At 54.1% G+C, this 57,671-nt stretch carries 52 protein-coding genes (1 of these 52 running past the window's edge); 19 read left to right on the top strand and 33 right to left on the bottom strand.

Annotation, left to right across the window (positions count from 1 at the left end; genetic code table 11):
• The 3 genes in view from recF to dnaA are tightly spaced (at most 4 nt apart) and all read right to left on the bottom strand, a layout consistent with a single transcriptional unit that may run on beyond the window.
• Positions 1 to 118 carry the start of a DNA replication/repair protein RecF gene (recF, locus tag V6944_RS03785; RefSeq protein ID WP_333497951.1) on the bottom strand. The gene continues 956 nt to the left of window position 1, outside the view, so only the first 118 of its 1,074 coding nucleotides appear in the window; the start codon lies at positions 116 to 118; the stop codon falls past the left edge of the window.
• The gene (gene dnaN / locus V6944_RS03780) at positions 118 to 1,218 is read right to left on the bottom strand and encodes a DNA polymerase III subunit beta (protein WP_035896448.1); all 1,101 of its coding nucleotides are present in this window, start codon (positions 1,216 to 1,218) and stop codon (positions 118 to 120) included. The genes recF and dnaN overlap by 1 nt, the downstream gene beginning before the upstream one ends.
• A gap of 4 nt (positions 1,219 to 1,222) precedes the next feature.
• Positions 1,223 to 2,620: a chromosomal replication initiator protein DnaA gene (gene dnaA / locus V6944_RS03775; protein WP_333497950.1), complete on the bottom strand. Its 1,398-nt coding sequence runs from the start codon at positions 2,618 to 2,620 to the stop codon at positions 1,223 to 1,225.
• A 776-nt stretch (positions 2,621 to 3,396) separates the two neighbouring features.
• Here dnaA and rpmH point away from each other — a divergent pair.
• The 9 genes from rpmH (at position 3,397) to V6944_RS03730 (ending at position 11,023) form a co-directional block, all read left to right on the top strand.
• Positions 3,397 to 3,537 (top strand): 50S ribosomal protein L34, encoded by a 141-nt coding sequence (rpmH, locus tag V6944_RS03770; RefSeq protein ID WP_003849659.1) that lies wholly within the window; start codon positions 3,397 to 3,399, stop codon positions 3,535 to 3,537.
• 17 nt (positions 3,538 to 3,554) lie between these two features.
• The gene (rnpA, locus tag V6944_RS03765; RefSeq protein ID WP_034881900.1) at positions 3,555 to 3,914 is read left to right on the top strand and encodes a ribonuclease P protein component; all 360 of its coding nucleotides are present in this window, start codon (positions 3,555 to 3,557) and stop codon (positions 3,912 to 3,914) included.
• Complete coding sequence (yidD, locus tag V6944_RS03760; protein ID WP_015703903.1) at positions 3,878 to 4,135, top strand: membrane protein insertion efficiency factor YidD; 258 nt, start codon at positions 3,878 to 3,880, stop codon at positions 4,133 to 4,135. Before rnpA ends, yidD begins: the two co-directional genes overlap by 37 nt.
• A 2-nt stretch (positions 4,136 to 4,137) precedes the next feature.
• Positions 4,138 to 5,784 carry a membrane protein insertase YidC gene (yidC, locus tag V6944_RS03755; RefSeq protein WP_333497949.1) on the top strand — a complete coding sequence of 549 codons (1,647 nt, stop codon included), beginning with the start codon at positions 4,138 to 4,140 and terminating at the stop codon, positions 5,782 to 5,784.
• A 76-nt stretch (positions 5,785 to 5,860) separates the two neighbouring features.
• The gene (mnmE, locus tag V6944_RS03750; protein ID WP_333497948.1) at positions 5,861 to 7,225 is read left to right on the top strand and encodes a tRNA uridine-5-carboxymethylaminomethyl(34) synthesis GTPase MnmE; all 1,365 of its coding nucleotides are present in this window, start codon (positions 5,861 to 5,863) and stop codon (positions 7,223 to 7,225) included.
• 173 nt (positions 7,226 to 7,398) lie between these two features.
• Positions 7,399 to 8,580, top strand: a complete 1,182-nt coding sequence (locus V6944_RS03745; RefSeq protein WP_333497947.1) for an MFS transporter — start codon at positions 7,399 to 7,401, stop codon at positions 8,578 to 8,580.
• A complete protein-coding gene (gene yidZ / locus V6944_RS03740) occupies positions 8,549 to 9,508 on the top strand; it encodes an HTH-type transcriptional regulator YidZ (protein ID WP_333497946.1) in 960 nt (319 codons plus the stop codon). Before V6944_RS03745 ends, yidZ begins: the two co-directional genes overlap by 32 nt.
• Before the next feature lie 157 nt (positions 9,509 to 9,665).
• Positions 9,666 to 10,415, top strand: coding sequence for a 4'-phosphopantetheinyl transferase family protein (locus V6944_RS03735; protein WP_333497945.1), 750 nt, complete (start codon positions 9,666 to 9,668; stop codon positions 10,413 to 10,415).
• A gap of 41 nt (positions 10,416 to 10,456) precedes the next feature.
• On the top strand, positions 10,457 to 11,023 hold the full coding sequence (locus tag V6944_RS03730) for an NADPH-dependent FMN reductase (RefSeq protein ID WP_333011165.1): 567 nt from the start codon (positions 10,457 to 10,459) through the stop codon (positions 11,021 to 11,023).
• 72 nt (positions 11,024 to 11,095) lie between these two features.
• Here V6944_RS03730 and adeP read toward each other — a convergent pair whose 3' ends face one another.
• The gene (adeP, locus tag V6944_RS03725; RefSeq protein ID WP_333497944.1) at positions 11,096 to 12,433 is read right to left on the bottom strand and encodes an adenine permease AdeP; all 1,338 of its coding nucleotides are present in this window, start codon (positions 12,431 to 12,433) and stop codon (positions 11,096 to 11,098) included.
• 169 nt (positions 12,434 to 12,602) lie between these two features.
• Between adeP and yieH the strand changes: the two genes are divergently transcribed.
• Positions 12,603 to 13,268, top strand: coding sequence for a 6-phosphogluconate phosphatase (gene yieH / locus V6944_RS03720; RefSeq protein ID WP_333497943.1), 666 nt, complete (start codon positions 12,603 to 12,605; stop codon positions 13,266 to 13,268).
• A gap of 173 nt (positions 13,269 to 13,441) precedes the next feature.
• On the opposite strand, the gene V6944_RS03715 is transcribed toward yieH, so the two are convergent.
• The 12 genes from V6944_RS03715 to glmU form a co-directional block, all read right to left on the bottom strand.
• The gene (locus V6944_RS03715) at positions 13,442 to 14,158 is read right to left on the bottom strand and encodes a glucosamine-6-phosphate deaminase (protein WP_333497942.1); all 717 of its coding nucleotides are present in this window, start codon (positions 14,156 to 14,158) and stop codon (positions 13,442 to 13,444) included.
• Positions 14,159 to 14,213: 55 nt separating this feature from the next.
• Positions 14,214 to 15,353, bottom strand: coding sequence for an alpha/beta hydrolase-fold protein (locus V6944_RS03710; RefSeq protein WP_442910720.1), 1,140 nt, complete (start codon positions 15,351 to 15,353; stop codon positions 14,214 to 14,216).
• A 60-nt stretch (positions 15,354 to 15,413) separates the two neighbouring features.
• Positions 15,414 to 17,021 carry a carbohydrate porin gene (locus V6944_RS03705; RefSeq protein ID WP_333497940.1) on the bottom strand — a complete coding sequence of 536 codons (1,608 nt, stop codon included), beginning with the start codon at positions 17,019 to 17,021 and terminating at the stop codon, positions 15,414 to 15,416.
• Positions 17,022 to 17,125: 104 nt separating this feature from the next.
• Positions 17,126 to 19,003: a PTS beta-glucoside transporter subunit IIABC gene (bglF, locus tag V6944_RS03700; RefSeq protein WP_333497939.1), complete on the bottom strand. Its 1,878-nt coding sequence runs from the start codon at positions 19,001 to 19,003 to the stop codon at positions 17,126 to 17,128.
• 132 nt (positions 19,004 to 19,135) lie between these two features.
• Complete coding sequence (bglG, locus tag V6944_RS03695; protein WP_333497938.1) at positions 19,136 to 19,972, bottom strand: transcriptional antiterminator BglG; 837 nt, start codon at positions 19,970 to 19,972, stop codon at positions 19,136 to 19,138.
• A gap of 313 nt (positions 19,973 to 20,285) precedes the next feature.
• Positions 20,286 to 21,011 (bottom strand): phosphate signaling complex protein PhoU, encoded by a 726-nt coding sequence (phoU, locus tag V6944_RS03690; RefSeq protein ID WP_333497937.1) that lies wholly within the window; start codon positions 21,009 to 21,011, stop codon positions 20,286 to 20,288.
• A 14-nt stretch (positions 21,012 to 21,025) separates the two neighbouring features.
• Entirely contained in the window at positions 21,026 to 21,799 is a 774-nt protein-coding gene (pstB, locus tag V6944_RS03685) for a phosphate ABC transporter ATP-binding protein PstB (protein WP_035893601.1), read from the bottom strand.
• A gap of 51 nt (positions 21,800 to 21,850) precedes the next feature.
• Positions 21,851 to 22,741, bottom strand: coding sequence for a phosphate ABC transporter permease PstA (gene pstA / locus V6944_RS03680; RefSeq protein WP_185668160.1), 891 nt, complete (start codon positions 22,739 to 22,741; stop codon positions 21,851 to 21,853).
• Complete coding sequence (gene pstC / locus V6944_RS03675) at positions 22,741 to 23,700, bottom strand: phosphate ABC transporter permease PstC (RefSeq protein ID WP_106930132.1); 960 nt, start codon at positions 23,698 to 23,700, stop codon at positions 22,741 to 22,743. Before pstC ends, pstA begins: the two co-directional genes overlap by 1 nt.
• Positions 23,701 to 23,773: 73 nt before the next feature.
• Positions 23,774 to 24,814 carry a phosphate ABC transporter substrate-binding protein PstS gene (gene pstS / locus V6944_RS03670; protein WP_220440792.1) on the bottom strand — a complete coding sequence of 347 codons (1,041 nt, stop codon included), beginning with the start codon at positions 24,812 to 24,814 and terminating at the stop codon, positions 23,774 to 23,776.
• 296 nt (positions 24,815 to 25,110) lie between these two features.
• Positions 25,111 to 26,940 (bottom strand): glutamine--fructose-6-phosphate transaminase (isomerizing), encoded by a 1,830-nt coding sequence (glmS, locus tag V6944_RS03665; RefSeq protein ID WP_333497936.1) that lies wholly within the window; start codon positions 26,938 to 26,940, stop codon positions 25,111 to 25,113.
• A gap of 173 nt (positions 26,941 to 27,113) precedes the next feature.
• The gene (glmU, locus tag V6944_RS03660) at positions 27,114 to 28,484 is read right to left on the bottom strand and encodes a bifunctional UDP-N-acetylglucosamine diphosphorylase/glucosamine-1-phosphate N-acetyltransferase GlmU (RefSeq protein ID WP_333497935.1); all 1,371 of its coding nucleotides are present in this window, start codon (positions 28,482 to 28,484) and stop codon (positions 27,114 to 27,116) included.
• A 345-nt stretch (positions 28,485 to 28,829) separates the two neighbouring features.
• On the opposite strand from glmU, the gene V6944_RS03655 reads away from it, so the two are divergent.
• A complete protein-coding gene (locus tag V6944_RS03655; protein ID WP_333497934.1) occupies positions 28,830 to 31,007 on the top strand; it encodes a right-handed parallel beta-helix repeat-containing protein in 2,178 nt (725 codons plus the stop codon).
• A gap of 518 nt (positions 31,008 to 31,525) precedes the next feature.
• On the opposite strand, the gene V6944_RS03650 is transcribed toward V6944_RS03655, so the two are convergent.
• The 13 genes from V6944_RS03650 to asnC all read right to left on the bottom strand — a co-directional run bounded on the left by V6944_RS03650 (position 31,526) and on the right by asnC (position 43,019).
• Entirely contained in the window at positions 31,526 to 31,945 is a 420-nt protein-coding gene (locus V6944_RS03650) for a F0F1 ATP synthase subunit epsilon (protein WP_064540602.1), read from the bottom strand.
• Between the two features lie 20 nt (positions 31,946 to 31,965).
• Positions 31,966 to 33,348 carry a F0F1 ATP synthase subunit beta gene (gene atpD, locus V6944_RS03645; RefSeq protein ID WP_035893613.1) on the bottom strand — a complete coding sequence of 461 codons (1,383 nt, stop codon included), beginning with the start codon at positions 33,346 to 33,348 and terminating at the stop codon, positions 31,966 to 31,968.
• Between the two features lie 26 nt (positions 33,349 to 33,374).
• A complete protein-coding gene (gene atpG, locus V6944_RS03640) occupies positions 33,375 to 34,238 on the bottom strand; it encodes a F0F1 ATP synthase subunit gamma (RefSeq protein WP_035893615.1) in 864 nt (287 codons plus the stop codon).
• Positions 34,239 to 34,287: 49 nt separating this feature from the next.
• On the bottom strand, positions 34,288 to 35,829 hold the full coding sequence (gene atpA, locus V6944_RS03635) for a F0F1 ATP synthase subunit alpha (protein ID WP_166515109.1): 1,542 nt from the start codon (positions 35,827 to 35,829) through the stop codon (positions 34,288 to 34,290).
• 12 nt (positions 35,830 to 35,841) lie between these two features.
• Complete coding sequence (gene atpH / locus V6944_RS03630) at positions 35,842 to 36,375, bottom strand: F0F1 ATP synthase subunit delta (protein WP_035893618.1); 534 nt, start codon at positions 36,373 to 36,375, stop codon at positions 35,842 to 35,844.
• A gap of 14 nt (positions 36,376 to 36,389) precedes the next feature.
• Positions 36,390 to 36,860, bottom strand: a complete 471-nt coding sequence (gene atpF / locus V6944_RS03625; protein ID WP_035893620.1) for a F0F1 ATP synthase subunit B — start codon at positions 36,858 to 36,860, stop codon at positions 36,390 to 36,392.
• Between the two features lie 66 nt (positions 36,861 to 36,926).
• The gene (atpE, locus tag V6944_RS03620; RefSeq protein ID WP_000429386.1) at positions 36,927 to 37,166 is read right to left on the bottom strand and encodes a F0F1 ATP synthase subunit C; all 240 of its coding nucleotides are present in this window, start codon (positions 37,164 to 37,166) and stop codon (positions 36,927 to 36,929) included.
• Between the two features lie 46 nt (positions 37,167 to 37,212).
• Positions 37,213 to 38,028, bottom strand: coding sequence for a F0F1 ATP synthase subunit A (gene atpB / locus V6944_RS03615; protein WP_166515107.1), 816 nt, complete (start codon positions 38,026 to 38,028; stop codon positions 37,213 to 37,215).
• 8 nt (positions 38,029 to 38,036) lie between these two features.
• Positions 38,037 to 38,417 (bottom strand): F0F1 ATP synthase subunit I, encoded by a 381-nt coding sequence (gene atpI / locus V6944_RS03610; protein WP_333497933.1) that lies wholly within the window; start codon positions 38,415 to 38,417, stop codon positions 38,037 to 38,039.
• Positions 38,418 to 39,031: 614 nt separating this feature from the next.
• Positions 39,032 to 39,655, bottom strand: coding sequence for a 16S rRNA (guanine(527)-N(7))-methyltransferase RsmG (rsmG, locus tag V6944_RS03605; RefSeq protein ID WP_333497932.1), 624 nt, complete (start codon positions 39,653 to 39,655; stop codon positions 39,032 to 39,034).
• 103 nt (positions 39,656 to 39,758) lie between these two features.
• Positions 39,759 to 41,648, bottom strand: a complete 1,890-nt coding sequence (gene mnmG / locus V6944_RS03600; protein WP_333497931.1) for a tRNA uridine-5-carboxymethylaminomethyl(34) synthesis enzyme MnmG — start codon at positions 41,646 to 41,648, stop codon at positions 39,759 to 39,761.
• 373 nt (positions 41,649 to 42,021) lie between these two features.
• On the bottom strand, positions 42,022 to 42,471 hold the full coding sequence (mioC, locus tag V6944_RS03595; RefSeq protein WP_333495339.1) for an FMN-binding protein MioC: 450 nt from the start codon (positions 42,469 to 42,471) through the stop codon (positions 42,022 to 42,024).
• An 89-nt stretch (positions 42,472 to 42,560) separates the two neighbouring features.
• Positions 42,561 to 43,019, bottom strand: coding sequence for a transcriptional regulator AsnC (gene asnC, locus V6944_RS03590; protein ID WP_035893632.1), 459 nt, complete (start codon positions 43,017 to 43,019; stop codon positions 42,561 to 42,563).
• A gap of 151 nt (positions 43,020 to 43,170) precedes the next feature.
• Here asnC and asnA point away from each other — a divergent pair, with 151 nt between their 5' ends.
• Positions 43,171 to 44,163: an aspartate--ammonia ligase gene (gene asnA / locus V6944_RS03585; protein WP_333497930.1), complete on the top strand. Its 993-nt coding sequence runs from the start codon at positions 43,171 to 43,173 to the stop codon at positions 44,161 to 44,163.
• 8 nt (positions 44,164 to 44,171) lie between these two features.
• Here the strand turns inward: asnA and viaA are convergent, their stop codons facing one another.
• Both viaA and ravA read right to left on the bottom strand, forming a co-directional pair.
• Complete coding sequence (gene viaA / locus V6944_RS03580; protein WP_185668173.1) at positions 44,172 to 45,623, bottom strand: ATPase RavA stimulator ViaA; 1,452 nt, start codon at positions 45,621 to 45,623, stop codon at positions 44,172 to 44,174.
• A complete protein-coding gene (ravA, locus tag V6944_RS03575) occupies positions 45,623 to 47,119 on the bottom strand; it encodes an ATPase RavA (protein WP_333497929.1) in 1,497 nt (498 codons plus the stop codon). The genes viaA and ravA overlap by 1 nt, the downstream gene beginning before the upstream one ends.
• A gap of 219 nt (positions 47,120 to 47,338) precedes the next feature.
• Here ravA and kup point away from each other — a divergent pair, with 219 nt between their 5' ends.
• The 7 genes from kup to rbsR all read left to right on the top strand — a co-directional run bounded on the left by kup (position 47,339) and on the right by rbsR (position 55,242).
• Positions 47,339 to 49,207: a low affinity potassium transporter Kup gene (gene kup / locus V6944_RS03570; protein ID WP_333497928.1), complete on the top strand. Its 1,869-nt coding sequence runs from the start codon at positions 47,339 to 47,341 to the stop codon at positions 49,205 to 49,207.
• Between the two features lie 174 nt (positions 49,208 to 49,381).
• A complete protein-coding gene (rbsD, locus tag V6944_RS03565; RefSeq protein ID WP_123650958.1) occupies positions 49,382 to 49,801 on the top strand; it encodes a D-ribose pyranase in 420 nt (139 codons plus the stop codon).
• A gap of 7 nt (positions 49,802 to 49,808) precedes the next feature.
• Entirely contained in the window at positions 49,809 to 51,314 is a 1,506-nt protein-coding gene (gene rbsA / locus V6944_RS03560) for a ribose ABC transporter ATP-binding protein RbsA (protein WP_333497927.1), read from the top strand.
• 5 nt (positions 51,315 to 51,319) lie between these two features.
• Positions 51,320 to 52,285, top strand: coding sequence for a ribose ABC transporter permease (rbsC, locus tag V6944_RS03555; RefSeq protein ID WP_035893646.1), 966 nt, complete (start codon positions 51,320 to 51,322; stop codon positions 52,283 to 52,285).
• 27 nt (positions 52,286 to 52,312) lie between these two features.
• Complete coding sequence (gene rbsB, locus V6944_RS03550) at positions 52,313 to 53,203, top strand: ribose ABC transporter substrate-binding protein RbsB (protein WP_035893648.1); 891 nt, start codon at positions 52,313 to 52,315, stop codon at positions 53,201 to 53,203.
• 113 nt (positions 53,204 to 53,316) lie between these two features.
• The gene (rbsK, locus tag V6944_RS03545; RefSeq protein WP_333497926.1) at positions 53,317 to 54,246 is read left to right on the top strand and encodes a ribokinase; all 930 of its coding nucleotides are present in this window, start codon (positions 53,317 to 53,319) and stop codon (positions 54,244 to 54,246) included.
• A 3-nt stretch (positions 54,247 to 54,249) separates the two neighbouring features.
• Positions 54,250 to 55,242 (top strand): ribose operon transcriptional repressor RbsR, encoded by a 993-nt coding sequence (gene rbsR / locus V6944_RS03540; protein ID WP_333495332.1) that lies wholly within the window; start codon positions 54,250 to 54,252, stop codon positions 55,240 to 55,242.
• Positions 55,243 to 55,244: 2 nt separating this feature from the next.
• On the opposite strand, the gene mdtD is transcribed toward rbsR, so the two are convergent.
• Positions 55,245 to 56,633 (bottom strand): multidrug transporter subunit MdtD, encoded by a 1,389-nt coding sequence (gene mdtD / locus V6944_RS03535; protein ID WP_185668180.1) that lies wholly within the window; start codon positions 56,631 to 56,633, stop codon positions 55,245 to 55,247.
• A gap of 10 nt (positions 56,634 to 56,643) precedes the next feature.
• Positions 56,644 to 57,348 carry a FadR/GntR family transcriptional regulator gene (locus tag V6944_RS03530; RefSeq protein ID WP_333497925.1) on the bottom strand — a complete coding sequence of 235 codons (705 nt, stop codon included), beginning with the start codon at positions 57,346 to 57,348 and terminating at the stop codon, positions 56,644 to 56,646.
• Positions 57,349 to 57,671: the final 323 nt, after the last annotated feature.

Genomic DNA, 57,671 nt, shown 5'->3' with positions numbered 1-57,671 from the left:
GCACGCTGGTTTTGCCGCTGCCGTTCGCGCCAACCAGGAAGTTAAAGCCAGGGGATAAGGCAAGATCCGCGTTTTCGATATTGCGAAAATCGCGGATCAACAGACGGGAGAGCGACATTACAGTCTCATTGGCATAACAACATAGGCAGCCGACTGTGATGCGGCATCTTCAATCTGTACGCTCGATACGGAATCGGTCAACAGAATGCGCACGTTCTCGCACTTCAGCGCGTTCAGAACGTCCAGCACGTAGCTGACGTTAAAGCCGATTTCCAGCTCGGTGCCCGGGTAGGAGACATCCAGAATTTCTTCTGCTTCTTCCTGCTCTGGGTTGTTAGCGGTAATTTTCAGCTGGTTTTCGCTGACAAACAGGCGCACGCCGCGGAATTTCTCGTTGGAGAGAATCGCCGCACGGGCAAAGGCCTGCTTGAGGATATCGCAACCCGCTTCCAGATGTTTGTCCGGATTTTTCGGTAATACGCGGCGATAATCCGGGAAACGGCCATCAACCAGCTTAGAAGTGAAGATAAAGTCACCGACGTGTGCGCGGATGTTGTTGCTGCCGATCTGCACGCGCAGCGGCGTATCGCCACCATCGAGCATACGCATCAGCTCAATCACCCCTTTACGCGGCACGATCACCGAATGGCTCGGCAGCGATTGCCCAATAGGCATGGAGCAAACCGCCAGACGGTGGCCGTCGGTTGCCACGGTACGCAGTTCTTCACCTTCGGTTTCGAACAACATGCCGTTTAAGTAATAACGAACGTCCTGATGCGCCATCGAGAACTGCGTGGCTTCAATCAGGCGCTTCATGGTCGCCTGTGGCAAGGTGAATTCAACCTCGCTCTGCCAGTCGTCCAGATTCGGGAAGTCGGCAGCAGGCAGCGTAGAGAGCGAAAAGCGGCTACGGCCAGAGCGCACCAGCATACGGTCGCCTTCCAGCTGTACGGCAATCTCAGCACCTTCCGGCAGGCCACGGCAAATATCAAAGAATTTACGCGCCGGGACGGTAGTCGCGCCCGGTTCATGTGCCTGCAGCAGCGCCACACGCGCTACCATTTCCATTTCCAAATCGGTACCGGTCAGCGACAGCGTGCCGTCCGCGACCTGCAGCAACAGGTTACCCAGAATCGGCAATGTCGGACGCCCGCCTAACGGGCCACTCACCTGTTGTAACGGTTTTAATAAATGTTCACGTTCTACGGTAAATTTCATAGGATCACGACGACAATGTTCTGATTAAATTGGAAAAGTCTTCTTTGATATCGTGGCTTTCTTCACGCAGCTGTTCAATCTTACGGCAGGCGTGCAGCACGGTGGTATGGTCACGGCCACCAAACGCATCGCCAATCTCCGGCAGACTGTGGTTGGTGAGTTCTTTCGCCAACGCCATCGCCATCTGGCGCGGACGCGCTACCGAACGAGAACGTCGTTTGGAGAGCAGATCCGCGACTTTAATTTTGTAGTACTCCGCCACCGTCTTCTGAATATTGTCGATGGTGACCAGCTTTTCCTGCAGCGCTAACAGGTCGCGCAGCGCTTCGCGCACGAAATCGATGGTGATCGCCCGGCCGGTAAAATTGGCGTTGGCGATAACGCGGTTCAGTGCCCCTTCAAGCTCACGCACGTTAGAGCGTAGACGCTTGGCAATGAAGAACGCCACCTCGCCAGGCAGACGAATATCGTTTTCGTCGGCTTTTTTCATCAGGATAGCGACGCGGGTCTCAAGCTCAGGTGGCTCAATGGCCACCGTCAGGCCCCAGCCGAAGCGGGATTTCAGCCGATCTTCTACGCCGTTGATCTCTTTCGGATAGCGATCCGACGTGAGGATGATCTGCTGATTACCTTCCAGCAGGGCGTTAAAGGTGTGGAAGAACTCTTCCTGAGAGCGCTCTTTGTTGGCGAAGAATTGAATATCATCGATCAGCAGGGCATCCACTGAACGATAGTAGCGTTTAAACTCTTCGATCGCGTTGTTTTGCAGGGCTTTTACCATGTCCTGGACAAAGCGCTCGGAGTGCATATACACCACTTTCGCGTTCGGTTTGCGGGCGATAATGCCGTTGCCCACCGCGTGCAGCAGGTGCGTTTTACCGAGACCGGTGCCGCCGTAGAGGAACAGGGGGTTATACGCGCCGCCAGGGTTGTCTGCCACCTGACGCGCCGCCGCGCGGGCCAGCTGGTTCGACTTACCTTCAACGAAGTTATCAAAGGTGTGCTTAACATTGACGTTAGAGCGATAGGAAGGCTCGGCAGGCGCCGGGACGTTATCCCATCCTGCACGCGGTGCCGGGGCAACGCGCGGGGTATGAACCTGGGCCATCTGCACCGGGGCGCTGACGTTCGCCGTCTCTCTTAAGGTCTGGGTGACGGGCTTAGTGCCAACCTCAAAGCGCAGCTGCGGGGCATCAGAGCCGCAGAAATCATTCAGCAGGCCGTTGATGTTATTGAGGTATTTATCTCTTACCCAATCAAGTACGAAACGATTTGGCGCATACAGTGCCAGCGTGTTATCGCTTAGTTCCGCCTGCAATGGGCGGATCCACATGCTGAATTCTGTGGCTGGTAACTCATCCTGCAATCGGGCAAGACATTGCTGCCAAAGCGAAAGTGACACGGCGGACTCCACTCGAAAAAAGTCGATACACATCATCCTCCAGGCAAACCTGCAGGCTACCTCTGACGGTCCTGCCGCCAGTGAAACTGAATACTGTCGGGGACTCATTCAGTTGCTGCATAGATGCAGCCCGAACAATGCTGTGTATAAGATTAAAAATTCGTGATTTTTGGCACACGTCGAAAAGACCCGATGCAAGCGGGTGACGTGCGAACCGCTATCTGCGGTTTTCAACGACGCCTTTCAGACGCGGTGCTGAAATGACGCGGTTATTTTCCCCTTTTACGATCCACCGATCGCGATCGGGCCGAGGATCATAGCGTAAACTGCGCTAGAGATCTTCTGTTTCTCACAGATTCTTCCCGATTTATCCACAGGGTGGATCCAGAAGCGCTAAGTGTAAACGATCCCGATAAAGAGGAGGCACGATTTCCTTCGCATATTGGAAAAATTAATGACTAGCGACAAATTTCTGCTTAAATGATCTAACAAAGATCCAGGATGATCCTTGCGCTTTAATGGGCAGGCCGTATAATCCCCCACCCGGCATGTTCTGCGCGAATTTTGGTGAAGGACGCTGCTCATTTACCGGGCGAAAAACTGCGGTGATACGTGGTTTTTTACGCGGTAAATAAGGAAAGAGAATTGACTCCGGAGTGTACAATTATTACAATCCGGCCTCTTTAATCACCCATGGCTTCGGTGTCCATCGTTCGATTTTCGTTCGGATATCCAATAAAGCCATTGAATTTATTCAAGTTTAGGTAGAAATCGCCATGAAACGCACTTTTCAACCGTCTGTACTGAAGCGCAACCGTTCTCACGGCTTCCGTGCTCGTATGGCTACTAAAAATGGTCGTCAGGTTCTGGCACGTCGTCGTGCTAAAGGCCGTTCTCGTCTGACCGTTTCTAAGTAATAAAGCTAACCCCTCGAGTGGTTAAGCTAGCATTTCCCAGGGAGTTACGTTTGTTAACTCCCACTCATTTCACATTCGTCTTCCAGCAGCCACAACGGGCTGGCACGCCGCAAATCACCATTCTCGGCCGCCTGAATTCGCTGGGGCATCCCCGTATCGGTCTCACCGTCGCCAAGAAAAACGTCAAACGCGCACATGAACGCAATCGGATTAAACGTCTGACGCGTGAAAGTTTCCGTTTACGTCAGCATGAACTCCCGCCAATGGATTTCGTGGTGGTGGCAAAGAGAGGGGTTGCCGACCTCGATAACCGTGCTCTCTCGGAAGCGTTGGAAAAATTATGGCGCCGCCATTGTCGCCTGGCTCGCGGGTCCTGATAGGCCTTATCCGGGTCTATCAGCGCCTGATTAGTCCGCTACTCGGGCCGCATTGTCGTTTCACGCCAACCTGTTCTCAATACGGAATTGAGGCATTGCGCAGGTTTGGAGTGATAAAAGGCAGTTGGTTGACAGTGAAACGCGTATTAAAATGCCACCCTTTACACCCTGGTGGTGACGACCCCGTCCCGCCTGGACCATTTGATACCAGAGAACACTAACGATGGATTCGCAACGCAATCTCCTTATCATCGCTTTGTTGTTCGTGTCTTTCATGATCTGGCAAGCCTGGGAGCAGGATAACAATCCTCAAGCCCAGCAGCAGACCACGCAGACTACGACCACAGCAGCGGGTAGCGCCGCAGACCAGGGCGTACCGGCCAGTGGCCAAGGGAAACTGATTACGGTTAAAACTGATGTGCTTGAGCTGACTATCAACACTCGCGGTGGTGATATTGAGCAAGCGCTGCTTCCGGCTTACCCGAAAGCGCTGAAATCTGACGAACCGTTCCAGTTACTGGAAACCACCCCACAGTTTGTCTATCAGGCACAGAGCGGCTTAACCGGTCGTGATGGCCCGGATAACCCGGCTAACGGTCCGCGTCCGCTGTATAACGTCGATAAAGATGCGTTTGTGATGGCCGATGGCCAGAACGAAATCGTCATTCCGCTGACCTATACCGATAAAGCAGGCAACGTCTTCACCAAAACCTTCACCCTGAAACGCGGTGATTATGCGGTGAACGTAAGCTATGACGTGAAGAACGCCGGCGAGAAGCCGCTGGAAGTGTCTACCTTCGGTCAGCTGAAGCAGACGGCTAACCTGCCGTCTGACCGTAATACACAATCTGGCGGCCTGTCTACGATGCACACCTTCCGTGGCGCAGCGTACTCAACGTCTGATTCGAAATACGAAAAATACAAATTCGACACCATCGTTGATAACGAGAATCTGAACACCAACACCAAAAACGGTTGGGTTGCCATGCTGCAGCAGTACTTCACGACTGCATGGGTTCCGCAGAACAACGGTACCAATAACTTCTACACCGCTAACCTCGGTAACGGCGTAGTGGCTATCGGCTACAAATCTCAGCCGGTTCTGGTACAGCCAGGTCAGGCAGATAAGCTGCAGAGCACCCTGTGGGTCGGCCCAGCAATTCAGGATAAAATGGCTGCTGTTGCGCCGCACCTGGATCTGACCGTTGACTACGGCTGGCTGTGGTTCATCTCTCAGCCGCTGTTCAAACTGCTGAAATGGATCCATAGCTTCCTGGGTAACTGGGGCTTCTCCATCATCGTTATCACCTTTATCGTTCGTGGCATCATGTACCCGCTGACCAAAGCGCAGTACACCTCCATGGCGAAGATGCGTATGCTGCAGCCTAAGATTCAGGCAATGCGTGAGCGTCTGGGTGACGACAAACAGCGTCAAAGCCAGGAAATGATGGCCCTGTATAAAGCGGAAAAAGTTAACCCACTGGGTGGCTGCTTCCCGCTGATTATCCAGATGCCAATCTTCCTTGCGCTGTACTACATGCTGAGCGCCTCGGTTGAACTGCGTCATGCGCCGTTTATCCTGTGGATCCACGACCTGTCTGCACAAGACCCGTACTACATCCTGCCGATCATCATGGGCGCGACGATGTTCTTCATTCAGAAGATGTCCCCGACGACCGTGACCGACCCGATGCAGCAGAAGATCATGACCTTCATGCCGGTCATCTTCACGGTGTTCTTCCTGTGGTTCCCATCTGGTCTGGTGGTGTACTACATCGTCAGCAACCTGGTCACCATCATTCAGCAGCAGCTGATTTACCGTGGTCTGGAAAAACGTGGCTTGCATAGCCGCGAGAAGAAAAAATCCTGATTCGGTTGAGCAAGAGCTAAAATGGAAGGCGGTCGAATGACCGCCTTTTTTTATTGCGACACAGTAGAGATAAACCATGAGCCAAAACGACACGATCGTCGCCCAGGCCACCCCACCGGGACGCGGTGGTGTGGGCATTCTGCGCATCTCCGGCCTGAAGGCGAGAGATGTCGCGCAGGCGGTGCTGGGCAAACTGCCTAAACCGCGCTACGCCGATTACCTGCCGTTCAAAGACAGCGACGGCAGCGCGCTGGATCAGGGCATTGCGCTGTGGTTCCCTGGGCCGAACTCGTTCACCGGTGAAGACGTGCTGGAGCTTCAGGGCCACGGCGGCCCGGTGATCCTCGATCTGCTGCTAAAACGTATTCTGACGCTGCCGGGCGTACGCATTGCCAACCCCGGTGAGTTTTCCGAACGCGCATTTTTAAACGATAAGCTCGACCTGGCACAGGCAGAAGCTATTGCTGACCTGATTGACGCCAGCTCTGAACAGGCAGCACGCTCCGCGCTGAACTCGCTGCAGGGTGCCTTCTCGGCGCGCGTTAATCACCTTGTGGAAGCCCTCACTCACCTGCGCATCTACGTTGAAGCGGCGATCGACTTCCCGGACGAGGAGATCGATTTCCTCTCCGACGGTAAAATCGAAGCGCAGCTGAATGCGGTGATGGGCGATCTCGACGCCGTACGTGCCGAAGCGCGTCAGGGCAGCCTGCTGCGCGAAGGGATGAAGGTCGTGATTGCCGGCCGCCCGAACGCCGGAAAATCGAGCCTGTTGAACGCCCTGGCGGGCCGTGAAGCGGCTATCGTCACCGACATCGCGGGCACCACCCGCGACGTGCTGCGCGAGCATATCCATATTGATGGCATGCCGCTGCATATCATCGATACCGCCGGTCTGCGCGACGCTAACGATGAAGTAGAACGTATCGGCATCGAGCGTGCCTGGCAGGAAATTGAGCAGGCCGACCGCGTACTGTTTATGGTCGATGGCACGACGACCGACGCCACCGATCCTGCTGACATCTGGCCGGACTTTATCGCTCGTCTGCCAGCAAACCTGCCGATCACTGTCGTGCGTAACAAGGCTGATATCACCGGCGAAACGCTGGGGCTGAGTGAAGTAAATGGCCACTCACTTGTGCGTCTCTCTGCACGCACCGGCGAAGGCGTCGACGTGCTGCGTAACCATCTCAAACAGAGCATGGGCTTCGAAAACAACATGGAAGGCGGCTTCCTGGCGCGTCGTCGCCACCTGCAGGCGCTTTCCGATGCCGCCGAGCATCTGGAGCAGGGGAAAGCCCAGCTGCTCGGTGCCTGGGCCGGAGAGCTGCTGGCAGAAGAGTTGCGCCTGGCGCAGCAGAGCCTGAGTGAGATCACCGGGGAATTTACCTCCGACGATCTGCTCGGTAGGATTTTCTCCAGCTTCTGTATCGGTAAATAGTTTTACCAGATGGCAGCTATGCCTTATCCGGCCTATGCGACATGTAGGCCGGTAAGGCTAACACTATCAGGTAACAGATTTTTCCTCACAGGAAATCACTGTTGTCCAAATGGCAACTCGTGTCATCGCACGCGCCCCAGTATGCTGAGCGCCACATTTCTCGTGAGGTCGCCATGACACGCTTTCTCGTCTGCTGTTTTGCCCTGGTTTTACTCTATCCCGCCGGTATTGATATGTATCTGGTGGGATTACCGCGTATCGCCGCTGATTTACAGGCCAGCGAAGCGCAGCTACACATCGCGTTTTCGGTCTATCTGGCCGGGATGGCAACCGCGATGCTGTTCGCCGGGAAGGTGGCGGACCAATCAGGCCGCAAGCCGGTAGCGATTGTCGGGGCGCTGATCTACATCGCCGCTTCCGCGATCTGTTCGCTGGCGGAGAGCGGGACGCCCTTCCTGGTGGGCCGTTTTATTCAAGGGGTGGGGGCTGGCTGTTGCTACGTCGTGGCGTTCGCTATCCTGCGCGATACGCTCGACGATCGTCTGCGGGCCAAGGTACTGTCGCTGCTTAATGGCATCACCTGCATCGTGCCGGTGCTCGCGCCGGTGCTGGGGCACCTGATTATGCTCAAATACCCATGGCAGAGTCTGTTCTACACGATGATTGGCATGGGCGTAGTGGTCTGCCTGCTGTCAGTGTTTGTGCTGCGAGAATCACGCCCGGCGACGCTGCCTGCCTCGGCAGGCCATACGCCAGGAGCCGAGTCGTTGGTAAATCGCTTCTTCCTCAGCCGTCTGGCAATCACCACGCTGAGCGTGTCGGTGATCCTCACCTTCGTAAACACCTCACCGGTGCTGCTGATGGAGGTTATGGGCTTTGACCGTGGCGAATATGCCACGACCATGGCGATGACCGCAGGCGTCAGCATGGCGGTGTCATTCTCGACGCCGTTCGCTCTGAGCCTGTTTAAACCCCGCACTCTCATGCTGGCTTCACAGGTGCTGTTCCTGGCGGCGGGGATTGTGCTCACACTTGCCGGTACCAACGCGGTCACGCTCTTCGGGCTGACCTTAATTTGCGCAGGCTTCTCGGTAGGCTTTGGCGTTGCCATGAGCCAGGCGCTGGGGCCATTCTCGCTGCGGGCCGGGGTTGCCAGTTCGGCGCTGGGTATCGCTCAGGTCTGCGGTTCGTCGCTGTGGATATGGCTGTCGGCCATCCTGGGGCTTGATGCATTGAATATGCTGATCGGGATTCTGATTGGCTGTAGCATAGTGTGCATACTGCTGATTATCTCAGTGGCTCCTAACCGGTCTGCGCCAACACATGAAGAAGCCCCTCTCCAGTCTCGATCTTAATTTACTGCTATGCCTGCAGCTTCTGATGCAGGAGCGCAGCGTTACCAAAACCGCCAAACGGATGAACGTCACGCCGTCGGCGGTCAGTAAGTCTCTATCGAAGCTGCGAGCCTGGTTTGACGATCCGCTGTTTGTGAATACCCCGCTTGGGCTAACGCCGACGCCGCTGATGGTCAGCATGGAGCAAAGCCTGGCCGAGTGGATGCAGATGGGCAATCAGCTGCTGGATAAACCGCACCACGAAACGCCGCGCGGGCTGAAGTTCGACCTGGTCGCCGAAACGCCGCTGGTGATGATCATGTTCAACCAACTCTCCAGTCAGATTTATCAGCGCTATCCGCAGGCGACCATCAAAGTGCGTAACTGGGACTATGATTCACTGGACGCGATTATTCGCGGTGAGGTCGACATCGGCTTCACCGGGCGTGAAAGTCATCCCCGCTCACGCGAGCTGCTGAGCCTGCTGCCGCTGTCGATAGACTACGAGGTGCTGTTTACCGACCTGCCCTGGGTCTGGCTGCGTGAGGACCATCCAGCGCTTCAGGAGGAGTGGAATCTGGAGACATTCCTGCGCTACCCGCACATCAGCATCTGCTGGGAGCAGAGCGATACCTGGGCGCTGGACGACGTATTGCAGGAGATGGGGCGCGAGCGTCAAATCGCGCTCAGCCTGCCGGGCTTTGAACAGTCACTGTTTATGGCCGCCCAGCCTGACCACCAGATGATCGCCACCGCGCCGCGCTATTGCCAGCATTATAATCAACTGCACAACCTGCCTTTAGTGCCTCGCCCACTGCCGTTTGATGCCGTGCAGCGGGAAAAACTGCAGGTGCCGTTTACCCTACTCTGGCATAAACGAAATAGTCACAACCCGAAAATTATTTGGCTCCGTGATACCCTCAAAGCCTTATATCTCGCTGTTTCCTGACTCATTATTCGTAAAAATAATACGTTTCAGTTAGGGCGAAGTGTAAAGGTCGCGTAATTCCCCTTTTCAATCGCATTTTTAGGCAGTAAAACCTGATCATAACTGACGTAAATGTTACTCTCGTCATATCCACAGTCCATTAATCACGGAGCGAAAAATGGCGACGCACTTTGCAAGAGGGATCCTTAAGGACGGACATCTACTATCGGTCAGGCTCTCATCCACCAGCCATAATATTGCGCGCCAGCTGCCGGCCCATCGACGGACCCGTTACCTGGCTTCCCGCGCGCTGTTAGCTGAATTACTGTTTATGCTGTACGGCATCAGTGAACTGCCTGAAATCGTCACTCAGGAAGAAGGAAAACCGTATTTTAAAGACAGCCATCTGCCTGATTTTTCTATCGCTTATGCCGGTAACATTGTCGGCGTTGCTCTGACGACCGAAGGCCAATGCGGCCTTGATATGGAGCTACTGCGCACGCTGCGTAGCACCCCACAGGCCACAATGATGGAAAGCTACCGCTTTACCAGCAATGAGAATCTGTGGATCAACAACCAGAATGATCCACATGAAGCGCGCGCACAGCTCATCACGCTGCGTCAGAGCGTCCTCAAGCTGTCAGGGGACGTTCACCATGATTCCCCCCAGACACTCCAGCTACTGCCCGGCTCAGGCCGCCTTCGCTCGGCGTTAACCGACCAGCTTGAAGTCATTTGCGATGCCGAAGACGTGCTGGTCTGGTCGCTAGCCGCTTCACCGTCTATCGACAAACTCAAGGTTTGGGAGTTTGATGGTAAGTACGGCTGGCGTAGCCTGCCCGATGCCCAGACCCGGGCTAACGAACCCTCGGCACGCCTGATGAGATTCACCAGCCTACCGACGGAGAAAGCGCTTATACTCAATTGATTCGGCTGGATTTCAGCCGCCATGATGGAAAAGGAGTAGTCATGTCTGAAACATTGAACGTTGTGACGTTACTGGGAAGCCTGCGTAAAGGCTCATTCAACGGTATGGTGGCGCGCACCCTGCCTAAAATCGCCCCGGCGGGCATGACCGTTTCCGCACTGCCGTCGATTGGCGATATCCCGCTGTATGACGCGGACCTCCAGCAAGAAGACGGTTTCCCGCAAAGCGTGGAAGCGCTGGCAGAACAGATTCGCCAGGCCGACGGCGTGGTTATCGTTACGCCAGAGTACAACTATTCTGTGCCGGGTGGCCTGAAGAACGCTATCGACTGGCTCTCTCGTCTGCCGGATCAGCCGCTTTCAGGTAAACCGGTCCTGATTCAGACCAGCTCAATGGGCGCTATCGGCGGCGCGCGCTGCCAGTATCATCTGCGCCAGATTCTGGTGTTCCTGGATGCGATGGTAATGAACAAGCCGGAGTTTATGGGCGGCGTGATTCAGAATAAGGTCGACCCGCAGTTGGGTGAAGTGATTGAACAGGGGACGTTGGATCATTTGACCGGTCAGCTGACCGCATTTGGCGAGTACATTCAGCGCGTTAAAGCGTAAACAGAATGACCCTCACCCCGGCCCTCTCCCATAGGGAGAGGGAGAAAACCAGTCAGGTGAGGGTTTTCTTACTTAGTGTGCATCAATAAACACAATCTTCAGAATAAACAGCAGTGCGACAACCATCACGCACGGGCTGAGGTCGCGGAAACGACCGGTACCGATTTTCATCACGCAGTAAGAGATGAAGCCCAGCGCAATACCTTCGGTGATTGAGAAGCTGAACGGCATCATCACCGCGGTAATAAACGCAGGAACCGCTTCGGTCAGGTCATCCCACTTCACGCGAGACAGGCTGGATGTCATCAGGACACCCACGTAAATCAGCGCGCCTGCAGCCGCATAGCCCGGCACCATACCCGCCAGCGGCGACAGGAAGATAACCAGCAGGAACAGCAGACCAACCACTACCGCCGTCAGACCGGTACGACCGCCCACGGACACGCCGGAGGAAGATTCGATATACGCGGTGACGGAAGAGGTGCCGATAAAGGAGCCAGCAACCGAGGAGACGCTATCGACAAACAGCGCCTGCTTCATACGTGGGAACTTGCCTTTCGCATCGGCCAGACCGGCTTTGTCGGTCACGCCAATCAGCGTACCGGAGGAGTCAAACAGGTTTACCAGCATGAAGGAGAAGATAACGCCCGCCAGACCCAGGTTGAAGGAGCCTGCCAGGTCAACATGACCGACCACGGTGGTAATGCTCGGCGGCGCAGAAACGATGCCGCTGTAGTGCACATCGCCCAGCATCCAGCCCAACAGCGTGGTTACCACAATAGAAACCAGCACCGCTGCGTGAATGTTGCGGGAAGCCAGAATCGCAATGATAAAGAAGCCCAGCACGCCCAGCAGTACGCTGTGAGAAGTCAGGTTACCGATAGAGACCAGCGTGTCCTGGTTTGCCACGATAACACCGGCGTTTTTCAGGCCCATCATGCCGATGAACAGACCGATACCGCTGGTGATACCTACGCGCAGGCTAACCGGGATATTGGCAATCATCCAGTAACGCACGCGGAAAATCGTCAACAGCAGCAGACCGATAGCGCCCCAGAAGATAGCGCCCATACCGACCTGCCACGGCAGGCCCATCGCCTGCACGACGACGAACGCGAAGAACGCGTTCAGGCCCATTGCCGGTGCCAGTGCAACCGGCAGGTTGGCAAAGATGCCCATCAGAATACTGCCCAGCGCTGCGATCAGGCAGGTAGTAACAAACACTGCGCTGGTGTCCATGCCAGCTACGCCAAGAATTTGCGGGTTAACGAAAACGATGTAGACCATCGTCAGGAAGGTCGTGAAACCGGCGATCACTTCGGTACGTGCCGTCGTGCCGTGCTCGCGCAGTTTAAACACGCGCTCCAGAATCCCCTGACCGGAAGCCGGGGTGGTGTGTTGTTGACTCATTATTAATTTCCGCAGACATGGAAGGAAAATTCGTCGCTATCCTATACCAAAATGCGACAATAGGCGCGGTTGCGAGATACTTTTTTTCATTGATTTTGCTTATACGGCAACGATTGCGTCTCTCAATTCGGCATTACGTAAACGTTAAACTTGTTAAAAAGGAAATGACATGTCCGGAGTTGAAGCGGTTTTTTTCGACTGTGACGGTACGCTGGTAGACAGCGAAGTGATCTGTTCACGGGCCTACGTCCATATGTTCAAAACATTTGGTATCACGCTCGATCTGGAAGAGATTTTTAAACGTTTCAAGGGCGTAAAGCTCTACGAGATTATCGACATCATTAACGATGAACACGGCACCCGGCTGGAAAAAGCCGAGTTAGAACCGGTTTACCGCGCCGAGGTCGCACGCCTTTTCGACACCGAGCTGGAGGTGATTGCCGGAGCGAATGCGTTGCTGGACGCGGTTAGCGTACCGATGTGCGTGGTGTCGAATGGCCCGGTCAGCAAAATGCAGCATTCGCTCGGCAAGCTGGAGATGTTGCACCATTTCCCGGATAAGCTGTTCAGCGGTTACGATATCCAGCGCTGGAAGCCGGACCCGGCGCTGATGCACCATGCGGCGAAAGCGATGAACGTGAACGTGGAGAAGTGCATTCTGGTGGATGACTCCAGCGCGGGCGCCCAGTCGGGGATTGATGCGGGTATGGAGGTGTTTTACTTCTGCGCCGACCCACACAACAAGCCGATTGTTCATCCGAAGGTGACGACGTTTACCGATCTGGCGGAACTGCCAGCGCTGTGGAAGGCACGCGGCTGGGATATTACGCGATAACGGTGTCGGCCTACGCGCTTTTGTCATTGGCGGGTAGCCCGGGCGAGGCATTTATGCCGACACCGGGGCGGCTCGGAGCCCATTCCCGGCGTCGCGTTCGCTCGGCCGAGCTACGAATGGTTGCTGTAGGCCGGATAAGGCGCGAAGCGCCGCCATCCGGCATCTCCGCAAGGTCAGGCGAGCGCCGACGCGGCGGCTTTATCCGCAATCACCGTTAATGACGGATGAAGCTGCAACACCGACGCAGGAACCGTTTCGCTTACCGGGCCTTCAAGCACTTGCTTAAGCGCCTGCGCTTTCCCCTCGCCGTTGACGATCAGGATGAGGTTCCTCGCCGCCATAATACTTTTCGGCCCCATGGTGACGTAGCTGTCCGGCGCTAGCGAATAATCCCCGCCCAGCTCGCCATGCACCACCAGGTCGACCATTTTGCCCACAATCGGGACTTCGGTCGTCAGATCGTGGAAATGCGTCGTACCGGGAAGATTACCGCAAAAATGGCTGTCGGCCCCCAACCCCATCAGCACCAGATCCAAACCGCCATCGCGGGCAATTTTACCGTCATGATCCCGGTAGTTATCGAGCGTCAACTGCTGGATATTGTCTTCGTTAATACCTGCCGGAGTAAAAAATAGTTTTCGCAGGTTGGTGATGGTCACGCCATCCCCCGGCTTACCGCGAAACGGGATCTCATCAAAATTATAAAAAAAGCAGTGTGAATACCATGGTTTGCCCTGTACCGCCTCGGTGACGTACTGATACATCAGCTTTGGCGTATTACCCGCGGTAATAGCCAAATTCACCCTTCGTGATTGCGACATGTAGCCCAACAGATGCTGCGCGGCAACCCGGCTCATCTCGGCATAATCTTCCGTTACGATTAATTTCATCTCATCCATTCCTTGAGGTTTAAACGGGGCCAGCGGTCTGGCCCCAGCGCAGGGGTTACGGTTTAAAAATTTTCTGCACAAACTCAGCATAGGCCGGACGCCAGACGTCCATTTCATGATTCAGGCCCGGGTATTCGTGATATTCAAAGTGGATCTTTTGTTTCTCCAGTTCGGCCTTCAGCCCGGCGATATCTTTACCGGTCACGGCGTCCTTATCGCCGACGACCACCGTGAAGTTACGCAGCTGTTTATTGATAACCTGCGGGTCTTTGAAGCGCGCGCTGACGCCTTCATCCGGCACCGTGGTGGTGGTGACGCCGCTAAAGGTCGCCAGCCAGCCGAAGCTCTCCAGATGATTCATTCCGGAGACCAGCGCCTGATAGCCACCTTGTGACAGCCCGGCCAGTGCGCGACCATCGGCATCATTGCGCACGTTAAAACGTTGGTCGATCAGCGGGATAATGTCGTGCATCAGCTCGCTATCGGCCGCTTTGGCGTTGAGCGGATAAAACGACTTACGCCGATCCTGCGGGACAAAATCTTCCGCCACGACGCCTTTGGCATCCGTTTCGGTGTCCGGCACCACCACCAGCATCGGCGTAATTTTGCCCTCCGCCAGTAGGTTATCCATGATCTGCGGAATGCGTCCCTGATCGATAGCCGAACGCCCGGTATCGCCAAAGCCGTGGTAGAAATAGAGTACTGGCAACGGTTTTCCCTGGCCGTTGTAGCCCGGCGGCGTCCAGACGTACATCTGCCGTTCGGATTTCAAGGCGCTGGAGTGATAGGTCACAGCGATCAGATCGCCATGCGGAACCGCCTTCACGTCCAGAATACTGCCGGGCACAAGGATCATGCTGCTGTTGACCTGCCGCTGCGGCTTGGGCATCGCCGTGCCGGTATCGATACTGCGCACGCCATCAACGTTGAAAAAGTATTCGTACAGATTGGATTTCATCACCGGGCCACGCCAGCTCCAGACGCCAGCGCTGTCTTTCACCATCGGGTGAATCGACTCGGGCGACGGTACCCCCACCACCACCGAAACGCTTTTCGCCGTTGGGGCAAAGAAGCGCCAGGTCACGCTGTTATCGGCATTCACCTGGGTGACGTACTGATTCACCGGTATCGTCGGGTCCGGGCTGGCGGGAAGGTCAGCGGCAAAACTGATATTCGTCATCAACGCGCTGACCATCGCCACGGATAAATAAACTGCTTTTAATTTCATCACCATCGTCCTTTCGTTATGTTCGTCTTACCACCAGATTTCGGCCTGAGCGCCGACGGCGAATTGATCGTTCTTACCATCTTCAAAAACGCTATCGGTATTATTCGCGGCTTTATCCAGTTCGGTATCCGTCGCTTTAATATAGGTGGCGTAAAAGCGGATTTCCGGGCGAGAAGTCAACATACTGGTATTGACTTTAAAGGTATGGAAGAGCGTGGTTTTGTAGCCGGATTCGTTGTATTTCTTACCTTTCACATCTTTGTTTTGCTGAGTAAAGTAACCCAGCTCAACGCCTGTCTGGTTATATTGATCCCAAATATAGGCCGGACGAACCACCGCGCGGATAGATTCAAAATCGGTGTGCGCGCCGGTTTCATAGCTGTACACATCGTTACCGAATGAATAGACCAGCGCGTTAGCGACAATAAAATGATCGCCAACATAAGTTTCGCCCTGCGATGTTAAGCGCACGGCGGTGCCGTTGGTGTGATCGCCATAATATCTACCGTTAAAGGTAGTAAATGGGCTGGAGCCCGCGTAGCGCGAGAAGCTGCTGGCAATGGAGTTATTCGCCATCAGCGCCGAGAATTCGTTAAAGCCGCCGTTATCGAATTTCTGCGTCAGCGTGGTGCCAAACATCCAGGTATCTTTCCACTGATAGAAATCGTTGTTGTCCTCATTATATTTTTCCGATGAGCTCTGGTTAGCCGCGACATAGCGCCCGGAGAGCATCAGCGTGGCTTTATCCCACAGCGGCAGATCTTTGTAGCGAATATCCAGGGTGTTGGTGTTGATCTGCTGCTTATTTTCCAGCGCGCGGTCGTAGTCGTCGACATCCTCGCGCACCAGCGCGATATCAAATTTACCCGGACCCACCTGCCAGTTTTCCAGGCCGACGCCCGCCGCCGCGTCGGTACGCTGCGTTTTCCAGTCGAGCATCTGTATTTCAATCTTCGGCGCACCGTGTTTACCGACCCAGAAATCCGCCTCCGGCGCGAACGGCAGGAAGCCCTGAGTGGTGACGTACATATCGGAGAACTGCATGTAGTTTTCACCACCAGCGTTATCGCCGAACCAGCCGGTGGAGTACTGCTGACCGACGTTACCGTCCATCATCACAATCGCATCAACGCGTTTGTTGCCTTCGTTATACACGCGCTGCTTTAGCTGTAGATCGAACCAGCCGCTGTATTCGTTACCCAAACGACCCAGCGAGCCAATGGCCCAGGATTTCGGCGAACCATGAGAGGCGGTCCCCCAACCTGAACGATAATAACCGTTATAGCTAAAGCCAATTTCATCCTTCACAAACTGGCTAAAGTCTTTCATTGTCATCGACGAATACACCGCCTCACTACCGTCGCCGTTCGGCGCGGAAGTTTTCACCAGCACCGCATCAGGTTTAGCCGTGCTCTTCACTACCGGAGCCGTGGCGGCTGGCGCCGCGGTGAGGGCAATATCGCGCTGGCGTTCTTCATCCTGATATTTTTTCAGTTCCTTTTGCGTATCTTTTAACGCCTGCTCAAGCTGCTCAAGGCGCTGCTCGACGGTTAATGATTGGGCGTAAGCCTGAAATGAATAAGAGAGTGGCACCATCAATAAAATGGCAGAGGTAATCAGATTCTTTTTAAACATAATATCCCTTTATATAATTAATAATTAAAATAACGGCCCGTAAAATTCAGACAATAGGTGTCCACTGAAGCGAGGTATCACTTCAGTGGTGGTATATAATTGGGCTACTGGATAACGGAGAGCAGCGGCTCCTGAATATTCACGATTGCCATATTTAACGGCAGGACATCGGTATAATCATCGCTATTACTGATTAATACCGGCGTGGTTAAATCGAATCCGGCAGCGGCAATAGCGTCGGCATCAAACGTTAGCAAACGATCGCCCACCGCCACGTCATCGCCAATTTGCACATGCGCGGTAAAATATTGTCCATTGAGTTTTACCGTATCGATGCCCACGTGAATCAACACCTCAACGCCATCGCTGGACTCAATACCGATAGCGTGCAGCGTCGCAAACAGCGAAGCCACCCGTCCTTTCACCGGCGAGCATACCTCGCCAAGCGTCGGGAGAATCGCCACGCCTTTACCCAGCAGCCCACTGGCAAAGGTGGTATCGGTAACTTCTGACAGCAAAACCACGCTCCCGGCCAGCGGCGCGGCAATGGTTTTCTGGTTTACCCGCTGAGCGACAGGACGCTCTGGCGCGACCGCCGCTGTAGCCGGGATATTTTTCCGGCTCAGCGCCAGGCTAAATATCATCGTGCCCGCAAACGCGCCGGCAATGGCAATGGTTGCGCCAATCACGCACGCCCAAACGGTAAAGTCGATGCCGCCCGGTGGAATGGTCTGCATAAAGGTGAAAATACTGGGGATGCCGAAGGAGTAGACCTTGGTCTGCGCAAAACCAATCACCCCGGCACCGATGGCGCCGCTGACGCAGGCGATAATAAAGGGGTATTTTCGCGGCAGATTGACGCCGTACACCGCCGGTTCGGTAATACCAAACAGCCCGGTCAGCGCCGCAGAGCCCGCGACCACTTTTTTCTGCCCGTCGCGTTCACACAAAAAGATGGCCAGCGCCGCCCCAACCTGCGCCATGATCGCAGGCATCATCAGCGGCAGCATGGTGTCGTAGCCCAGTACGGTGAAGTTGTTGATGCACAGCGGCACTAACCCCCAGTGCAGGCCAAACATCACAAAAATCTGCCACAGCCCGCCCATCACCGCACCGGCAAACCAGGGCGCAGCATGGTAGAGATAGAGATACCCCGCCGCAATCAGCTCACTCACCCAGGTCGATAGCGGGCCAACCACCAGGAAGGTGACCGGAATAATCACCGCCATGCACAGCAGCGGGGTGAAGAAGTTCTTAATTGCCGAAGGAAGCCAGGCATTCAGCTTTTTCTCCATCAGGCTGCAAAGCCAGGCGGAAAAAATAATCGGGATCACCGATGAGGAATAATTGATAAAGGTGATGGGCAGGCCGAGAAAGTGCAGCACCGTCGCATCTGGCGTCTGTGCGCTCTCAAAGGCACGCAGAATGAGCGGGTGTACCAGCGCGCCGCCGATCACCATGGTCAAATACGGGCTGCCACCAAAGCGCTTGCCGGCGGTATAGCCGAGAATTATCGGGAAAAAGTAGAACAGTGAATCGCTGGCGCTGAACAGCAGCAGATAAGTGCCGCTTTGAGCGGTTGTCCACTGGCAGACCAGCGCCACGGCCAGCAGCCCTTTCAGGATACCCGTTGCCGCCAGCAGACCTATAAGCGGCGTAAAGATCCCGGAAATGATATAGACAAAGCGACTTAGCAGGCTGTCTTTGGCACCGTCTTCCGGCGCTGCCTGCGTTTCGCTATTAAAACCAATCAGCGCGTTAACGGCGTTGAAAACGTCCGCAACATGGTTACCAATAACCACCTGAAACTGTCCGCCGCTCTCCACCACCATAATAATGCCCGGCGTGTTTTTCAGCGCCTCGGCCTGCGCTTTATCGTGGTTTTTTAGCTTAAAGCGCAGACGCGTGGCGCAATGCATCAGACTGATGATATTGTCCCTGCCCCCAACTCCAGCCACAATTTTTTTGGCTAATTCCGTCATGTGTGATCCTCAACCGCGATGCGGCAATCAAAAAAAAACCTGAAGAAAATTACCCACCTCCCGGAGGTAATCTTCTTCAGGTTTTGCCCGCCGAAGCGGTAACAATGCTGAAGTTAAACCAGCGATATACGATTAATGGTCTTTGCGAACCCGCTCAATATTGATCGCCAGAAACATAATCTCTTCCGACGTGGTTTCCCGCTGATGCTGCTGGCGGATAAACGCGGCGATTCGTTCCGCGCACTCCCAGGCGGCAAAATAGTTCTGCTTAACCGCCTGCTGTAATTCCGGGTTTTCATCGCTCACCGAGGCGTGCTCAATAATGCGATAGGCAAAGAATTTTAGATGCGTCACCAGCCGCTGGTAGCTCAGGCTCTCTTCCTGATAGTTAATGGCAAACTGGAACTTAATCAGCTGCAGCATTTCCCGCATCAACTGAGTGATCTCTTTGACATCCTCCATGCTGCCGCGCATCTGCGCGCTCACCAGGTGCATGGCGATAAATCCCACTTCATCTTTAGGAAGCCGTACGCCCAGACGTTTGTGAATCACCGCCAGCGCCTCTTCTCCCAGTTGAAACTCCTTTGGATACAGGCGTTTGATATCCCACAGCAGCGCGTTGGGCAGAACGATCCCCTGCCGGACGCGCTCTAGCGCAAACTGGCAGTGGTCGGTGAGCGAAATATAGATGCTGTCCTGTAAGTGACCCAGCCGCTCGCGAGAGCGGGAAATAATAATGTCGCAGGTCGTCATCACCTCCAGCGGAATACGGCTCAACAGCTCGCTTAAGCGCCGGGTTAATTCATGACTGCTTAGGGCATACTCTTTTTCAATACCCTGAGTATTAATGTACTCACCGACCCGTTTCTGAAAACCAATACCCCTACCCATGACAACTTTTTCGCCCTGGTTTTCGTCGGTCACCACCAATACGTTATTATTTAAGACTCTGGCGATCTGCATAATCATCTGTATGACCTTTTTTAAAGACAAAAAAACCCGACGTTGCCAGCGTTAGCTGACGCAATCAGGTTTTGCCTGCGAATGCAGTAACAATCCAGTCATTAAAACAGCGTGAAGTTCGATTTTTATAAAAATTAATTGAGATGGATTTTTGTATTTCAGAGAATCAAATGCAATGGCAGGTGTGACAAACTGTGACTAACATCCCTGATATTATATTTCGTCTATTTTAGGAATTTATAAATATAATTTTGAGGAATGTATATTTGCGATTTTATTAATATTGCCCTCTCCCTGGAGAGAAGAGAGGGCGAAAGGCTTACTCTTTCGGCGCTTTCCCGACCAACAGTTTATCCAGCTCATCGCTATTAACGTGACGGAAATCCTGCCCTTTCACGAAGTAGAAGATGTATTCGCAGATATTCTGGCAACGGTCACCGATTCGTTCAATCGAACGGGCACAGAACAGCGCGGTCAGCACGCTTGGGATCGTGCGCGGGTCTTCCATCATATAAGTCATCAGCTGGCGCACGATGCCCTCATATTCCTGGTCAACTTTCTTGTCTTCACGGTAAATTCGTACCGCTTCGTCCAGATCCATACGCGCAAAGGCGTCCAGCACGTCGTGCAGCATCTGCACGGTGTGGCGGCCCAGTGATTCCAGGCTGACCAGCAGCGGCTGATGCTGATGAGAGAATTTCTCCAGCGCCGTACTACAGATTTTATCAGCCACATCGCCAATACGTTCCAGCTCGGCGATGGTTTTGATAATCGCCATCACCAGACGCAGGTCGCTCGCCGTCGGCTGACGCTTGGCGATAATGCGCACGCAGGCTTCGTCGATCGCCACTTCCATCATGTTGACGTTTTTGTCGCCGTCGATCACGCGTTTTGCCAGTTCGCTGTCCTGGTTATGCATGGCGGTAATGGCATCAGAAAGCTGCTGCTCCACCATACCGCCCATGGTCATCACCTGGGTACGAATGCTTTCCAGTTCAGCGTTGAACTGGCCGGAAATATGTTTATTAAGGTTCAGATTGTCCACAACGCGCTCCTGAATCAACCGTAACGACCGGTGATGTAATCTTCTGTTTGTTTCTTCGCGGGCTTGGTGAACAGATCGTCCGTGTTACTGAACTCAATCAACTCGCCCAGGTACATAAATGCCGTGTGGTCGGAGCAACGTGCAGCCTGCTGCATGTTGTGGGTCACGATAACGACGGTGTAATCCTCTTTCAGCTCGGTAATCAGCTCTTCGATACGCCCGGTGGAGATCGGGTCAAGAGCGGAACACGGCTCATCCAGCAGCAGAACTTCCGGGCGAATCGCGATACCGCGCGCGATGCACAGACGCTGCTGCTGACCACCGGAGAGAGAGTACCCGCTCTGGTGCAGTTTATCCTTGGTTTCGTTCCATAATGCGGCCTTGGTCAAAGCCCACTGCACGCGTTCGTCCATATCGGTGCGAGAGAGCTTTTCAAACAGACGCACGCCGAAGGCGATGTTGTCGTAAATCGACATCGGGAACGGCGTTGGCTTCTGGAACACCATACCCACTTTGGCACGCAGCAGGGCGATATCCTGGGTATTGGTGAGAATATTGTCGCCATCCAGCAGAATTTCACCTTCTGCACGCTGCTCCGGGTACAGTTCAAACATCTTGTTGAAGGTACGCAGCAGCGTCGATTTACCGCAGCCTGACGGGCCGATAAACGCCGTTACCTGGTTTTTGGCGATATCCAGGTTGATGTTCTTCAGGGCATGGAATTTGCCGTAGTAGAAGTTCAGGTCACGTACTGAAATTTTACCCGGAGTTGTGTTCACCATACTCATCTCAATCTCTTCCTCATCCAGCGCCGCCATCGTTGGCCGCGCTGTAAAAAATTAACCGTGTTTCTTCTTCGCGAAAATAACGCGCGCCAGAATGTTCAGCAGCAGTACGCACAGAGTGATAATCAGCACCCCGGCCCAGGCCAGTTGCTGCCACTCAGCAAACGGGCTCATCGCAAATTTAAAGATGGTCACCGGCAGGTTGGCGATGGGCTGCATCATGTCGGTGCTCCAGAACTGGTTGGAGAGCGCGGTAAACAGCAGCGGGGCCGTTTCACCGGCGATACGCGCAATAGCCAGCAGAATACCGGTCATAATCCCGGAGATAGACGCTTTCAGCGTAATCGCAGAGATCATCTTCCATTTCGGCGTGCCCAGCGCGTAGGCTGCTTCACGCAGGCTATCCGGCACCAGTTTCAGCATGTTCTCGGTGGTACGAATAACGATAGGTACCTGCAGCAGCGCCAGCGCAATCACGCCCGCCCAGCCGGAGAAGTGCTGCATCTGCGCCACCACGATGGTGTAGACGAACAGACCGACCACGATGGAGGGTGCGGAGAGCAGAATGTCGTTAATGAAGCGAATCACTTCAGCAAGCCAGGATTTACGCCCGTACTCCGCCAGATAGATGCCCGCCATAATGCCCAGCGGGGTACCGATAACGGTCGACCACAGGATCAGCAGGCCGCTGCCCGCCAGGGCGTTAGCCAGACCACCGCCCGCCGTATTTGGCGGCGGCGTCATTTCGGTAAACAGCGCCAGCGACATACCGTCGATGCCGCGGGTAATGGTCGCCATCAGGATCCACACCAGCCAGAACAGGCCGAAGATCATGGTGGCCATCGATAGCGTCAGCGCAATGCGGTTCTTCATGCGGCGACGCGCCTGCATCTTGCGGCGAGACTCCGCCAGCGCGGCGGTGCTTTGCATTTCCAGCGTCGTCATTAGCGTGCCCCCTCGTTTTTCGCCAGGCGCATAATCATGAACTTCGATGCCGCCAGCACGATAAAGGTAATCGCAAACAGGATAAGACCCAGTTCCATCAACGCGGAGACGTGCAGACCAGATTCCGCTTCGGCGAATTCGTTCGCCAGTGCGGAGGTAATGCTGTTGCCCGGCATATACAGCGATGCGCTGTCGAGCTGGTAGGTGTTACCGATGATAAAGGTTACCGCCATCGTTTCACCCAGCGCGCGGCCCAGGCCGAGCATCACGCCGCCTATGACCCCGTTTTTGGTGAACGGCAGAACGATACGCCAGATAACTTCCCAGGTGGTGCAGCCGATGCCGTAGGCCGACTCTTTCATCATCACCGGGGTTTGTTCGAATACATCACGCATAACGGCGGAGATATACGGGATGATCATGATGGCGAGGATAACCCCAGCCGCCAGGATACCGATACCAAACGCCGGGCCGGAGAACAGCGCACCGACAAACGGGATGTTAGAAAGGATATTGCCGACGGGCTCCTGGAAGTAGGTCGCGAACAGCGGAGCAAAGATAAACAGGCCCCACATGCCGTAAACGATGCTGGGAATCGCCGCCAGCAGTTCAATCGCGATACCTAACGGGCGTTTCAGCCAGTTCGGTGCCAGTTCAGTCAGGAAGAGTGCGATACCGAAGCTCACCGGAACGGCGATCAGCAGCGCGATAAAGGAGGTCACGAGCGTACCGTAAATTGGTACCAGCGCGCCGTAGATGTCGTTAGGCGCATCCCACTCTTTGGTCCACAAGAAGGCGAAGCCGAACTTCTCCATACTAGGCCAGGAGGAGATGATCAGAGAGACGATAATCCCGCCCAACATCAATAGCACAATCAGCGCAGCCAGTCTTACCAGCGCGCTGAATATCATGTCACCCTTTTTACCCGGTGGGTTAAAAGCAGGCTTAGTTGCAGCCATAAATCACTCTTTCCAGTTTAAAATCCGCCACGACGCTTACACGTTGCCCGGCGTTTCCGCCGGGCTACCGTAATCAGTACAGCGCTTTACCGCTGCTATCTTTCACGTTGGTCTTCCATGCAGCACGAACCTGCTCAACCACGCTCTGAGGCAGAGTGGCGTAATCAAGCTCGTTCGCCTGTTTGCCGCCGTTTTTATACGCCCAGTCAAAGAACTTCAGCACTTCAGCACCTTGCTCAGGTTTCTGCTGCTGTTTATGAACCAGGATGAAGGTGGTGGAGGTAATCGGCCACGCGTTGTCACCTTTCTGGTTAGTCAGGTCCTGCGCGAAGGATTTGCTCCAGTCAACGCCTTTAGCGGCGTTCGCAAAGTTGTCTTCAGTCGGGCTAACCGGCTTGCCATCGGCAGAAACCAGTTTGGTGTAAGCCAGGTTGTTCTGCTTAGCGTAAGCATATTCAACGTAACCGATGGAGCCAGGCAGACGCTGTACGAATGCCGCGATACCGTCGTTACCCTTACCGCCCAGACCGGTCGGCCAGTTTACCGTAGAGCCCGCACCAATTTTGGATTTCCACTCTTCGTTCACTTTAGACAGGTAGCTGGTGAACACGAAAGAGGTACCGGAACCATCAGCACGACGCACAACGGCGATGTTCTGAGAAGGCAGCTTAACGCCCGGGTTCAGTTTGGTAATGGCAGCGTCATCCCACTTCTTGATTTTACCCAGGTAGATGTCGCCCAGGGTTTTACCGTCAAGCACCAGCTCGCCGGATTTCAGGCCAGGGATGTTAACAGCCAGAACCACACCGCCGATAACGGTCGGGAACTGGAACAGGCCTTCCTGAGCCAGTTTGTCGTCAGACAGCGGAGCATCAGATGCGCCGAAATCAACGGTGTTAGCGGTAATTTGTTTTACGCCACCGGAGGAGCCGATACCCTGGTAGTTTACTTTGCTACCGGTCTCTTTCTGATAGGTATCTGCCCATTTGGCATACACTGGCGCCGGGAAGGTTGCACCAGCACCCGTCAGGCTTGCTGCTGCAAAAGCAGAGAAAGCGCTCATCGATAAGGTCGCGGCGACAACAGTTGCGACAGTGGTACGCATAACTTTCATAATGTCTCCTGCAAGAATCCGTAAATGATTGTTTAGTGGCTACGAGGAGCAAAATAGGACAATCAGGTGACAGTTATATGTAAGGTTTATTACAGTTTAATGACAACGAAAACCATGCGAAAAACAATATTATTAAATCAATATAAATCAGTACGTTATAAAAATAATTTACAATGAAATTACCGCAAAATTTTCTTTTTATGACAGCGTAAAAGTCACGCTTTATGACAGCTTCTGGTGATAAAAAAAATCCGGCTGTGCCTGAGGCAGAGCCGGATCGTTTTGACTAACCGAACTTATTCGACGGTAACCGACTTCGCCAGGTTACGCGGCTGGTCTACATCGGTGCCTTTGATCAGCGCCACGTGGTAAGCCAGTAGTTGCAGCGGCACGGTGTAGAAAATAGGTGCAATCACCTCTTCTACGTGCGGCATCTCGATGATGTGCATATTGTCGCTGTTGCTGAACGCCGCATCTTTATCAGCAAACACGTACAGCTCACCGCCGCGCGCGCGCACCTCTTCGATGTTGGATTTCAGTTTTTCCAGCAGTTCGTTATTCGGTGCGACGACGATAACCGGCATATCCGCATCGATAAGCGCCAGCGGGCCATGTTTCAGCTCGCCTGCGGCATACGCTTCCGCGTGAATGTAGGAGATCTCTTTGAGCTTCAGCGCACCTTCAAGGGCAATCGGGTACTGATCGCCGCGACCCAGGAACAGCGCGTGATGCTTGTCGGAGAAATCTTCCGCCAGCGCTTCAATGCGTTTGTCCTGAGACAGCATCTGCTCGATGCGGCTTGGCAGCGCCTGCAGCGCATGAACTATCTCATGCTCCACGGACGCATCCGCCCCTTTCAGACGCGCCATCTTCGCCACCAGCATCAGCAGTACCGTCAACTGGGTGGTGAACGCTTTGGTGGACGCCACGCCAATTTCCGCCCCGGCATTGGTCATAATCGCCAGATCGGATTCACGCACCAGCGAGGACCCCGCGACGTTACAAATTGCCAGCGAGCCTAGGTATCCCAGTTCTTTAGTCAGGCGCAGGCCTGCCAGCGTGTCGGCGGTTTCGCCAGACTGCGACAGGGTAATCACCAGGCTGTTCGGGCGGACGGCCGATTTGCGATAGCGGAATTCCGAAGCAATTTCGACATCACACGGCATGCCGGCCAGTGATTCAAACCAGTAGCGCGCGACCATCCCGGAGTTATAGGAGGTGCCGCAGGCGATAATCTGGATATGTTCAACGCGAGAAAGCAGCGCGTCGGCCTGTGGGCCCAGCTCGCTGAGATCCACTTTGCCGTGGCTGATTCGCCCGGTTAAGGTGTTTTTGATGGCGTTCGGCTGTTCGTAGATCTCTTTCTGCATGTAGTGGCGATAGATACCTTTATCGCCCGCGTCATATTGCAGGTTAGATTCGATCTCCTGACGCTTCACGCTGGCACCAGACTTATCGAATACCGCGACCGAACGGCGCGTCACTTCGGCAATATCGCCCTCTTCGAGGAAGATAAAGCGACGGGTGACCGGCAGCAGCGCCAGCTGGTCAGAAGCGATAAAGTTCTCGCCCATGCCGAGGCCGATAACCAGCGGGCTACCGGAACGCGCGGCCAGCAGCGTGCTTGGGTCGCGAGAATCCATAATCACCGTGCCGTAGGCACCTCGCAGCTGCGGGATAGCGCGCAGCACGGCTTCACGCAGGGTACCGCCCTGTTCCATCTCCCAGTGCACCAGGTGAGCGATCACCTCGGTATCGGTCGCTGAAACAAAAACATAGCCACGCGCCTGCAGCATTTCGCGCAGCGGTTCATGGTTTTCGATGATGCCGTTATGCACCACCGCAATGTGGTCAGAAACATGCGGATGCGCGTTGCCTTCCGACGGTTCGCCGTGGGTTGCCCAGCGGGTGTGAGCAATACCGGTGCCGCCCACCAGCGGATGTTCTTCCGCAGCTTGTGACAGCATCTGGACTTTCCCCAGACGACGCAGGCGGGTCATATGACCTTCAGCGTCTACTACGGCCAGACCAGCAGAGTCATAGCCACGGTATTCCAGGCGACGGAGACCTTCGAGAAGGATTTCAGCTACATCACGTTGCGCGACTGCGCCAACAATTCCACACATAGTTTTCTATTCCGATTTTGGCATTATGCCATGCGTTGTCGGTCAACCTGTTGCCCGTATTCTGGGCGCCCCGAGCCTTGTAGAGAGTGGGGTTATTTTTATGGGTACTGCTTTTTGGGCGGGAGATTATGTTATCTCCTCACCCATGTAGGCCTGTATCAGGTCTACAGAAATTACTTTTTCTTTACCGGACGCTGCCAGCCTTGCTTGTGGACCTGCGGTACACGGCTCAGCACCAGTTCGTTATCAGCAACGTCGCGGGTCACGGTGGTACCGGCCGCAATGGTCACGCCTTTGCCAATCGTTACCGGCGCCACCAGTTGGCTGTCGGAGCCGACAAAAACATCGTCGCCGATAATCGTTTTAAACTTGTTGGCACCATCGTAGTTGCAGGTAATGGTACCCGCACCGATGTTCACGTTGTCGCCAATTTCCGCATCGCCAAGGTAGGTCAGATGACCGGCTTTTGAGCCTTTACCCAGACGCGCTTTTTTCATTTCGACGAAGTTACCCACGTGCGCGCCTTCCAGCAGCTCAGCGCCAGGACGCAGACGGGCGAATGGGCCGATGGTACAAGCCGCTTCCAGATGGGCATCTTCCACCACGCTGTACGGGCTGATTTCGCAGTCGTCACCGATAGTGGCGTTTTTAATCACGCAGCCCGCGCCGATTTTAACGCGATGGCCCAGTACCACGTTGCCTTCAAGGATAACGTTAGTATCAATTTCGACATCGCGCCCATGAGACAAGGTGCCACGCAGGTCAAAACGCGCCGGGTCGCGCAGCATTACGCCTGCCAGCAGCAGTTTTTCTGCCTGTTCGGACTGATAAATGCGTTCAAGGCGGGAAAGCTGCAGACGGTTATTCACGCCGTCAGTTTCACTGATACGCGCCGGGTGAACCGCGGCAATCTCACGACCTTCGTGGTATGCCATGGCGATAATATCGGTGATATAGAACTCGCCCTGCGCATTGTTATTGTCGAGCTTCGCCAGCCAGCGCTTCAGATCCGCGCCGTTAGCAATCAGGATACCGGTGTTGATCTCCTGAATCTGACGCTGTGCGTCGGTGGCATCTTTGTGCTCAACGATGCCGGTCACTTTGCCGTTCTCACGGGTAATACGACCATAACCACTTGGATCGTCCAGCACCACCGTCAGCAGGCCAATTCCGCCCTGCGGCTTGGCTTCACGCAGGCGCTGCAGCGTTTCAACGGAGATCAGCGGCACGTCGCCGTAGAGCATCAAAATATCTTCGTCATCCGCGAAGAACGGCGCAGCCTGCTGCATCGCATGGCCGGTGCCCAGCTGTTCAGCCTGCAGCACCCAGTTCAGGTTGTCGTCGGATAAGGCTTGCTTCAGTAAATCACCGCCGTGGCCATACACCAGATGGACCCGGTTCGCGCCAACATGATTCGCGGCATCAATGACATGCTGCACCATCGGTTTGCCGGCCAGGGTGTGCAACACTTTTGGAAGATCGGAATACATACGCGTGCCTTTGCCCGCGGCAAGGATCACAACGCTCATGGTACGGTTAGACATAGGCATCCTGTCTGTAGATTAAGTATGAAGTAAAGCGGGTTAACGTTGAAAATTCTACATATTTTTCGCCATGAAATGGCCTGCTGATAAAACGCTCAACATTATCTTTCGCCCTGTTTTTCTTCCCTTATTTTCGTCCATATCAAACGCATTTGTCTCGTAAGAAATCAGTCTAATCACGGGTTAGCACGCTATCTCTCTGCTTATATTGTTTTTTTGACACCTGAATAAAGGTCATATCAGATTTAAAACGCTGTTTTATTTACTCGATATTGTGACGAGCGAAAAAGAAACAGCGTTTTGATTTGTTGATAATTACGGCGCCAAACCATTCAGGAAGATGATATGAAAAAGAAAATACCTCTGGCTCTGACACTTTGTAGCGCAGCACTCTCCCTCTCGGCACAGGCCCAGGCGCCCCAGCAATGGAAGGCGATCGCTTTTGGGCAATCCACTGACGTTAACTTCTCCTCTAACGTGTTGCCGGAGAAGGTTGGCGTTAACAACGTGACGATTGACGGTAAGACGCTGACGCCGCAGCAGATTGCCTCACTCAGTAAACCTATCACCATTGAAAGCCGCGGCGGTAAAATTGCCAACTCGCACGATGGCCTGACCTTTTTCTACACCACGCTACCCAGCGATGAGAACTTTGTTCTCTCCGCTACGGTCACCGTCGATCAGTTTGGCCCGGAAAATGGCGCCAAACCGGCCGCTCAGGAAGGGGCTGGACTGCTGGTACGCGATATTATCGGTACGCCTCGTCAGGAGCCGTTGAAAGAGGGCTATGAAGAGTTTCCTGCGGCTTCAAACATGGTGATGAACGCCATCATGACCCAGGATAAAAAAGACGATTACCGCGTTAAGCTGCAGGCTATCTCGCGCAACGGCATCACCCAACCCTGGGGTAATGCGGGCTCTGAGATTAAAAAAGTAAGCTATAAGGAAGGCGTTGACCTGCGAGAGTCGCCGGCCTTCCGCCTTAAGCTCGAGCGAACGAATGAAGGCTTTATCACCGCCTGGGCGCCGGTTGGTAGCGAAGAGTGGGTCATCCAGCAGGTGCCGAATGCCGATCTGATTTCGGTGCAGGATAAAAAGCAGTACTACGTGGGCTTCTTTGCTTCCCGTAATGCGAAAATCACCGTCAGCGACGCCTCATTAACAACGTCGGCAGCTCAGACCGTTGCCTCGAAGCCGTTTGTGGCAAAATCCTGGCCGGTGGTGATGCAGGTGGCATCAGGCAGCCAGAGTGCAGGCCAGAACTATACCTTACAGGCGCGAGCCAACTACGACGGTCAGTTCTCGGTGCGCCAGAATGAAGTGGTGATCGGGGAGAATAAACCGGTGAAAGCCGGAGAGATGTTTACCCTGCCAACGAAGCTCACCGAGAGCAACAACTTCCAGATTACCTTTACCCCCACCAGCGGGCGCGATCGTTCGCCGGTTGAACAGCAGCTTTCCGTTAGCCAGCACAAAGCTACGGTAAGCAGCACGCTGTACGCCGCCGCCGACGGTAAAGCCGATGCCAAAGGCACGGCACAAGCGCCAATGGATCTAGCCACCGCCATCGCGCTGGTGCCACCGGGCGGTAAAGTGGTGCTAGCAGCGGGCGACTACGCGAAGACCGATATCCCTCTCTCCGCAAGCGGCCTTGAAAAGGGTCGTAAAACCCTGGAAGCGGCGGGCAAAGCGGTTATCCACGGCATGCTGTTAGACGGCCACTACTGGACGATTCGCGGCGTGGATATTACCGACAAGAGCCTGCGTATTCAGGGAAGCCATAACCTCATCGAAAACGTTACCGCCTATCACAATGACGACACCGGGATCCAGATCTCTTCCGCCGATAAGCTAGGTCGCCCATTATGGGCAAGCCATAACCGCGTGGTGAACTCTGAGTCTTATAGCAATGAAGATCCGGGTAAGATCAACGCCGACGGTTTTGCGGTGAAAATGCGCGTGGGTGAAGGTAACCGCCTGGAAGGGTGCTACTCCCACGACAACATTGACGACGGTTTCGATCTGTTCAACAAGATTGAGGATGGTGCGAACGGCGTAGTGGTGATTGAGAACTCCATTGCTCGCAACAACACCAGCAACGGCTTCAAGCTCGGCGGCGAAGGCCAGCCGGTGGCCCATGAAATCCGCAACAGTATCGCCATGGGTAACCATCTCGATGGTTTCACCGATAACTTCAACCCGGGTAAGCTGGTGGTGGTGAACAACGTTGCCGTTGATAACCAGCGCTTCAACTTTATCTTCCGTCCAAGCCCGTACGGCGATGCCGCTACTCAGGGCGTGTTCAGCGACAATATTTCGCTGCGCAGTCAGCCGGGGAAATATGACGATGCGGTGGTCGGGAACATTGATACAACCAACTACTTCATTGAGAAAGGTAAAAGCGTTAATACCGAAGGCAAGGAGCTGCGCGCGGAAGATTTCCAGTCGCTGTCACTACCGCAGCCGCTGACCCGTAATGCGGATGGGAGTTTTAATACTGGGAATTTCCTGACCAAGGATTAAAAAACCGCTTCCCCGACGGCGCTTCGCCTGGACGGGCTACATACTTGGGTAGCCCGGACGAGGTGCGCCAGCACCGACTCCGGGAAATTCTCCGGCCTACAAAATACAAAGGTCGCCGTGAGGCGACCTTCTTCGTTTTTGGTTCTGTTTACACCGCATGTGTTGTGGTTTTCGTTAGCGGTACAGCGCTTAACAGAACGGCATCTGACCTACAGGTGAGGCGGCCAGTGCGATCATCAACCCTACAGGTTGAAAGTACCGAAAGAGATGTTCATAGCGCTGAAAAGGGCGATGATTTTATTGATCAGTTTCATGATTTTTATCCTGCGATAGTAGTGGTGTTTTCTGTGACTCATGTCACAAAAAGAAGTCTACTCCTAGGACATTTATCGATCAACATTTTTGTGACTCAAATCACAAAATATTTAAAATACCTTTTCAGTTTCATTTTAATTAAAACAAACCATAAAAAAAGCCAGTCTGGAAACCAGACTGGCTTTTTGACTTTCAAGCCGGTGTTACATCGCTTTTTTGGTCAACTCGATAACGCGCAGTTTAGCGATCGCTTTGGCCAGTTCCGCAGACGCCTGAGCGTAATCCACGTCACCATGAGAGCTCTTAATGTGCTCTTCGGCCTTACGTTTCGCTTCCAGAGCTCGCGCTTCGTCGAGGTCCTGGCCGCGAATAGCGGTATCAGCCAGAACGGTCACGGTGCCAGACTGCACTTCAAGAATGCCGCCGGACAGGTAGATAAACTCTTCGTGGCCGTGCTGTTTAACGATGCGAATCATACCAGGCTTAATGGCGGTGAGCAGCGGTGCGTGGCCCGGGTAAATACCCAGTTCACCTTCGCTACCCGTTACCTGGATTTTCTCGACCAGACCAGAGAACATTTGTTGCTCTGCGCTGACGACGTCCAGGTGGTAAGTCATTGCCATATCACCCTCCGATTAAGGCGTTAAAGTTTTTTGGCTTTTTCCACTGCTTCGTCAATGGAACCGACCATGTAGAACGCCTGCTCCGGCAGGTGATCGTATTCGCCGTCCATGATGCCTTTAAAGCCACGGATGGTGTCTTTCAGCGAAACGTATTTACCCGGAGAACCGGTGAATACTTCTGCTACGAAGAATGGCTGGGACAGGAAGCGCTGAATTTTACGTGCGCGTGCTACCACCAGTTTGTCTTCTTCAGACAGCTCATCCATACCCAGGATGGCGATGATGTCTTTCAGTTCCTGATAACGCTGCAGGATGGACTGAACGCCACGAGCGGTGTCGTAGTGTTCCTGACCAACAACCAGCGGATCCAACTGACGGCTGGTGGAGTCCAGCGGGTCAACCGCAGGGTAGATACCCAGGGAAGCGATCTGACGGCTCAGTACTACGGTTGCATCTAAGTGAGCAAAGGTAGTTGCTGGGGATGGGTCAGTTAAGTCATCCGCAGGTACGTATACCGCCTGTACGGAGGTGATAGAACCGGTCTTGGTGGAGGTGATACGTTCCTGCAGAACGCCCATCTCTTCCGCCAGAGTCGGCTGGTAACCTACCGCTGAAGGCATACGACCCAGCAGTGCAGATACTTCAGTACCGGCCAGGGTGTAACGATAGATGTTATCGACGAACAGCAGTACGTCACGACCTTCGTCACGGAATTTCTCAGCCATGGTCAGACCGGTCAGAGCAACGCGCAGACGGTTTCCCGGTGGCTCGTTCATCTGGCCATATACCAGGGATACTTTATCGATAACGTTGGAGTCGGTCATTTCGTGGTAGAAGTCGTTACCCTCACGAGTACGTTCACCTACGCCCGCAAACACGGAGTAACCGGAGTGCTCGATCGCGATGTTACGGATCAGCTCCATCATGTTTACGGTTTTACCAACACCCGCACCACCGAACAGACCGACTTTACCGCCCTTCGCGAACGGACACATCAGGTCGATAACTTTGATACCGGTTTCCAGCAGTTCCTGAGAGCTAGACAGCTCTTCGTAGGAAGGTGCAGCGCGGTGGATAGCCCAACGCTCTTCTTCACCGATGTCGCCTTTCATGTCTACTGGCTGACCCAGTACGTTCATGATACGACCCAGCGTTGCTTTACCTACCGGAACTTCGATTGGGTGCTCGAGGTCTTTAACATCCAGACCGCGACGCAGACCGTCGGAAGAACCCATAGCGATGGTACGTACGATACCGCCGCCGAGCTGCTGCTGAACTTCCAGCACCAGAACTTCATTACCATTCTGCACCTCAAGAGCTTCGTACACGCGCGGTACGGCATCCTGAGGGAATTCGACGTCAACTACGGCGCCGATTACCTGGACAATTTTTCCAGTAGCCATCTTGAATCCTCTACGAATTAACCTGGTTATACCGCGGATGCACCACCGACGATCTCGGTGAGTTCCTGAGTAATGCTGGCCTGTCGAGCTTTGTTGTATACCAACTGCAGCTCTTTAATCAGGCTGCCGCCATTGTCGGTCGCGGCTTTCATCGCCACCATACGTGCGGCCTGCTCGCTGGCCAGGTTTTCTACCACGCCCTGATAGACCTGAGATTCGACATAGCGACGCAGGAGGGTATCCAGCAGCGCTTTCGGATCGGGTTCGTACAGGTAATCCCAGGTTTTACGTTTCAGATCATCATCTTCTGAAGCCGGTAACGGCAGCAGTTGGGTGATCGTCGGCACCTGAGACATGGTGTTAATAAATTTGTTGCTGACAATATAAAGCTTGTCCAGACGACCTTCGTCGTAGGCCTGCAACATCACTTTTACCGGACCGATAAGTTCGGACAGGGCAGGTTTATCGCCCATACCGGTTACCTGAGCGACAATGTTGCCACCTACGGAATTAAAGAAGGACACACCTTTAGAGCCGATCATTGCGAGGTCGCACTGAACGCCTTTTTCGGTCCATGCCTTCATATCCGCCAGCAGTTTCTTGAACAGGTTAATGTTCAAGCCACCGCACAGACCACGGTCGGTAGACACCACCAGGTAGCCCACGCGCTTAACGTCGCGTTCTTCCAGGTACGGGTGCTTATATTCCAGATTACCGTTCGCAAGGTGACCAATCACTTTGCGCATGGTATCTGCATAAGGACGGCTGGCCGCCATGCGATCCTGCGATTTACGCATTTTGGAAGCGGCGACCATCTCCATCGCTTTAGTGATCTTTTGCGTGTTCTGGACGCTTGCGATCTTACTACGTATCTCTTTTGCGCCGGCCATGAGCTTCTCCTCAATGCCTACGGCCTGCCCTAAGACAGGCCGTCAGACTTTACCAGGATTGGGTTGCTTTGAAGGAATCGAGGATGCCTTTCAGCTTGCCTTCGATTTCGTCGTTATAGCCACCGGACTGGTTGATCTCTTGCATCAACGGAGCGTGATCACGGTCAACGTAAGCCAGCAGAGCGGCTTCGAAGCTACCGATTTTCGCCAGCTCTACATCCGCCAGATAACCACGTTCTGCCGCGAACAGAACCAGAGACTGCTGCGCGACTGACATCGGCGCATACTGTTTCTGTTTCAGCAGTTCAGTCACTTTCTGACCATGGTCCAGCTGCTTACGGGTTGCATCGTCAAGGTCAGATGCGAACTGAGAGAACGCTGCCAGTTCACGATACTGTGCCAGAGCGGTACGGATACCACCGGACAGTTTTTTCATGATCTTGGTCTGAGCTGCACCACCAACACGGGATACGGAGATACCCGGGTTAACCGCAGGACGAATACCGGCGTTGAACAGGTTGGTTTCCAGGAAGATCTGACCATCGGTAATGGAAATTACGTTGGTCGGAACGAATGCGGAAACGTCACCTGCCTGCGTTTCGATAATCGGCAGAGCGGTCAGAGAACCGGTTTTCCCTTTCACTTCACCTTTGGTGAAGGTCTCAACGTATTCGGCGTTAACACGCGCAGCACGCTCCAGCAGACGGGAGTGCAGATAGAATACGTCGCCCGGGAATGCTTCACGTCCTGGTGGACGACGGAGCAGCAGGGAGATCTGACGGTAAGCAACAGCCTGTTTAGACAGGTCATCATAAATGATCAGCGCATCTTCGCCGCGGTCGCGGAAGTATTCGCCCATTGCGCAACCGGCATATGGTGCCAGGTATTGCAGTGCAGCGGATTCAGACGCGGTTGCCACAACAACGATGGTGTTAGCCAGCGCGCCGTGTTCTTCCAGTTTACGTACCACGTTAGAAATGGTGGACGCTTTCTGGCCGATAGCAACGTATACGCACTTGATGCCGGAATCACGTTGGTTGATGATGGCGTCGATTGCCAGCGCGGTTTTACCGGTCTGACGGTCGCCGATGATCAGTTCACGCTGACCACGACCGATTGGGATCATGGCATCAACGGATTTATAACCAGTCTGAACTGGCTGATCAACGGACTGACGTTCGATTACGCCTGGTGCGATAGCTTCAACGGCGGAGAAGCCGTCGTTGTCCAGCGCGCCTTTACCATCGATTGGTGCACCCAGGGTGTTAACCACACGGCCCAGCAGGCCACGGCCAACCGGAACTTCCAGGATACGACCAGTACACTTGACGGTCATGCCTTCGGCAAGGTCAGCGTACGGACCCATTACTACAGCACCTACGGAGTCGCGCTCCAGGTTCAGTGCGATAGCGTAACGGTTACCCGGCAGGGAGATCATTTCACCCTGCATACAATCGGCCAGGCCGTGGATGCGGATAACACCGTCACTTACAGAAACAATAGTACCTTCGTTGTGAGCTTCACTCACAACACTGAACTGAGCAATGCGCTGCTTGATCAGTTCGCTGATTTCGGTGGAATTCAGTTGCATGCTCCAGTCCCCTTAAGACTGCAAGACGTCTGCAAGGCGCTCAAGACGGCCGCGTACGCTGCCATCAATGACCATATCACCCGCACGGATGATAACGCCCGCCATTACAGACTTATCGATTTTGCAATTCAGCTTAACTTTGCGTGACAGACGCTTTTCCATCGCGGCGCTGATTTTCGCAAGCTGTTCTTCATTGAGCGCATTCGCGGAGATGACTTCTACCTCAGAGGTAGCTTCACTCGCGGCGCGCAGATGAATGAACTGCTCGAGAACATCCGGGAGCACTTTAAGACGACCATTTTCAGCCATGACCTTAATCAGGTTCTGGCCGTTTTCGTCCAGTTGCTCACCGCATACTGCGATAAACGACTTAGAGAGCGTTTCCGGTGCCAGCGCACCAGACAGAAGCTCTGCCATTTGTTCGTTCTTCGTCACTTCGGCGGCAAACGCCAGCATGTCCTGCCAGCGATCTACGCTTTTGTGTTCGACGGCAAAGTCAAAAGCTGCTTTGGCGTAGGGGCGAGCTACCGTAACAAATTCAGACATCAGCCCCTCCCTCCTTACAGTTCAGCGACAAGTTTGTCCACGATGTCGCTGTTAGCAGCTTCATCCACGGAACGTTCGATGATCTTCTCGGCGCCAGCAACAGCCAGGATAGCGACTTGCTTACGCAGCTCTTCGCGGGCACGTTTACGCTCAGCATCAATTTCTGCCTGAGCCTGTGCCACGATTTTGTTACGTTCCTGCTCTGCTTCAGTTTTGGCTTCGTCCAGGATCTGAGAGCGACGTTTGTTCGCCTGCTCGATGATTACCTGGGCTTCCGCTTTCGCTTTTTTCAGCTGGTCGGTCGCATTGGCCTGTGCAAGGTCCAGATCCTTTTTAGCTCGTTCTGCAGAAGAAAGGCCGTCAGCAATTTCTTTTTGACGCTTTTCGATGGCTGCCATTAAAGGCGGCCATACGTACTTCATGCAGAACAGAACGAAGAGGACAAACGCGATGGCCTGGCCGAGGATTGTTGCGTTAAGATTCACAGCACAATGCCTCTTTATCTAGTTAACGTTCTGATATTGCTCTTACTTAATTCAAAGCAACGCTTACTACGCGACAGCGAACATCACGTACAGACCCAGACCTACAGCGATCATTGGGATAGCATCCACCAGACCCATAACGATAAAGAACTGAGTACGCAGCAGAGGAATCAGATCCGGTTGACGCGCTGCGCCTTCCAGGAATTTGCCCCCGAGGATGCCGATACCGATCGCAGCACCGATTGCCGCCAGACCCATCATCACAGCGGCAGCCATGTACAGCAGATCCATATTCAGGTTTTCCATGACAGTCTCCAGTTTGTTTCAGTTAAAACGTAGTAGTGTTGGTAAATTAATGCTCTTCAGACGCCATCGACAGATAGACAATCGTCAGAACCATGAAGATGAAGGCTTGCAGCGTAATGATCAGGATGTGGAAAATGGCCCACGGCACATTCAGAATCCACTGTGACCACCACGGCAACAGACCAGCAATCAGAATGAAAATCAGCTCACCGGCATACATGTTGCCGAACAGTCGCAGACCCAGAGATACCGGTTTGGACAGCAGGCTTACCCCTTCAAGGATTAAGTTGACAGGAATAAATGCCCAGTGATTGAACGGCTGCAGTGTCAGCTCTTTCGTGAAGCCACCGATGCCTTTCATTTTGATGCTGTAGAACAGAATCAGGATAAACACGCCCAGTGCCATAGACAGGGTAATGTTTACGTCCGCAGACGGAACCACGCGCAGCGCCGGCAGGCCCAGTATGTGCTCAGCAACATACGGCAGCAGGTCGATAGGCAGTAAGTCCATCAGGTTCATCAGGAAGACCCAGACGAAGATCGTCAGGGCTAGCGGTGCGATAACCTTGCTTTTGCCATGGTACATGTCTTTGACACTGCCATGAACAAAGCCGATTACCAGCTCAATCGCGGTCTGAAATTTACCTGGTACGCCGCTGGTTGCTTTTTTGGCAACGCTACGGAACGTAAGCAGGAACAACAGACCCAGCACCACCGAGAAGAACATGGAGTCAATATTGAGCGTCCAGAAGGTGGCTGGGGGGTTATGCGGATCTACCAGCGAGAAAGTACGCAGGTCCAGCTGAAGGTTATTCAGATGGTGTCCTATGTATTCCTGCGGCGTCATATTTTCAGAAGCCATGATGCCTTTTACCCTTTGTTGTTAATTACAGCGGGCGCCAGTATCTGAACCACTAGCACCAAAATCCATGTCACGATCAGCGGCAAGAATGCCGCCTTTAAAACCGCCAGCGCCACGACCAGTAACACCAGCATCGCAAGCACTTTGAACGCTTCCCCGAAGGCGAACGTCCAGGCCACTCGGCCTTTAGCAGGTGTATGTACCTGGTGACGCCAGGCAAAAATCATAAACAACATATTAGGCAGTAACACTGCCAGGCCTCCGCACGCGGCGGAGATGCCCCAGAAGGGGTCTTTTAGGCTGAACAGCAATCCACTTGCTATCACTGCCAGAAGCTGAATGAACAGAAGCTTTCGTGCAACGTTTCGACTCACGAGCGACATAGACATCACGTTTGTACTCCTGCTCCCTTTGAGGTATGCCGCGTGTCGTATAAAACGTTCTTTAATGCTCTGAGTCAAGCATCAAAAAGCGGTCAAATTATACGGTGACACCCCGTGATTTCAAACAATAAGTAGCCAAAACGTGAATAAATATTTAATTATTTTTCATTCGCGCTGTTTTTCTACTTTTCGCCAAAGTGTGAACGATCGTACAAAACTGCAAATACACCGAAAATAGTGATTACAAAGCGTGCACGAGATCACATATTAAACATTTTCGAGCAAACCGCATAAATCATTGTAGCAAAACGGATGTTTCCATCATTCTGATATCTAAGGCTTAATCAGCCCACTCTTTTAAAAACACCGCGATACAGAACAAAAACCATTCATTGACATTTATAATAATTTATTAACATGACAAAATGACGAATGGGCTGACTTTTAGCAGACTGATATTTTCCATGTTGACTATTTTAAGTCTTAACAAAAAAAGCCGCGTTACGGTGAGGCTACATCAAAGTTAATAACCAGTTAAATATAGCGGGTCACTGGCACAAATTGTCGCGCATTTGTTAACACCAGAGACCCTACATTTTCTCTACTTTTTTTGATAAAAATTAAATTTTATTTGCTTTAATAATAACCAAATGACGCTCCCCTTCCAGCTGAGGAACGTTTAACGGTACCACGCTCTCGACGCTAAACGGTGCTGGAAGCTGAGCGATTTCATCTTCTGGCAACTGCCCCTTCAATGCATAGAAGCGTCCAGTATCACCAGGAAGGTGGTGGCACCAGGTCACCATGTCAGTCAGCGAAGCAAATGCACGGCTAATCACGCCGTCAAACGGCGGTTCAGCTGGAAAGTCTTCAACGCGGCTCTGCACCGGCGTGATGTTAGTCAGCGCTAACTCGTGCTGCACCTGGCGCAGAAAACGGACGCGTTTGCCCAGGCTATCCAGCAGCGTGAAGTGAGCATCAGGACGCACAATAGACAACGGAACACCCGGCAGACCAGGTCCCGTACCGACGTCGATAAAGCGTTCACCTTTGAGCGATGGCGCTACCACGATGCTGTCGAGAATATGGCGGACCAGCATCTCGTTAGGATCGCGTACGGAGGTCAGGTTGTAGGCCTTGTTCCACTTATGCAGCATATCCACGTACGCCACAAGCTGGTTTTTCTGGTGATCGGAGAGGGAGATTCCTGCTTCATTCAGCAGTCGGGAGAGTTTGTTGAGCACGGAGAATACCTGTTAGCGATAATCTGCCGGATGACGGCTTCGCCCTCTCCGGCCTAGGTTGTAGGCCCGGTGGGCGTAGCGCCACCGGGCAATGGTCGGTGCATTAAGCGCTGCGGCGCAGCAGCCCCTGTTTTTTCAGCCATACCAGCAGAATAGAGATTGCTGCTGGCGTGATCCCGGAGATACGAGACGCCTGGCCTATCGAAACCGGTTTGTGATCGTTGAGTTTAGCGATCACTTCGTTGGATAGGCCGTTAACCTGGCGGTAGTCCAGCGTTGCAGGTAGCAAGGTATTTTCGTTGCGCTGCTGTTTCTCGATTTCATCCTGCTGACGGGCGATATAGCCTTCGTATTTAACCTGAATTTCTACCTGCTCTGCTGCCTGCGCATCTTCCAGCATAGGAACAAACGGCGTCAACGCAGTCAGCTGTTCATAAGTCATTTCCGGGCGACGCAGCAGATCTTCACCGCTGGCTTCGCGCGTGAGTGGTGCACTCAGGTGAGCATTCACTTCGGCCGCAGACTCCGATGATGGTGTAATCCAGGTAGACTTCAGACGCTGGCGTTCGCGTTCGATGTTCTCCAGCTTCTCGTTGAAGCGCGCCCAACGAACGTCGTCCACCATTCCCAGTTCACGACCGATTTCGGTCAGACGCAGGTCGGCGTTGTCTTCACGCAGCATCAGGCGGTATTCCGCGCGGGAGGTGAACATGCGGTACGGTTCTTTGGTACCGAGCGTGCAAAGGTCATCCACCAGCACACCGAGGTAGGCCTGGTCACGACGCGGCGCCCAGCCCTCTTTGTCGGCAGACAAACGGGCAGCGTTAAGTCCGGCCAGCATGCCCTGAGCGGCAGCTTCTTCATAGCCGGTGGTGCCGTTGATTTGACCAGCAAAGAACAGACCATGGATAAATTTGCTTTCCAGCGTGAGTTTCAGGTCACGTGGATCGAAGAAATCGTACTCAATGGCGTAGCCAGGACGAACGATTCGCGCGTTTTCCATCCCCTGCATGGAACGGACAATTTGCATCTGCACATCAAACGGCAGGCTGGTGGAGATACCGTTTGGATAAATTTCGTTGGAGGTCAGTCCTTCCGGCTCGAGGAATACCTGATGCTGGTTACGATCGGCAAAGCGCATCACTTTATCTTCGATCGATGGGCAATAGCGCGGGCCGATCCCTTCGATCACGCCGGCGTACATTGGGCTGCGATCGAGGTTATTGCGGATCACCTCATGCGTTTTCTCGTTGGTATGCGTGACGTAGCACGGCATCTGGCGAGGGTGCTGAGAGGCGTTCCCCAGGAAAGAGAAAACTGGCAGTGGGTTATCGCTGTTTTGCTGACCCAGGACGCTAAAGTCGATAGTACGTGCGTCAATACGCGGTGGTGTACCGGTTTTCAGGCGACTCACGCGCAGCGGCAGTTCACGCAGACGGCGAGACAGCGGGATAGATGGCGGATCGCCAGCGCGGCCACCGCTGTAGTTATCCAGGCCAATGTGAATCTTGCCGTCAAGGAAGGTACCGACGGTCAGTACCACGGCTTTGGCGCGGAATTTGAGACCCATCTGGGTCACGGCACCAACAACGCGATCGTTCTCAACAATCAGATCTTCAACCGCCTGCTGGAAGATCATCAGGTTCGGCTGGTTCTCTAGCGCAGTGCGTACCGCCTGACGATAGAGCACGCGATCCGCCTGTGCGCGGGTGGCACGAACGGCCGGGCCTTTGCTGGCGTTTAGTATCCTAAACTGAATGCCTGCCTGGTCGATCGCCGTCGCCATCAGACCGCCAAGGGCATCCACTTCTTTTACCAGGTGTCCTTTCCCAATGCCGCCAATCGCCGGGTTGCAGCTCATCTGCCCCAACGTGTCGATATTGTGTGTCAAAAGCAGAGTCTGTTGACCCATACGCGCTGCGGCCATCGCGGCCTCAGTGCCTGCATGACCCCCGCCAATGATGATGACGTCAAAAGGATCCTGATAAAACATGGTGGTTTGCCTCGCGTAAAGCGGTGTGAAAATGGATTGAAGCCCGGGCCGTGGATTCTACTCAACTTTAGTCGATGGAGAAAGGGTTCGGATCTTGGGTATTAAAAAGAAGATCTTTTTATTTAGAGATCTGTTCTATTGTGATCTCTTATTAGGATCGCCAACCTTTGTGGATAAGTCCGATCCGCATTTTAAGATCAACCGTTTAAGAAGGATCGTTAGCTGTGAATGATCGGTGATCCTGTTCAGTATAAGCTGGGATCAAAACGAAGGGTTATACACAGGTCAAAAACAAGACAGAAGTTATTCTTTGGATAACTACCGGTTGATCCAAGCTTTTAACCAGAGTTATCCACACAATAAATTCGGATCTTTACAAATCTCTGAGCAAAAGATGCCACGATCCCAACCAGATTTCGGCCGGATCTTCAGGAATCTCATGTTCGAGCACGTTGATCTTCAGCGTTTCGCCAATCTGTTTGGCCCCGCAGGCCTTCAGTTCGGCATCCAGCTTGTCGATCGCGCCGCAAAACGTGTCATATTCGCGGCTGCCAATCCCGATTGCGCCGAAGCGAACCTGGGAGAGATCCGGTTTTTGCTCACGTAACGCTTCATATAAAGGCAGCAGGTTGTCAGGAATGTCTCCTGCACCGTGCGTGGAACTGATAACCAGCCAGATCCCTTCCGTCGGCAGGTCATCCAGCATCGGTCCGTGCTGCATTTCGCTGGTAAAACCGGCATCTTCCAGTTTTTCAGCCAAATGCTCTGCTACATATTCCGCACTGCCGAGAGTACTGCCGCTGATAAGAGTGATATCTGCCATGATCGCCCACCTATATATAGAGGAGGGCATTGTACGCTGTGTGTGAGCTGGGATCTACCTGTGGAAAAATGTGGGATTAAAAAAGCTGCTCACGGCTTGATGGTACGCATGATCGGGTTCTGCAGGACGATCAGGGTTTCGGTGGACTGAATTTCATCAATTGTTTGGATCTTGTTGATAAGTACCTGTTGCAGGGCATCGATGGATTTGCACATTACCTTAATAAAGATGCTGTAGTGCCCGGTGGTATAGTACGCCTCGGTGACCTCATCCAGGCTTTCCAGCCTTGCCAGCGCCGAAGGATAGTCCTTGGCGCTCTTCAGAATGATGCCGATAAAGCAGCCCACGTCGTAACCCAACTGCTTAGGACTGACGTCGACGTGCGCGCCGGTAATAATCCCCGCCTGCTTCATCTTCTCTACGCGAACGTGAATCGTGCCCGGGCTCACGGCGAACTGTTTGGCCAGTTCGGCATAGGCGGTACGGGCATTGGCCATTAACGCCTCAAGGATGCCGCGATCCAGATTGTCGATTTGATAATTTTCCATAGCTTTTTCTTATGAAGATTGATGATTCACTCTATTTTAGCCTGTTATTTTATTGAATCAAAAGTGAGTAAGGCTTTTTATTGTTTGATTATTGAATTGGTGTCCTGTTTTGTTGCTTAATCAATACCAACAGGACGCAGGAGTAAAAATAATGAAAACCGCATACATCGCAAAACAACGCCAGATTAGTTTCGTTAAATCCTATTTTTCCCGTCAGCTGGAAGAGAAGCTAGGGCTCGTAGAAGTCCAGGCGCCGATCTTAAGCCGCGTGGGAGATGGGACACAGGACAACCTGTCTGGTTGCGAGAAGGCGGTTCAGGTGAAGGTGAAAACACTGCCAGATGCCCAGTTCGAAGTGGTTCACTCCCTTGCGAAGTGGAAACGTCAAACCCTGGGACAACACGACTTCAGCGCGGGCGAAGGGCTGTACACGCACATGAAGGCCCTTCGCCCCGATGAAGACCGACTCACCGCCATTCACTCCGTTTACGTCGACCAGTGGGACTGGGAGCGCGTAATGGGTGATGAAGAGCGCCATATCGGCACGCTGGAAAGCACCGTGAAGGCAATCTGGGCGGGTATTAAAGAAACTGAAGCTGCCGTGAGCAAAGAATTTGGTCTGACACCGTTCCTGCCAGAGCAGATCCACTTCGTTCATAGCGAAACGCTGCTGAGCCGCTACCCAGGCCTCGATGCGAAAGGGCGTGAGCGCGCGATTGCTAAAGAGCTGGGCGCGGTCTTCCTGATCGGGATCGGCGGTAAACTGTCCGACGGCCAGCGTCACGACGTCCGTGCGCCGGACTATGACGACTGGAGCACCCAGAGCGCTTCCGGCCTCTCTGGCCTGAACGGTGATATTCTGGTGTGGAACCCGGTGCTGGAAGATGCCTTCGAGCTTTCCTCTATGGGGATCCGCGTTGATGCTAACGCACTGAAGCACCAGTTGGCGTTAACCGGCGATGAAGATCGTCTGCAGCTTGAATGGCACCAGGCGCTGCTGCGCGGTGAAATGCCGCAGACGATTGGCGGCGGCATTGGTCAGTCTCGTTTGACGATGCTGCTGCTGCAACTCTCCCATATCGGGCAGGTACAGTGCGGCGTATGGCCAGCGCAGGTTCGTGAGAGCGTCTCCGCCCTGCTGTAATGCTTAAATCAACGCTGCCAGCGTCTTAGCAGGCGGCTTCTCAACCCGGTATCAAAGCGCCAGATATGATCGAAGATGCGCATGATCCCGGGTTTTCCATGTGCAGACATCGCCACCGCATGAAACCGGTGCTGATATTTATGCTGCAGATCCCCCACCTTTTTCACCACCTCATCCGGCAGCCGTTGAGCGATAAAATCGGAAATGACCACTGCGTCGGCATCCTGCCACTGCGGGTTTTGTAGCTGCTCAATCACCGCACGCAGACAGCTTGCCATATCGGTGCCGCCGCGAAAACGCTGGCTTAAAAAGCGAATTGCCTGCTCCAGCCCCTGGCGATCGGTGAGTTCATAGCGCACAACTTCCGTGGAAAACAGCATGATGTAGCAGCGGCGGTTATCCGCCAGCGCCACGCGCATCAGTGCAAGGCAGAAGGCTTTGGCGCACTGCTCGTTGAAGCCGCCCATCGAACCGGAAGTATCCACGCAGACTACAAACGGGCCGCGCGGCTGTTCGTCTTCATCCTGACGAACCACCGGGCGCTCGGTGACCTTCTCGCGCCAGGCATCACCGTGCAGGCGGTAGGTCAGCAGCTGTTTCTCCACCAGCCGGCGGTAGAATTCATACTCCAGCTCGGTCATCCCCAGCGTTGCCAGCTCCGGCGGCAGCAGACGCAGAATATCGTCACTTTGCTGAATGCCATCGACCTGCTCTGGCACAGTGGAGGGTTCGCGCACCATGGTGCGGAAGGTCTCCATCGGCGCATCTTTCTTCGGCACGGATTTCGCTTCGCGGGAACGCCCGAGTTGTTCAGCCAGACGCATCAGCTCCGGCTGCTGGCTGAGAAACTCGCCGTATTTGACGATCAGCTGATAGTCGCCGCGCTTGAGCTGCCCGGCGCTCATATCCCACAGCCGCCCACCGGCACTGTCGTTCTCCACCAACACCGGCTCCAGCTGGCCGCTTAAGGTCATACGCTCCTGCACTTCGCTCAACAGCTGTTCGCGCTCTTCTTCCAGCATCTGCTGGTTAAGCGACGTTACCTGAACGACCAGACTCAGCCGCCAGCGCTGCAGGAAAAGGGTGTGTAGCGCGGGGGTGAAGGTCGCATTGTTGGCGACAAGCTGCTGCGCCTGTGTTGCAAACGGCGAATGCAGCCGCGTCAGTAGCGCCAGAATCTGCGGCAGCTGAACGATAAACTGCGCGGTGGAAAGTAGCTGACTCTGCTGGTAGCAGATGACCTCTTCTTCCAGCTCCGGTGGAACCGGCGCCCCTTTCAGGCGGCCCTTAAAGGTGTCGCGCCAGCGGGGAAGATCGTCGGTAATCGCAGTTTTTAAACGAGGAAACTTTTCAAAAAAGATAGCCAACTGTGGCGAGGCCAGCAGGGCGATGATCATCTCTTCGATCATCCCCTCTTCGCTGACCGCCAGCATAACGTTGAGCGTATCGATAGTCAGCATTAAAGCTGCGCCTGCTTAATTTGCACAGCCACATCCTGCAGGCTGGCTTCAATTCGGCCGAGCCACTCTTCATTAATAAAGAGGCATTTTTGCTGTTCGCTAAAGCGGTTGTGCTGCTGGTGCCACTCTTCATCCAGTGCGAGCAGCTGCTGGCGGATTTCCGCCGGCATATTCTCCGTCGTCCCCGTTCCGGGTAATGACAGGCGTGTCCCCTGAAGACTGACATCGCGCACCACCAGGTGCTGGCTAGCGTCGACTTCCATATTCAGCGCCAGCGCAAAGCCGATGCCGTTGAGCTTGCCGCGGATTTCGCCGCTCTTCTCCAGCCAGTTTGCCAGTGCCTGACGGTCAAAGGCGATGTGAATAACGTCGATATCATGCAGCTTGAGCGGTTTTTGCAGCAGCAGTGTCACCGTTGGCGACTGCACCTCTGGCGGCAGCTCATAGTGGGGCTTGCGGCTGAACATACCGCCGAGCCGGGTGACCTTCAGCGCCGTTTTGTCGCTTTGCTGCTGCTGAATTTGCAGACGCTGCTGGGTTATAGCGCCCAGCTTATTGAGCATCGCCTGCTGCTGCCACGCATGCCCGGTCATCAAAATATCTATTTGTTGTTGCAGCAGATTTCGGCTTTCTGCGTCATGCCATAGACACTCTTTTAAGAGGATCAGATCGATGGGGGCGATCGTATCGCGGCCGCTGAAGAAGGCGCAGGCCTGAAGCAGACGGATCGCTTTTTTCCAGCGACGGTCGGAGACGTAAGGCGCATTCGGCAGGTTGTCGAGCTGCTGACGCAGGGTGAAGATCAATTCAAACACCGCATCCGGCAGCTTCACGTTGCCGATATCCTTCTGCCACTGGAAGTACTCTTCATCGGTGACCTGAAGGTTGGTGGGAATCGGGTTGTCGTTCTCATCCTGTTGGCTAATCAGCATTGAGCGGAAATTGCCTTTATCCTGCACTTTATCGAGCCACAGGCGAATCAGCATACGGTCATACAGCGCTTCGAGGCTGCTTTCCGCTTCCGGCAGTTCGTTGGAGGCCGTTACCAGCAGGCGCATCGGGATTTTTTCGACGCTGGCGCCGTTACGGAAGTGGCGTTCGTTAATGGCGGTCAGCAAGGTGTTCAGAATTGCCGGGCCGGCTTTCCAGATCTCATCAAGGAAGACGATTTCCGCCTCTGGCAAGTAGCCGGCGGTCAGACGCTCATAGCGCCCTTCATCTTTTAAGGCCTGAATAGAGAGCGGGCCAAATACCTCTTCCGGCGTGGAGAAACGGGTCATCAGGTATTCAAAGGCACGAGCGTGCTGGAAGGCAAACTTCAGGCGGCGGGCGATCAAGCTTTTGGCGATACCGGGAGGGCCGAGTAAAAACACGCTCTCCCCGCTCAGGGCCGCCAATAGGCAGAGCCGCATGGCATGGCTACGCTCAAAAAGGCCTTTCTCCAGCGCGCTGCTCAGGCGTGAAATTCTTTCTGCTAATAAATGTGGTTGCGCCATAATTAAGTTGCGTCCTTTCACCGTTTATTCTGCTAACTGGCTGAGTATAGACGTATAACTCTTTAGGTGAATAGCCTGAATAGTCCCTCGCTATTTATTGAGGCAGGTTAAGATGACGCAATTAAGGGGTACGATTTCGATGTTAATCGTGCATACTGTGCGCTTTTAGTGGGCCAAGGGACTAGGCACACATTTGTTTCGTAAACGAAAGACTAGTCTATGAGCACTGATAAGAAACAATCTTTATCAGCGATTACACTCGCTGCAATTGGCGTGGTATACGGCGATATTGGTACCAGCCCTCTTTATACGCTTCGTGAATGTTTGTCTGGGCAGTTTGGTTTTGGCGTTGAACGTGACGCGGTTTTTGGCTTTCTGTCATTAATTTTCTGGCTGCTGATTTTTACGGTTTCACTCAAATACATTACCTTCGTGATGCGGGCGGATAACGCCGGTGAAGGCGGGATCCTTACGCTGATGTCACTTGCCGGGCGTAATACCTCCGCAAGAACGACATCAATACTGGTGATCCTTGGACTTATTGGGGGAAGCTTCTTCTATGGTGAAGTGGTCATTACCCCGGCTATCTCGGTGATGTCGGCGATCGAAGGTCTGGAGATCATCGCGCCTACGCTTGATACCTGGATTGTCCCCATCTCTATCATCGTCCTGACGCTGCTTTTTGCTATCCAGAAGCACGGTACCAGCATGGTTGGCAAACTGTTCGCGCCGATTATGCTTATCTGGTTCCTGCTGCTGGCGGTCCTTGGCGCGCGTAGCATTATTGCTAACCCGGATGTCTTGCATGCCCTTAATCCTTATTGGGCGGTGAACTTCTTCCTGCAATATAAAACCGTCTCCTTCGTTGCGTTGGGCGCGGTGGTGCTGTCAATTACCGGCGTGGAAGCGCTGTATGCCGATATGGGGCACTTCGGGAAATTACCGATTCGTCTGGCCTGGTTCTCGGTGGTTCTGCCTTCACTGGTGTTGAACTACTTTGGTCAGGGCGCACTGCTGTTAAAGCACCCTGAAGCTATTAAGAACCCATTCTTCCTGTTGGCCCCTGATTGGGCGCTGATTCCGATGCTGGTGATTGCGGCATTGGCGACGGTTATCGCCTCTCAGGCGGTTATTTCCGGGGTCTTCTCGCTGACTCGCCAGGCGGTGCGTTTGGGGTACCTGTCGCCAATGCGCATTATTCACACGTCGGAAATGGAGTCCGGCCAGATCTATATCCCGTTTATTAACTGGCTGCTTTATATCTCGGTGGTGGTGGTTATCGTCAGCTTTGAGCACTCCTCAAACCTGGCGGCGGCGTACGGTATTGCCGTGACCGGGACCATGGTACTGACGACGATTCTGTTCACCACGGTGGCTCGCAAGAACTGGCGCTGGAATAAGTTCTTTGTGGCGCTGCTGTTCGTGGCGTTTATGTGCATCGATATTCCGCTGTTCTCGGCGAACCTCGATAAAATCGTCTCCGGCGGTTGGCTGCCGCTGACCCTGGCGCTGATCATGTTTACCATCATGACCACCTGGAAAAGCGAGCGCTTCCGCCTGCTGCGTCGTATGCATGAACATGGTAACTCCCTTGAAGCCATGATCGCTTCACTGGAGAAATCGCCGCCGGTACGTGTACCGGGCACCGCGGTGTATATGTCTCGTGCGCTGAACGTGATTCCGTTTGCCATGCTGCATAACCTCAAGCACAACAAGGTGCTGCACGAGCGGGTTATCCTGCTGACGCTGCGTACCGAAGATGCGCCGTACGTACATAACGTTCGCCGCGTGCAGATTGAGCAGCTCTCGCCAACCTTCTGGCGCGTCGTGGCCAGCTACGGCTGGCGTGAAACGCCAAACGTGGAAGAAGTATTCCACCGCTGCGGCCTGGAAGGCTTAAGTTGCCGAATGATGGAAACCTCGTTCTTTATGTCGCATGAATCGCTGATTGTCGGCAAACGCCCATGGTACCTGCGTCTGCGCGGCAAGCTCTACCTGCTGCTGCAGCGCAACGCGCTTCGCGCGCCGGATCAGTTCGAGATCCCGCCAAACCGCGTTATCGAACTGGGTACCCAGGTCGAAATCTAATGCTATCAACGCCCTCCCTCATTCTGACGGAGGGCGTTTTTTTCTCCCCTCCCCTTTGTTCGCGAAACGTTTCGATGGCGATCACATTTCTATAACCTGATGGTGGTTTTCTGTTCGCTCTTCAGACTAAACTGATGCTAGCGAAACGTTTCGCTAGTGGAGCAAGAAAACAAAATGAAGAAAGGCACGGTACTCAACTCTGAAATCTCGTCGGTTATCTCCCGTCTGGGGCATACCGATACGCTGGTGGTGTGCGATGCGGGCTTACCTATTCCTCGCAGCACGGCGCGCATTGATATGGCGCTCACCCAGGGCGTTCCCACCTTTATGCAGGTGCTGGGCGTGGTGACGCAGGAGATGCAGGTCGAGGCCGCCATTCTCGCCGCGGAAATTCAGCAACATAATCCGCAGCTCCACGAAGCGTTGCTCAAACACATTGAGCAGCTGCAGCAACACCAGGGAAATACCATTGACGTTCGTTACGTCTCGCATGAACAGTTCAAACAACAAACCGCAGACAGTCAGGCGGTGATTCGCAGCGGGGAATGCTCCCCGTATGCGAATATCATTCTCTGTGCTGGCGTCACCTTCTGAGGCCATCATGGACGCACTCTTACAACTGAAAGGGATCGATAAATCGTTCCCGGGCGTAAAGGCGCTCTCCGGCGCCGCGCTTAACGTCTACTCCGGTCGCGTGATGGCGCTGGTGGGCGAAAACGGCGCGGGCAAATCCACCATGATGAAAGTGCTGACCGGGATCTACGCCCGCGATGCCGGTTCATTATTATGGCTGGGTAAAGAGACCACCTTTAATGGCCCTAAATCTTCCCAGGAAGCCGGTATCGGCATCATCCACCAGGAGCTGAACCTGATCCCGCAGCTGACGATTGCCGAGAACATTTTCCTCGGCCGTGAGTTCGTGAATCGCTTTGGCAAAATAGACTGGAAGAAGATGTATGCCGAGGCCGATATCCTGCTGGCAAAACTCAATCTGCGCTTTAAGAGCGACCGCCTGGTGGGCGACCTCTCTATCGGCGATCAGCAGATGGTGGAAATTGCTAAGGTGCTGAGCTTTGAGTCGAAGGTCATCGTAATGGATGAACCGACTGATGCACTGACCGATACCGAAACCGAGTCCCTGTTCCGCGTTATCCGCGAGCTGAAATCGCAGGGGCGCGGCATTGTTTATATCTCCCACCGTATGAAAGAGATTTTCGAGATCTGCGACGACGTCACCGTCTTCCGCGACGGGCAGTTTATTGCCGAGCGCGAAGTAGCGAGCCTCGATGAAGACCGCCTGATTGAAATGATGGTCGGACGTAAACTCGAAGATCAGTATCCACATCTCGATAAAGAACCGGGTGAGATCCGCCTGAAAGTAGATGCACTGTGCGGGCCGGGCGTGGAAAACGTCACCTTTACCCTGCGCAAAGGCGAAATACTTGGCGTCGCTGGGCTGATGGGCGCGGGCCGTACCGAACTGATGAAGGTGCTGTACGGCGCGCTGCCGCGCACCAGCGGCTACGTGACGCTCGACGGTCATGAAGTGGTGACCCGTTCACCGCAGGACGGCCTGGCAAACGGCATCGTTTATATTTCCGAAGACCGTAAGCGCGATGGCCTGGTGCTGGGCATGTCGGTGAAAGAGAACATGTCGCTGACCGCGCTGCGCTATTTCAGCCGTGCCGGCGGTGGCCTGAAGCATAAAGACGAACAGCAGGCGGTCGGTGACTTTATCCGCCTGTTTAACGTCAAAACCCCTTCTATGGAACAGGCAATCGGCCTGCTCTCCGGCGGTAATCAGCAGAAAGTGGCGATTGCCCGTGGCCTGATGACCCGTCCAAAGGTACTGATCCTCGATGAACCGACGCGCGGCGTCGACGTGGGGGCGAAGAAAGAGATTTACCAGCTTATCAACCAGTTCAAGGCCGATGGCCTGAGCATCATTCTGGTCTCTTCCGAGATGCCGGAAGTATTGGGGATGAGCGATCGCATTATTGTGATGCATGAAGGGCATCTCGGCGGTGAGTTTTCACGCGAGCAGGCCACCCAGGAAGTATTAATGGCTGCCGCAGTGGGCAAGCTTAACCGCGTGAACCAGGAGTAAAAAAGATGACAACCCAGTCTGTGGCGGGTCGCCGCTATTTCACTAAAGCATGGCTGCTGGAGCAAAAATCGCTGATAGCCCTGCTGGTGCTGATAGCGATTGTATCGACCATGAGCCCGAACTTTTTTACCGTTAATAACCTGTTCAACATCCTGCAGCAAACCTCCGTGAATGCGATCATGGCGGTCGGGATGACGCTGGTCATTTTAACGTCGGGGATCGACCTGTCCGTCGGTTCTCTGCTGGCGTTGACCGGCGCGGTCGCCGCGTCGATTGTGGGCATCGAAGTTAATGCGCTGGTGGCGGTTGCTGCCGCACTCGCATTAGGTGCCGCAATCGGGGCCGTTACCGGTGTAATCGTCGCCAAAGGGCGCGTTCAGGCGTTTATCGCCACGCTGGTGATGATGCTGCTGCTGCGTGGTGTGACCATGGTGTACACCAACGGCAGTCCGGTGAATACCGGGTTTACCGATAACGCCGATGTTTTTGGCTGGTTCGGGATTGGTCGTCCGCTGGGCATCCCTACTCCGGTATGGATCATGGGGATTGTTTTCCTGGCCGCGTGGTACATGCTGCATCACACCCGTCTGGGTCGTTATATCTATGCGCTGGGCGGCAACGAAGCGGCAACGCGTCTTTCCGGTATCAGCGTTAATAAAGTCAAAATTATCGTCTACTCTCTGTGCGGGCTGCTGTCGGCGCTGGCGGGGATTATCGAAGTGGCGCGTCTCTCTTCTGCGCAACCGACGGCGGGTACCGGCTATGAGCTGGATGCTATCGCGGCGGTGGTGCTGGGCGGAACCAGCCTGGCAGGCGGTAAAGGTCGTATCGTCGGCACGCTTATCGGTGCGCTGATTCTTGGGTTCTTGAACAACGGTTTGAACTTGTTAGGCGTTTCTTCTTATTACCAGATGATCGTTAAAGCAGTCGTCATTTTGCTGGCGGTGCTGGTGGACAACAAAAAGCAGTAATTCACGACACTACAGGACATCTTAGATATGAACATGAAAAAACTGGCTACCCTGGTTTCTGCGGTTGCGCTGAGCGCTACCGTGAGTGCGAACGCGATGGCGAAAGACACCATTGCGCTGGTTATCTCTACCCTGAATAACCCGTTCTTTGTCTCTCTGAAGGATGGCGCGCAGAAAGAAGCCGATAAACTGGGTTACAACCTGGTGGTTCTGGACTCACAGAATAACCCGGCGAAAGAGCTGGCTAACGTTCAGGATTTAACGGTTCGTGGCACCAAAATTCTGCTGATCAACCCAACTGACTCCGATGCTGTCGGTAACGCTATCAAGATGGCTAACCAGGCGAAAATTCCGGTTATCACCCTGGACCGCGTCGCCTCTAAAGGCGAGGTCGTGAGCCACATTGCTTCCGATAACGTGCTGGGCGGTAAAATCGCGGGTGATTACATCGCGAAGAAAGCCGGTGAAGGTGCGAAGGTTATCGAACTGCAGGGGATTGCCGGGACTTCCGCAGCGCGTGAGCGTGGCGAAGGCTTCCAGCAGGCCGTTGCGGCTCACAAATTTAACGTCCTGGCGAGCCAGCCTGCCGACTTCGACCGTACTAAAGGTCTGAACGTGATGCAGAACCTGCTGACTGCGCATCCGGACGTGAAAGCGGTCTTTGCACAGAACGACGAAATGGCGCTGGGCGCCCTGCGTGCGCTGCAAACTGCCGGTAAATCCGATGTGATGGTGGTTGGGTTTGACGGTACGCCAGATGGCGAGAAAGCGGTGAAAGATGGCAAACTGGCGGCGACTATCGCGCAGTTACCTGACCAGATCGGTGCGACCGGCGTTGAAACCGCTGACAAAGTGCTGAAAGGCGAAAAGGTCCAGGCGAAATATCCTGTTGACCTGAAGCTGGTAATTAAGCAGTAATAACGCGAATGCGATTCAGGCTCTTGCAGCCTGAGGGACAACATCAAAAATAAAAGCAGGGCACGCGCCACCGGTAAGTCAACCGGTGGCGCATCTTACCGGACACTCTGAAAATGAAAACCGCAGGCAAACTCGTCGTCCTTGGCAGCATCAATGCCGATCACATTCTCAATCTTGAATCTTTCCCGACGCCTGGCGAAACCGTCACCGGTAGCCATTATCAGGTCGCTTTCGGCGGCAAAGGCGCAAACCAGGCAGTTGCCGCCGGGCGCAGCGGTGCGGATATCGCGTTTATTGCCTGCACGGGCGACGACGATATCGGTGAACGCATCCGTAAACAGTTACAGGTTGACCGCATTGACGTTGCGCCGGTAAGCGCCGTGGCGGGCGAGTCGACCGGTGTGGCACTCATTTTTGTGAACGGTGAAGGCGAAAACGTTATTGGTATTCATGCCGGAGCCAACGCCGCATTATCAACTTCATTAGTCGACGCGCAGCGTGAGCGCATCGCTCAGGCTGATGCGCTGCTGATGCAGCTTGAATCCCCGCTGGACAGCGTGCAGCTGGCCGCGCAGATTGCCCACCAGAACCAGACCACCGTGGTATTAAACCCGGCTCCGGCGCGCGAGCTGCCGGATGAACTCCTGTCGCTGGTGGATATCATTACCCCGAACGAAACCGAAGCCGAGAAGCTGACCGGCGTGCGGGTAGAAAACGATGAAGACGCCGTGAAAGCCGCGCAGGTCCTGCATGCCAAAGGTATCGATACGGTGATCATCACCCTCGGCAGCCGTGGCGTATGGGCCAGCGTGAAGGGTGAAGGCCGTCGCGTACCGGGCTTTAAAGTCCAGGCCATCGATACCATTGCCGCAGGCGACACCTTTAATGGCGCGCTGATGACCGCGTTGCTGGAAAACACGCCGCTGGCGGATGCCCTGCGCTTTGCTCATGCAGCTGCGGCGATCGCCGTAACGCGTAAAGGCGCTCAGCCATCGGTTCCATGGCGTGAAGAGATCGACGAATTCTTACGTCAACAGGGGTAATGCTTGGCCACGATGAAGGATGTTGCTCGCCTGGCGGGCGTTTCCACCTCAACCGTATCGCACGTCATCAATAAAGATCGCTTCGTCAGCGAGGCGATTACCGAGAAAGTTGATGCGGCCATCAAAACGCTGAACTACGCGCCGTCGGCGCTGGCGCGTAGCCTCAAGCTGAATCAGACTCATACTATTGGCATGCTGATCACCGCCAGTACCAACCCGTTCTACTCTGAACTGGTGCGCGGCGTCGAGCGCAGCTGCTTTGAGCGCGGCTATAGCCTGGTGCTGTGTAACACTGAAGGCGATGAGCAGCGAATGAACCGCAATCTTGAGACGCTGATGCAAAAGCGTGTCGACGGGCTGCTGCTGCTGTGCACCGAAACGCACCAGCCGTCGCTGGAGATCATGCAGCGCTACCCTTCTATTCCTTCCGTGATGATGGACTGGGCACCGTTTGACGGTGACAGCGACCTGATTCAGGATAATTCGCTGTTTGGTGGCGATATGGCGACCCGTTACCTGATTGAACGCGGCCATACGCGCATTGCCTGCATTGCTGGCCCGTTGGATAAAACCCCGGCGCGTTTGCGCCTGGAGGGATACCGGGAAGCGATGCATAACGCGAAGCTGCCCATCCCGGACGGCTATGAGATAACCAGCGACTTCGAGTTCGGCGGCGGTCTGGAAGCGATGCAGCAGCTGCTGAAGCATCCCGAGCGCCCGGATGCGGTCTTTGTTGGTAATGATGCCATGGCGGTCGGCGCCTATCAGGCGCTGTATCAGGCCGGTTTGCGTATTCCACAGGACATGGCGGTGATTGGCTATGATGACATCGAGCTGGCGCGCTATATGACGCCGCCGCTGACCACCATTCACCAGCCGAAAGATGAACTTGGCGAGCTGGCGATTGATGTGTTGATTCATCGTATCGCTCAGCCCGGGCAGAAACAGCAGCGTATGCAGTTGACGCCCGAGCTGGTGGTTCGCGGCTCGGTATGAGGCTAGTGCTTTTCTTTTATTAGGTTGCGGCCGTCTTTCGGCCGCAGCAGCAGGAACATCAGCGCGGATATCGCCGTAATCACGCCCATGGTAATAAAGGTATAGTGGAACTGATCGATGGTTGAACCCACAATACTCTGATAGGAACGCAGCACCGCAGCGCTGATGGCAACCCCCAGGCTAATCGACAACTGTTGGGTCACCGCCAGCAGGCTATTACCGCCGCTGGCGTTATCGTCCGTCAGGTCGGCAAGCGTAATGGTGTTCATCGAGGTGAACTGCGTCGACATCGCCATCCCCAGCACCAGCAGCGGCAGAATCAACATCCATATCGGCATCGACGGCGATTGCAGCGAAAACTGCGCGATCATCAGCCCGATAAACAGCGTGACCCCCACCAGTGTTTTCCTATATCCCAAACGGCGCAGTACGGCAGTAACGGTCGATTTCGCAATAATCGAACCGATAGCCGTCGGCGCCATCATGCAGCCCGCGATCAGCGCCGGATAACCGAAGCCAACCTGGAGCATCAAGGGCATCAGGAACGGTACGCAGCCGGTGCCCAGGCGTGTTGCCAGGTTTCCGGCGATACCGACGGAAAAGGTGCGCGTTTTGAACAGCGACAGTGAAATCAGCGGCGTAGGGTGCTTGCGCGCGTGGCGGATATAGGCGAGCAACAGAAGGATGCTGAGCAAGACTATCATTAATGCTACCCAGCCCGACACGATCTGCTCCCCGAGCAGCTCCATACCGATGGAGAAGAGTACCAGGCTTAGCCCGAAGAGCAGGAAACCGGAAAAATCGAAGCGCCGCCGCGGCGTGGTGAAGTTCGGCATATATTTCCGGGCGTACAGCATCCCGACCACGCCAATCGGTATGTTAATGAGGAAAATCCAGTGCCAGGTGGCCCAGGTGACGAATACGCCGCCGAGCACCGGGCCAAGAATCGGCCCAATCAGGCCCGGCATGGTGACAAAATTAAGCACCGGCAGCAGTTCGCTGCGTGGGTAGGCGCGCAGTAACGCCAGGCGCGCGACGGGCATCATCATGGCGCCGCCAATCCCTTGAATTACCCGGAAGATAACCAGCTCAGTTAATGAAGAAGAGAGCGCGCAGGCCAGAGAGCCAAGAGTGAACAGACTCACCGCTAACATAAAGACGCGGCGAGTACCGAAACGGTCGGCCAGCCAGCCGCTCACCGGGATCAGCATCGCGACGGTCAGCGTATAGCTGATAATCGCCGACTGCATGGCCAGCGGCGAACGGTTAAGGCTGTGGGCGATGGCCGGAAGGGCGGTATTCAGGATGGTGGCGTCCAGCGCCTGCATAAAGAAGGCCATTGCCGCTATCCACGGTAGGCCAGCCATACTCCGTGCTTTCTTTTCAGTCATGCGATGTCCTCTAGACGGCTTCCCGGATATGCGGCGCGTTTAATAACGCCTGACATGCCAGAAACGCCTGCTGACCGTCGCCATCCTGGATAGCATCAACAATGGCCTGGTGGCTATCCAGCTCGATCACCTCATCTTCAGTAATAGAGGTGAAATAGATGTGGTACACCGAATGGAAGAGCTTGGCGAAGGAGGTCAGGAACGGATTCGCGCTCATTTCATAGATATGCTCGTGCCAGGAGGTGTCGATATCAATCCAGCGAGTGCGATCGAACGCGTTCTCCAGCGTCGCCATCTCTTCCATTAATGTGTTGAGATGCGCCTTCTGTTCCGCTGTGCCTAACGTGGCGGCCAGCATGCAGGCCTGAGGCTCGAGGCTGCGGCGCAGCACCAGGAAGTGTTTCATCACCGACTGGAAGTTATCAGCGGTTAGCCACCAGGAGATAAGCTCGGTGTCGAGGAAGTTCCAGTGCGCTTGAGGCATGACGCGCGTACCAATGCGTGGGCGCGGGAGTAGCATGCCTTTTGCCGAAAGGGTTTTTACCGCCTCGCGAACGGCGGTTCGGCTGACGCCGAAAATCTCGCCTAGCTCCATCTCGCCGGGGAGGATGCTTTCCGGCGGGTATTCACCGGTTAATATCTTCTGGGCTATTTTTTCAGCCAGGACCCAGGAGATGTTCTTTTGAGCTGCCAGTTGCTGTGCGCTTAGAGACATAAATGCCATTCCTATTATTTATCTTTCTGTAGTATGCCATTTGATGTGCTGAATCGGTGTTAAAAACAGCAGTTCGAGCCTTTTACGGTGCTTTGCTGCACGAATTGTTGAAAAAGAGAGCGAGCGATAAATTATTTTAAATTTATGCTTGCGGGATCTCAATTACTCCCTATAATGCGGCCCCACTGAGACGGAACAACGGCAAACAAGCCGCCGGGTCAGCGAGGTTCTCCTGAGAATCTCAACAGAGAAAAGCGAAATTAAACGCTTGACTCTGAAAGAGGAAAGCGTAATATACGCCACCTCGCAACAGTGAGCGAAAG

The organism is Kluyvera sp. CHPC 1.2972 (assembly GCF_036759925.1).
Classification (GTDB): domain Bacteria; phylum Pseudomonadota; class Gammaproteobacteria; order Enterobacterales; family Enterobacteriaceae; genus Kluyvera.
This window is presented reverse-complemented; position numbering and strand designations above follow the sequence as displayed.

Excerpts from the sequence above, each read along its gene's own strand:
- dnaN (WP_035896448.1), bottom strand. The coding sequence starts at position 1,218 with ATGAAATTTACCGTAGAACGTGAACATTTATTAAAACCGTTACAACAG.
- rpmH (WP_003849659.1), top strand. The coding sequence starts at position 3,397 with ATGAAACGCACTTTTCAACCGTCTGTACTGAAGCGCAACCGTTCTCAC.
- yidD (WP_015703903.1), top strand. The coding sequence starts at position 3,878 with ATGGCGCCGCCATTGTCGCCTGGCTCGCGGGTCCTGATAGGCCTTATC.
- yidC (WP_333497949.1), top strand. The coding sequence starts at position 4,138 with ATGGATTCGCAACGCAATCTCCTTATCATCGCTTTGTTGTTCGTGTCT.
- mnmE (WP_333497948.1), top strand. The coding sequence starts at position 5,861 with ATGAGCCAAAACGACACGATCGTCGCCCAGGCCACCCCACCGGGACGC.
- V6944_RS03745 (WP_333497947.1), top strand. The coding sequence starts at position 7,399 with ATGACACGCTTTCTCGTCTGCTGTTTTGCCCTGGTTTTACTCTATCCC.
- yidZ (WP_333497946.1), top strand. The coding sequence starts at position 8,549 with ATGAAGAAGCCCCTCTCCAGTCTCGATCTTAATTTACTGCTATGCCTG.
- V6944_RS03735 (WP_333497945.1), top strand. The coding sequence starts at position 9,666 with ATGGCGACGCACTTTGCAAGAGGGATCCTTAAGGACGGACATCTACTA.
- V6944_RS03730 (WP_333011165.1), top strand. The coding sequence starts at position 10,457 with ATGTCTGAAACATTGAACGTTGTGACGTTACTGGGAAGCCTGCGTAAA.
- adeP (WP_333497944.1), bottom strand. The coding sequence starts at position 12,433 with ATGAGTCAACAACACACCACCCCGGCTTCCGGTCAGGGGATTCTGGAG.
- yieH (WP_333497943.1), top strand. The coding sequence starts at position 12,603 with ATGTCCGGAGTTGAAGCGGTTTTTTTCGACTGTGACGGTACGCTGGTA.
- V6944_RS03715 (WP_333497942.1), bottom strand. The coding sequence starts at position 14,158 with ATGAAATTAATCGTAACGGAAGATTATGCCGAGATGAGCCGGGTTGCC.
- V6944_RS03710 (WP_442910720.1), bottom strand. The coding sequence starts at position 15,353 with ATGGTCAGCGCGTTGATGACGAATATCAGTTTTGCCGCTGACCTTCCC.
- V6944_RS03705 (WP_333497940.1), bottom strand. The coding sequence starts at position 17,021 with ATGTTTAAAAAGAATCTGATTACCTCTGCCATTTTATTGATGGTGCCA.
- bglF (WP_333497939.1), bottom strand. The coding sequence starts at position 19,003 with ATGACGGAATTAGCCAAAAAAATTGTGGCTGGAGTTGGGGGCAGGGAC.
- bglG (WP_333497938.1), bottom strand. The coding sequence starts at position 19,972 with ATGATTATGCAGATCGCCAGAGTCTTAAATAATAACGTATTGGTGGTG.
- pstB (WP_035893601.1), bottom strand. The coding sequence starts at position 21,799 with ATGAGTATGGTGAACACAACTCCGGGTAAAATTTCAGTACGTGACCTG.
- pstA (WP_185668160.1), bottom strand. The coding sequence starts at position 22,741 with ATGACGACGCTGGAAATGCAAAGCACCGCCGCGCTGGCGGAGTCTCGC.
- pstC (WP_106930132.1), bottom strand. The coding sequence starts at position 23,700 with ATGGCTGCAACTAAGCCTGCTTTTAACCCACCGGGTAAAAAGGGTGAC.
- pstS (WP_220440792.1), bottom strand. The coding sequence starts at position 24,814 with ATGAAAGTTATGCGTACCACTGTCGCAACTGTTGTCGCCGCGACCTTA.
- glmS (WP_333497936.1), bottom strand. The coding sequence starts at position 26,940 with ATGTGTGGAATTGTTGGCGCAGTCGCGCAACGTGATGTAGCTGAAATC.
- glmU (WP_333497935.1), bottom strand. The coding sequence starts at position 28,484 with ATGTCTAACCGTACCATGAGCGTTGTGATCCTTGCCGCGGGCAAAGGC.
- V6944_RS03655 (WP_333497934.1), top strand. The coding sequence starts at position 28,830 with ATGAAAAAGAAAATACCTCTGGCTCTGACACTTTGTAGCGCAGCACTC.
- V6944_RS03650 (WP_064540602.1), bottom strand. The coding sequence starts at position 31,945 with ATGGCAATGACTTACCACCTGGACGTCGTCAGCGCAGAGCAACAAATG.
- atpD (WP_035893613.1), bottom strand. The coding sequence starts at position 33,348 with ATGGCTACTGGAAAAATTGTCCAGGTAATCGGCGCCGTAGTTGACGTC.
- atpG (WP_035893615.1), bottom strand. The coding sequence starts at position 34,238 with ATGGCCGGCGCAAAAGAGATACGTAGTAAGATCGCAAGCGTCCAGAAC.
- atpA (WP_166515109.1), bottom strand. The coding sequence starts at position 35,829 with ATGCAACTGAATTCCACCGAAATCAGCGAACTGATCAAGCAGCGCATT.
- atpH (WP_035893618.1), bottom strand. The coding sequence starts at position 36,375 with ATGTCTGAATTTGTTACGGTAGCTCGCCCCTACGCCAAAGCAGCTTTT.
- atpE (WP_000429386.1), bottom strand. The coding sequence starts at position 37,166 with ATGGAAAACCTGAATATGGATCTGCTGTACATGGCTGCCGCTGTGATG.
- atpB (WP_166515107.1), bottom strand. The coding sequence starts at position 38,028 with ATGGCTTCTGAAAATATGACGCCGCAGGAATACATAGGACACCATCTG.
- atpI (WP_333497933.1), bottom strand. The coding sequence starts at position 38,417 with ATGTCTATGTCGCTCGTGAGTCGAAACGTTGCACGAAAGCTTCTGTTC.
- mnmG (WP_333497931.1), bottom strand. The coding sequence starts at position 41,648 with ATGTTTTATCAGGATCCTTTTGACGTCATCATCATTGGCGGGGGTCAT.
- mioC (WP_333495339.1), bottom strand. The coding sequence starts at position 42,471 with ATGGCAGATATCACTCTTATCAGCGGCAGTACTCTCGGCAGTGCGGAA.
- asnC (WP_035893632.1), bottom strand. The coding sequence starts at position 43,019 with ATGGAAAATTATCAAATCGACAATCTGGATCGCGGCATCCTTGAGGCG.
- asnA (WP_333497930.1), top strand. The coding sequence starts at position 43,171 with ATGAAAACCGCATACATCGCAAAACAACGCCAGATTAGTTTCGTTAAA.
- viaA (WP_185668173.1), bottom strand. The coding sequence starts at position 45,623 with ATGCTGACTATCGATACGCTCAACGTTATGCTGGCGGTCAGCGAAGAG.
- ravA (WP_333497929.1), bottom strand. The coding sequence starts at position 47,119 with ATGGCGCAACCACATTTATTAGCAGAAAGAATTTCACGCCTGAGCAGC.
- kup (WP_333497928.1), top strand. The coding sequence starts at position 47,339 with ATGAGCACTGATAAGAAACAATCTTTATCAGCGATTACACTCGCTGCA.
- rbsD (WP_123650958.1), top strand. The coding sequence starts at position 49,382 with ATGAAGAAAGGCACGGTACTCAACTCTGAAATCTCGTCGGTTATCTCC.
- rbsA (WP_333497927.1), top strand. The coding sequence starts at position 49,809 with ATGGACGCACTCTTACAACTGAAAGGGATCGATAAATCGTTCCCGGGC.
- rbsC (WP_035893646.1), top strand. The coding sequence starts at position 51,320 with ATGACAACCCAGTCTGTGGCGGGTCGCCGCTATTTCACTAAAGCATGG.
- rbsB (WP_035893648.1), top strand. The coding sequence starts at position 52,313 with ATGAACATGAAAAAACTGGCTACCCTGGTTTCTGCGGTTGCGCTGAGC.
- rbsK (WP_333497926.1), top strand. The coding sequence starts at position 53,317 with ATGAAAACCGCAGGCAAACTCGTCGTCCTTGGCAGCATCAATGCCGAT.
- mdtD (WP_185668180.1), bottom strand. The coding sequence starts at position 56,633 with ATGACTGAAAAGAAAGCACGGAGTATGGCTGGCCTACCGTGGATAGCG.
- V6944_RS03530 (WP_333497925.1), bottom strand. The coding sequence starts at position 57,348 with ATGTCTCTAAGCGCACAGCAACTGGCAGCTCAAAAGAACATCTCCTGG.